The 57,671-nt window shown below is 55.0% G+C and carries 57 protein-coding genes and 3 pseudogenes (1 of these 60 running past the window's edge); 48 read left to right on the forward strand and 12 right to left on the reverse strand.

Annotated elements, in window-relative coordinates; translation table 11 throughout:
- Positions 1-288 precede the first annotated feature (288 nt).
- The 4 genes from F560_RS0115660 to F560_RS0115675 all read left to right on the forward strand — a co-directional run bounded on the left by F560_RS0115660 (position 289) and on the right by F560_RS0115675 (position 5,212).
- Entirely contained in the window at positions 289-1,614 is a 1,326-nt protein-coding gene (locus F560_RS0115660; RefSeq protein WP_019006697.1) for an ABC transporter substrate-binding protein, read from the forward strand.
- Positions 1,615-1,699: 85 nt separating this feature from the next.
- Positions 1,700-3,004: a carbohydrate ABC transporter permease gene (locus tag F560_RS0115665; protein ID WP_019006698.1), complete on the forward strand. Its 1,305-nt coding sequence runs from the start codon at positions 1,700-1,702 to the stop codon at positions 3,002-3,004.
- Positions 3,005-3,014: 10 nt separating this feature from the next.
- Positions 3,015-3,842 (forward strand): carbohydrate ABC transporter permease, encoded by an 828-nt coding sequence (locus F560_RS0115670; RefSeq protein ID WP_019006699.1) that lies wholly within the window; start codon positions 3,015-3,017, stop codon positions 3,840-3,842.
- 29 nt (positions 3,843-3,871) lie between these two features.
- The gene (locus F560_RS0115675; protein WP_019006700.1) at positions 3,872-5,212 is read left to right on the forward strand and encodes a sulfatase family protein; all 1,341 of its coding nucleotides are present in this window, start codon (positions 3,872-3,874) and stop codon (positions 5,210-5,212) included.
- A gap of 162 nt (positions 5,213-5,374) precedes the next feature.
- On the opposite strand, the gene F560_RS0115680 is transcribed toward F560_RS0115675, so the two are convergent.
- The 3 genes from F560_RS0115680 to F560_RS0115690 form a co-directional block, all read right to left on the reverse strand.
- Entirely contained in the window at positions 5,375-6,445 is a 1,071-nt protein-coding gene (locus tag F560_RS0115680; RefSeq protein WP_019006701.1) for an ABC transporter substrate-binding protein, read from the reverse strand.
- A gap of 139 nt (positions 6,446-6,584) precedes the next feature.
- The gene (locus tag F560_RS0115685; protein ID WP_019006702.1) at positions 6,585-7,589 is read right to left on the reverse strand and encodes an LLM class flavin-dependent oxidoreductase; all 1,005 of its coding nucleotides are present in this window, start codon (positions 7,587-7,589) and stop codon (positions 6,585-6,587) included.
- Positions 7,590-7,736: 147 nt separating this feature from the next.
- A complete protein-coding gene (locus F560_RS0115690; protein ID WP_019006703.1) occupies positions 7,737-8,288 on the reverse strand; it encodes an OsmC family protein in 552 nt (183 codons plus the stop codon).
- 465 nt (positions 8,289-8,753) lie between these two features.
- Between F560_RS0115690 and F560_RS0115695 the strand changes: the two genes are divergently transcribed.
- The 8 genes from F560_RS0115695 to F560_RS23425 all read left to right on the forward strand — a co-directional run bounded on the left by F560_RS0115695 (position 8,754) and on the right by F560_RS23425 (position 17,354).
- Positions 8,754-9,938 (forward strand): ABC transporter substrate-binding protein, encoded by a 1,185-nt coding sequence (locus F560_RS0115695; protein WP_026298327.1) that lies wholly within the window; start codon positions 8,754-8,756, stop codon positions 9,936-9,938.
- Between the two features lie 39 nt (positions 9,939-9,977).
- Complete coding sequence (locus tag F560_RS0115700; protein WP_019006705.1) at positions 9,978-11,795, forward strand: ABC transporter permease; 1,818 nt, start codon at positions 9,978-9,980, stop codon at positions 11,793-11,795.
- Positions 11,796-11,815: 20 nt separating this feature from the next.
- Positions 11,816-12,682: an ABC transporter ATP-binding protein gene (locus F560_RS0115705; RefSeq protein WP_019006706.1), complete on the forward strand. Its 867-nt coding sequence runs from the start codon at positions 11,816-11,818 to the stop codon at positions 12,680-12,682.
- A gap of 12 nt (positions 12,683-12,694) precedes the next feature.
- On the forward strand, positions 12,695-13,417 hold the full coding sequence (locus F560_RS0115710; protein WP_019006707.1) for an ABC transporter ATP-binding protein: 723 nt from the start codon (positions 12,695-12,697) through the stop codon (positions 13,415-13,417).
- Positions 13,414-14,610 carry an acyl-CoA dehydrogenase family protein gene (locus F560_RS0115715; protein ID WP_019006708.1) on the forward strand — a complete coding sequence of 399 codons (1,197 nt, stop codon included), beginning with the start codon at positions 13,414-13,416 and terminating at the stop codon, positions 14,608-14,610. Before F560_RS0115710 ends, F560_RS0115715 begins: the two co-directional genes overlap by 4 nt.
- Positions 14,611-14,707: 97 nt before the next feature.
- The gene (locus F560_RS0115720; protein ID WP_019006709.1) at positions 14,708-15,592 is read left to right on the forward strand and encodes a VOC family protein; all 885 of its coding nucleotides are present in this window, start codon (positions 14,708-14,710) and stop codon (positions 15,590-15,592) included.
- 101 nt (positions 15,593-15,693) lie between these two features.
- Positions 15,694-16,503 carry an aliphatic sulfonate ABC transporter permease SsuC gene (gene ssuC / locus F560_RS0115725; RefSeq protein ID WP_033396267.1) on the forward strand — a complete coding sequence of 270 codons (810 nt, stop codon included), beginning with the start codon at positions 15,694-15,696 and terminating at the stop codon, positions 16,501-16,503.
- 74 nt (positions 16,504-16,577) lie between these two features.
- Positions 16,578-17,354 carry an ATP-binding cassette domain-containing protein gene (locus F560_RS23425; RefSeq protein WP_033396272.1) on the forward strand — a complete coding sequence of 259 codons (777 nt, stop codon included), beginning with the start codon at positions 16,578-16,580 and terminating at the stop codon, positions 17,352-17,354.
- A 363-nt stretch (positions 17,355-17,717) separates the two neighbouring features.
- On the opposite strand, the gene F560_RS26265 is transcribed toward F560_RS23425, so the two are convergent.
- Entirely contained in the window at positions 17,718-17,846 is a 129-nt protein-coding gene (locus F560_RS26265) for a hypothetical protein (RefSeq protein ID WP_019006712.1), read from the reverse strand.
- A 178-nt stretch (positions 17,847-18,024) separates the two neighbouring features.
- The gene (locus F560_RS0115740; protein WP_019006713.1) at positions 18,025-19,746 is read right to left on the reverse strand and encodes a methyl-accepting chemotaxis protein; all 1,722 of its coding nucleotides are present in this window, start codon (positions 19,744-19,746) and stop codon (positions 18,025-18,027) included.
- 416 nt (positions 19,747-20,162) lie between these two features.
- Here F560_RS0115740 and F560_RS24235 point away from each other — a divergent pair.
- The 7 genes and pseudogenes from F560_RS24235 (at position 20,163) to F560_RS24240 (ending at position 25,897) form a co-directional block, all read left to right on the forward strand.
- Positions 20,163-20,663 (forward strand): annotated as a pseudogene (locus F560_RS24235) (SDR family NAD(P)-dependent oxidoreductase).
- Positions 20,664-20,726: 63 nt separating this feature from the next.
- Entirely contained in the window at positions 20,727-21,602 is an 876-nt protein-coding gene (locus tag F560_RS0115750) for an SMP-30/gluconolactonase/LRE family protein (RefSeq protein ID WP_019006716.1), read from the forward strand.
- Between the two features lie 220 nt (positions 21,603-21,822).
- Positions 21,823-22,665, forward strand: a complete 843-nt coding sequence (locus F560_RS0115755) for a class I fructose-bisphosphate aldolase (protein ID WP_019006717.1) — start codon at positions 21,823-21,825, stop codon at positions 22,663-22,665.
- Positions 22,665-23,822, forward strand: coding sequence for a Gfo/Idh/MocA family protein (locus F560_RS0115760; RefSeq protein ID WP_019006718.1), 1,158 nt, complete (start codon positions 22,665-22,667; stop codon positions 23,820-23,822). Before F560_RS0115755 ends, F560_RS0115760 begins: the two co-directional genes overlap by 1 nt.
- The gene (locus F560_RS0115765) at positions 23,819-25,042 is read left to right on the forward strand and encodes a carbohydrate kinase family protein (protein ID WP_019006719.1); all 1,224 of its coding nucleotides are present in this window, start codon (positions 23,819-23,821) and stop codon (positions 25,040-25,042) included. Before F560_RS0115760 ends, F560_RS0115765 begins: the two co-directional genes overlap by 4 nt.
- A gap of 97 nt (positions 25,043-25,139) precedes the next feature.
- Positions 25,140-25,406, forward strand: a complete 267-nt coding sequence (locus tag F560_RS26270) for a DeoR family transcriptional regulator (RefSeq protein WP_019006720.1) — start codon at positions 25,140-25,142, stop codon at positions 25,404-25,406.
- Entirely contained in the window at positions 25,361-25,897 is a 537-nt protein-coding gene (locus F560_RS24240) for a DeoR/GlpR family DNA-binding transcription regulator (RefSeq protein WP_019006721.1), read from the forward strand. Before F560_RS26270 ends, F560_RS24240 begins: the two co-directional genes overlap by 46 nt.
- A 26-nt stretch (positions 25,898-25,923) precedes the next feature.
- Here F560_RS24240 and F560_RS0115775 read toward each other — a convergent pair whose 3' ends face one another.
- Entirely contained in the window at positions 25,924-26,493 is a 570-nt protein-coding gene (locus F560_RS0115775; protein ID WP_019006722.1) for a stalk domain-containing protein, read from the reverse strand.
- Between the two features lie 135 nt (positions 26,494-26,628).
- The gene (locus tag F560_RS25105) at positions 26,629-26,745 is read right to left on the reverse strand and encodes a hypothetical protein (RefSeq protein WP_019006723.1); all 117 of its coding nucleotides are present in this window, start codon (positions 26,743-26,745) and stop codon (positions 26,629-26,631) included.
- Between the two features lie 358 nt (positions 26,746-27,103).
- Between F560_RS25105 and F560_RS0115785 the strand changes: the two genes are divergently transcribed.
- Positions 27,104-27,475 carry a hypothetical protein gene (locus F560_RS0115785; protein ID WP_019006724.1) on the forward strand — a complete coding sequence of 124 codons (372 nt, stop codon included), beginning with the start codon at positions 27,104-27,106 and terminating at the stop codon, positions 27,473-27,475.
- A gap of 243 nt (positions 27,476-27,718) precedes the next feature.
- On the opposite strand, the gene F560_RS0115790 is transcribed toward F560_RS0115785, so the two are convergent.
- Entirely contained in the window at positions 27,719-28,264 is a 546-nt protein-coding gene (locus tag F560_RS0115790; protein WP_019006725.1) for a hypothetical protein, read from the reverse strand.
- A gap of 123 nt (positions 28,265-28,387) precedes the next feature.
- The gene (locus tag F560_RS0115795) at positions 28,388-29,296 is read right to left on the reverse strand and encodes a hypothetical protein (RefSeq protein ID WP_019006726.1); all 909 of its coding nucleotides are present in this window, start codon (positions 29,294-29,296) and stop codon (positions 28,388-28,390) included.
- A gap of 176 nt (positions 29,297-29,472) precedes the next feature.
- On the opposite strand from F560_RS0115795, the gene F560_RS24245 reads away from it, so the two are divergent.
- The 3 genes and pseudogenes from F560_RS24245 to F560_RS24250 all read left to right on the forward strand — a co-directional run.
- The gene (locus tag F560_RS24245) at positions 29,473-29,955 is read left to right on the forward strand and encodes a helix-turn-helix transcriptional regulator (protein ID WP_019006727.1); all 483 of its coding nucleotides are present in this window, start codon (positions 29,473-29,475) and stop codon (positions 29,953-29,955) included.
- A 79-nt stretch (positions 29,956-30,034) separates the two neighbouring features.
- On the forward strand, positions 30,035-31,015 hold the full coding sequence (locus F560_RS26455; protein WP_083932099.1) for an ATP-binding protein: 981 nt from the start codon (positions 30,035-30,037) through the stop codon (positions 31,013-31,015).
- Between the two features lie 33 nt (positions 31,016-31,048).
- Positions 31,049-31,678: pseudogene (locus F560_RS24250) on the forward strand (radical SAM family heme chaperone HemW); the annotation flags it as partial.
- Positions 31,679-31,710: 32 nt separating this feature from the next.
- Here the strand turns inward: F560_RS24250 and F560_RS0115815 are convergent.
- Together F560_RS0115815 and F560_RS0115820 are read right to left on the reverse strand one after the other, a co-directional pair.
- On the reverse strand, positions 31,711-32,412 hold the full coding sequence (locus tag F560_RS0115815) for a 4'-phosphopantetheinyl transferase family protein (RefSeq protein WP_083932100.1): 702 nt from the start codon (positions 32,410-32,412) through the stop codon (positions 31,711-31,713).
- A 32-nt stretch (positions 32,413-32,444) separates the two neighbouring features.
- Positions 32,445-33,308: a LysR family transcriptional regulator gene (locus F560_RS0115820; protein ID WP_019006732.1), complete on the reverse strand. Its 864-nt coding sequence runs from the start codon at positions 33,306-33,308 to the stop codon at positions 32,445-32,447.
- A 367-nt stretch (positions 33,309-33,675) separates the two neighbouring features.
- Between F560_RS0115820 and dapA the strand changes: the two genes are divergently transcribed.
- From dapA to F560_RS0115940, 24 genes are all read left to right on the forward strand, one after another.
- The gene (gene dapA / locus F560_RS0115825; protein ID WP_019006733.1) at positions 33,676-34,554 is read left to right on the forward strand and encodes a 4-hydroxy-tetrahydrodipicolinate synthase; all 879 of its coding nucleotides are present in this window, start codon (positions 33,676-33,678) and stop codon (positions 34,552-34,554) included.
- Positions 34,555-34,577: 23 nt separating this feature from the next.
- Positions 34,578-35,510 (forward strand): 3-oxoacyl-[acyl-carrier-protein] synthase III C-terminal domain-containing protein, encoded by a 933-nt coding sequence (locus tag F560_RS0115830; protein ID WP_169449907.1) that lies wholly within the window; start codon positions 34,578-34,580, stop codon positions 35,508-35,510.
- A 26-nt stretch (positions 35,511-35,536) separates the two neighbouring features.
- The gene (locus F560_RS0115835; RefSeq protein WP_169449908.1) at positions 35,537-36,943 is read left to right on the forward strand and encodes a preATP grasp domain-containing protein; all 1,407 of its coding nucleotides are present in this window, start codon (positions 35,537-35,539) and stop codon (positions 36,941-36,943) included.
- Positions 36,924-38,192 carry a diaminopimelate decarboxylase gene (lysA, locus tag F560_RS0115840; protein WP_019006736.1) on the forward strand — a complete coding sequence of 423 codons (1,269 nt, stop codon included), beginning with the start codon at positions 36,924-36,926 and terminating at the stop codon, positions 38,190-38,192. The genes F560_RS0115835 and lysA overlap by 20 nt, the downstream gene beginning before the upstream one ends.
- Positions 38,193-38,245: 53 nt before the next feature.
- Positions 38,246-38,506, forward strand: coding sequence for a phosphopantetheine-binding protein (locus tag F560_RS0115845; RefSeq protein WP_019006737.1), 261 nt, complete (start codon positions 38,246-38,248; stop codon positions 38,504-38,506).
- 2 nt (positions 38,507-38,508) lie between these two features.
- Positions 38,509-39,396 (forward strand): hypothetical protein, encoded by an 888-nt coding sequence (locus F560_RS0115850; protein ID WP_156829025.1) that lies wholly within the window; start codon positions 38,509-38,511, stop codon positions 39,394-39,396.
- On the forward strand, positions 39,371-40,030 hold the full coding sequence (locus F560_RS0115855) for a hypothetical protein (RefSeq protein WP_019006739.1): 660 nt from the start codon (positions 39,371-39,373) through the stop codon (positions 40,028-40,030). Before F560_RS0115850 ends, F560_RS0115855 begins: the two co-directional genes overlap by 26 nt.
- Positions 40,023-41,186: an acyl-CoA dehydrogenase family protein gene (locus tag F560_RS0115860; RefSeq protein WP_019006740.1), complete on the forward strand. Its 1,164-nt coding sequence runs from the start codon at positions 40,023-40,025 to the stop codon at positions 41,184-41,186. Before F560_RS0115855 ends, F560_RS0115860 begins: the two co-directional genes overlap by 8 nt.
- Before the next feature lie 25 nt (positions 41,187-41,211).
- Positions 41,212-41,469 carry an acyl carrier protein gene (locus tag F560_RS0115865; protein ID WP_019006741.1) on the forward strand — a complete coding sequence of 86 codons (258 nt, stop codon included), beginning with the start codon at positions 41,212-41,214 and terminating at the stop codon, positions 41,467-41,469.
- Positions 41,470-41,487: 18 nt separating this feature from the next.
- A complete protein-coding gene (locus F560_RS0115870; RefSeq protein WP_019006742.1) occupies positions 41,488-42,450 on the forward strand; it encodes a BtrH N-terminal domain-containing protein in 963 nt (320 codons plus the stop codon).
- Positions 42,447-43,079, forward strand: coding sequence for a Type 1 glutamine amidotransferase-like domain-containing protein (locus F560_RS0115875; protein WP_019006743.1), 633 nt, complete (start codon positions 42,447-42,449; stop codon positions 43,077-43,079). The genes F560_RS0115870 and F560_RS0115875 overlap by 4 nt, the downstream gene beginning before the upstream one ends.
- Positions 43,076-44,431, forward strand: coding sequence for a phenylacetate--CoA ligase family protein (locus F560_RS0115880; protein ID WP_019006744.1), 1,356 nt, complete (start codon positions 43,076-43,078; stop codon positions 44,429-44,431). The genes F560_RS0115875 and F560_RS0115880 overlap by 4 nt, the downstream gene beginning before the upstream one ends.
- Positions 44,413-45,774, forward strand: a complete 1,362-nt coding sequence (locus F560_RS24685) for a phenylacetate--CoA ligase family protein (protein ID WP_019006745.1) — start codon at positions 44,413-44,415, stop codon at positions 45,772-45,774. Before F560_RS0115880 ends, F560_RS24685 begins: the two co-directional genes overlap by 19 nt.
- Positions 45,775-45,784: 10 nt before the next feature.
- Positions 45,785-46,537 (forward strand): amidohydrolase family protein, encoded by a 753-nt coding sequence (locus F560_RS0115890; RefSeq protein WP_019006746.1) that lies wholly within the window; start codon positions 45,785-45,787, stop codon positions 46,535-46,537.
- A 13-nt stretch (positions 46,538-46,550) separates the two neighbouring features.
- Positions 46,551-46,916: a cupin domain-containing protein gene (locus F560_RS0115895; RefSeq protein WP_019006747.1), complete on the forward strand. Its 366-nt coding sequence runs from the start codon at positions 46,551-46,553 to the stop codon at positions 46,914-46,916.
- Between the two features lie 14 nt (positions 46,917-46,930).
- Positions 46,931-47,734, forward strand: coding sequence for an alpha/beta fold hydrolase (locus tag F560_RS0115900; protein WP_019006748.1), 804 nt, complete (start codon positions 46,931-46,933; stop codon positions 47,732-47,734).
- 6 nt (positions 47,735-47,740) lie between these two features.
- Entirely contained in the window at positions 47,741-49,171 is a 1,431-nt protein-coding gene (locus F560_RS0115905) for a class I adenylate-forming enzyme family protein (RefSeq protein ID WP_019006749.1), read from the forward strand.
- 15 nt (positions 49,172-49,186) lie between these two features.
- Positions 49,187-50,338, forward strand: coding sequence for an aminoacyl--tRNA ligase-related protein (locus F560_RS23460; RefSeq protein WP_019006750.1), 1,152 nt, complete (start codon positions 49,187-49,189; stop codon positions 50,336-50,338).
- A complete protein-coding gene (locus F560_RS0115915) occupies positions 50,326-50,580 on the forward strand; it encodes an acyl carrier protein (RefSeq protein ID WP_019006751.1) in 255 nt (84 codons plus the stop codon). Before F560_RS23460 ends, F560_RS0115915 begins: the two co-directional genes overlap by 13 nt.
- A 10-nt stretch (positions 50,581-50,590) precedes the next feature.
- On the forward strand, positions 50,591-51,592 hold the full coding sequence (locus F560_RS0115920; RefSeq protein WP_019006752.1) for an LLM class flavin-dependent oxidoreductase: 1,002 nt from the start codon (positions 50,591-50,593) through the stop codon (positions 51,590-51,592).
- A gap of 73 nt (positions 51,593-51,665) precedes the next feature.
- A complete protein-coding gene (locus F560_RS0115925) occupies positions 51,666-52,424 on the forward strand; it encodes an ABC transporter permease (RefSeq protein ID WP_169449910.1) in 759 nt (252 codons plus the stop codon).
- Positions 52,425-52,429: 5 nt separating this feature from the next.
- Positions 52,430-53,224, forward strand: coding sequence for an ABC transporter permease (locus F560_RS0115930; protein ID WP_019006754.1), 795 nt, complete (start codon positions 52,430-52,432; stop codon positions 53,222-53,224).
- A gap of 5 nt (positions 53,225-53,229) precedes the next feature.
- Positions 53,230-54,252, forward strand: a complete 1,023-nt coding sequence (locus F560_RS0115935; protein ID WP_019006755.1) for an ABC transporter ATP-binding protein — start codon at positions 53,230-53,232, stop codon at positions 54,250-54,252.
- The gene (locus F560_RS0115940) at positions 54,227-55,243 is read left to right on the forward strand and encodes a hypothetical protein (protein ID WP_019006756.1); all 1,017 of its coding nucleotides are present in this window, start codon (positions 54,227-54,229) and stop codon (positions 55,241-55,243) included. The genes F560_RS0115935 and F560_RS0115940 overlap by 26 nt, the downstream gene beginning before the upstream one ends.
- A 204-nt stretch (positions 55,244-55,447) precedes the next feature.
- On the opposite strand, the pseudogene F560_RS24255 reads toward F560_RS0115940, so the two are convergent.
- A pseudogene (locus F560_RS24255) lies at positions 55,448-56,724 on the reverse strand (ISNCY family transposase).
- A gap of 561 nt (positions 56,725-57,285) precedes the next feature.
- Here F560_RS24255 and F560_RS0115950 point away from each other — a divergent pair.
- Positions 57,286-57,671 carry the 5' portion of a hypothetical protein gene (locus F560_RS0115950; protein WP_019006757.1) on the forward strand. The gene runs 46 nt beyond the window's last position, so the window shows 386 of its 432 coding nt (coding positions 1-386); it begins with the start codon at positions 57,286-57,288; its stop codon lies off the right edge, out of view.

Raw genomic sequence — 57,671 nt, forward strand, 5'->3', positions numbered from 1 at the left:
GGCGTCCACACCTCGAGAGGCAGAACGAAGGAATGTAAGGGCTAAGACCCAGCGTGACATGGGAGGGTAAGCCGTCGGGGGAATAGAGTGGATATCCAGAGTGCGGTCATACGACTCATCCATAGATTGGGAACAGCGTCCCAACCTCTATTCCCGCCTCCGGCTCCTCCAGAAAATTATGTCATAGCTACATGACTTATCCATCTTTCAGGATGGTCGATGGTTGAAAATCTAAGAACGAGTGAGAAAACGCGAGAAAACATTAAATAATAGTGGGAGGAGATCGCAATGTTCAAAAATGGGTGGAAACTCGGTTTGGCCGTCACGCTGGCGGGAGGGCTGCTGGCGGGATGCGGCACTTCGAACGACGCGGCGAATCCGGCCGGAAGCGCATCGGCGAACGCGCAGGGACAGGAGACCGGCGGCGGTTCGTCCGGTTCCAAGGTGAAGATCGTATTCAGCCAAGGCGCGGATCAGACGGAAGGCACCAAAAAGCTGATCGCCGCTTTCGAGGAGAAGCATCCGGAGATCGATGTCGAATTGCGGGAATTTCCCAACGATTCCACGCAGATGCACGATCAATTGGTGACCATTCTGGGCGGCCAATCGCCGGAACTCGACGTGATCAACCTGGACGTCGTGTGGCCGGCGGAATTTGCGCAGGCCGGATTTCTGCTTCCTCTCGATCGGTATATCGAGAACGACGGCATCGATCTCAGCCAGTATCTCGAAGGCGGCGTTCGCGCAGGCAATTACAACGGCCAGCAGTGGGCGCTTCCCCGTTACAACAATTCGGGGCTGCTCTATTACCGGACGGATATTGTGAAGGAAGTGCCGAAGACTTGGGATGAGCTGTTGGAACAGGCCGAGAAGCTCAAAGGCCAGGGCGGCACGCAATACGGCTTCGTATCGCAAGGCAAGCAATACGAAGGACTGACGGTCGCTTTTACGGAATTGGTAGGCGCTTATGGCGGATCCATTCTGGACGAGAACGGCAAGGCGGCGGTAAACAGCCCGGAAGCGTTGAAAGGCCTTAAGAAGCTGATCGACATTTATACGTCCTCCGCGGTTCCATCGAATATCAACACCTTTACCGAGAAAGAAACGCTGAACGCCTTTATCGAAGGCAGCGCGGTATTCGCCCGCCACTGGCCGGCCATGTACGCGCAAGCGAACGATCCGGCCAAATCGAAAGTGGTCGGGAAGGTCGGCATCGCTCCGTTGCCTTCGGGCGATGTCCGTTCGGCGGCCGCGCTTGGCGGCTGGTTCGGGGCGATCAGCAAGTATTCCAAGCATCCGAAGGAAGCCTGGGAATTTCTTAAGTTCCTGATCAGCGAGGAAGGCGAAAAAATCATAGCCGTCAACAGCACGCAGACTCCGACGAACCTCAAGCTGTTTGACGATCCTGAGGTGCAGAAGGCGAGCCCGCTTTTCGCCAACCGCGATTTTGTAAACGGACTGAAAAGCGCGATCCCGCGTGCCATGACCCCGGACTACGCGAAAATTTCGGGCCTGATTCAAATCGAGGTTTCCAAGGCGATCGCCGGCGAGCAGACGCCTGAACAAACGCTTGCCAACCTGGAGAAACAGATTAACGAGGTCATCGGGCAATAACGGAATGCACGTCCCTGACGAATGAGGAGCCGCTTGGCACGGCTCTTCATTTTGTCGGGGGAAGGCGGAAGCAGGGAGGGGCTTGATGCGATTCGGAAACCGAACACTCGCGAGGACATGGACGGCTTACGCCATGATTCTGCCGGCCGTGCTGATGATTGCCGCCGTCGCCATTTGGCCGCTGATCCGTACCTTCTGGATCAGCCTGTACGATTTGCGGCTTAACGATCCGGAACGAAATCAACTGAACATGTCCTATAGCGTCAATGTAGAAAAATATGCGGAGTCGACGGCCTTGCTGCTGTCGCTTTTGAAGAAAGAAGCCGCAGCCGCGCAAGGGGATCGGCAATCCGAGCTGTCGGCACTGGCGGACCGGCTGTCTCGCGTCAACGAAGAATTGAAGGAAGACGCGGCGTTCAAGAAGCGTCTGGATGACGTCAACGAGCTGTTGGACAATTTCCAGCCGGTGCCGGCCGAACTGCAACAAATCCGCTTGGACCGAAATAAAGCGGTACGAATGCGGCAGCAGTTGTCCGACATCAAGCAATCGGTTCAGTCGCTGAAGGATGGCGGCGCTTTGTCCCGGCCGGACGATGCGATCGGATTGACGAATTCGGTGCTGCAATCGTTCAGCGTACCGAATTATGTAGGATTCGGCCATTATCAAAAATTGCTGTCGGAACCGCGGCTGTGGGATGCGTTGAAAAACACCGCGCTGTTTACCGCGATTTCGGTCGCGTTGGAAATGCTCGCCGGATTGCTGATCGCGCTGCTCATCAACCGCACGTTTCGCGGACGCGGCCTCGTGCGTGCGGCCGTCTTGATCCCATGGGCGACGCCGACTGCCGTATCGGCTATGATCTGGCATTTTTTGTATGACGGCCAGAACGGGATCGTGGCCAAGCTTTTGATGGAAATCGGCCTGGTATCGGATATGAGCGCTCTGCTTTCTACCCGGACGGGAGCCTTGGCTTCGGTGATTCTGGCAGATGTGTGGAAAACGGCTCCTTTTGTCGCGCTGTTGCTGCTGGCCGGGCTGCAGACCATTCCGTCCGCTCTGTACGAAGCCGCCCAGGTGGACGGCGCAAGCCGCTTTAAGCAATTTTTTCACATCACTTTGCCGTTGCTGAAGCCGACCCTTCTTGTCGCTTTGTTGTTCCGGACGTTGGACGCCTTCCGCGTCTTCGATCTTATCTATGTATTGACGGGCGGAGGACCCGCCAACTCGACGGAATCGATCACCATCTACGCTTACAAGACCATGTTCGCGGAACTGAATTTCGGAGCGGGTTCCGCCCTTTCGGTCATCGTATTTGTATGCGTGCTTCTGATCAGCATGGCGTATGTCAAACTGCTGGGCGGCGAAACGCTAAGCCGGCGCATTCGTTAGGAGGATCGAAATGAACAGGCAAGCAGGGTATTCGTTTTATGCGGCAACCGCGATCTTCGTGGCGGCCGTCATGTTTCCGTTCGTCTGGATCTTTCTGGCTTCCGTGAAAGCGCCGGCTTATCTGTACGGCCGTTATGCGTTCGACGTCGTCGTGCCTGAATACACGCTCGACAACTACGTATCGGTATTCGCCAACCATCCGTTCGGCCGCTATCTGCTGAACAGCTTTGCGGTCGGCCTTCTGACGATGACCGTTACGCTCGGCATTGCGTCATTCGCCTCTTACGCCATTGCCAGACTGCATTTTCCCGGCAAAACGCTCTTTCTCGGCGTCCTGCTGGCGATCTCGATGTTTCCTCAAATCGCGACGATCTCGCCGCTGTTTCTGTTCATGCAGTCCGCCGGCCTTCGCAATACGTATGCCGGTTTGGTGATTCCATACACGACTTATGCGTTGCCGCTCGCGATCTGGTATATGACGACATTTTTTCGCAACATTCCGTACGAGTTGGAGGAAGCCGCCAAAATGGACGGCGCCTCGGCGCTGGTTGTGTTTTACAAAGTGCTTGTTCCGCTCGTTTCGCCCGGATTGTTCACGACCGCCATCATCGTATTTGTGGATGCTTGGCATGAGTTTTTGTTCTCGCTGACGATAAATACGAAGGAATCGATGATGACCGTGCCGGTCGGCATCGCCATGTTCCAGGGCGAATTCACGTTTCCATGGGGTGAAATATCGGCGGCTGCGGTCACGGTTACGGTTCCGATCATCGTTCTTGTCCTTCTTTTCCAGCGCCGCATTATTTCCGGGCTTACTTCCGGCGCGGTGAAAGAATAATACGTTATCCGCCAAAGGAGACATGACTGGTGCCATTCAAAAATATTCTGTTCATGATTTCGCATGATACGGGCCGCTACCTCGGCTGCTACGGAAAACCGGTTCAAACGCCGGCCATCGACAAACTGGCGGAGCAGGGGATCCGTTTCGACCGGTATTTCTGTCCCGCGCCGCAGTGCAGTCCAAGCCGGGGAAGCATCCTCACCGGCCTCTATCCGCAAAATCACGGCATGATCGGACTCAGCCATTTGGGCTTCTCCATGCGCGAGACCATCACGACGCTGCCGATGTGCCTGGGCAAAGCGGGATATGAAACGGCGCTGATCGGCTTCAGCCATGAGACGATTGGCGAACCGGAAAGCCGGATCACGTCTTCCACGTACAAACTCGGCTATGAAAAAGTCGTGCCCGTGCCGGGCGACCGTGCGCCCGACGTGGCCGAGCGGGTCGCCGACTTTCTGAAAGAAAGGGCCGGCGGCAACGGCAACCGCCCGTTCTTCGCTTCCGTCGGCTTTTTCGAGACGCATCGGGACTTTTACGAATATGAGCCCGCCGCCGATCCGGAAGATCGGATCACGCCTCCCCCTTATTTGCCGAATACGCCGAACGTGCGGAAAGATTTGGCGTTGTTGCACGGTTCGGTCAAAACGTTGGACAAAGCGGTCGGACGTATTCTTGAAGCGTTGGAAGCGGCCGGATTGGCCGAGAATACGCTGGTGATTTACACGACCGACCACGGCATCGCGTTTCCGAGGGCAAAAGGGACGCTTATGGACGCAGGACTGGAGACGGCCCTGATCATGCGACACCCGGGTTATCTCGAAAGCGGCCTCGTCGTGGACGATTTGCTCTGCAACGTGGACTTGATGCCCACGCTGCTGGAATATGCGGGCGTGCCGATCCCGGAAGGGCTTGACGGCGAAAGCTTCTGGGGCAAAATCGCGAACAAGGCGGAGGCGCCGGTACGCGACCACTTCTTCGCGGAGCTGACCTGGCATGACTGGTACCACCCGATGCGCGGGGTCAGAACGGAACGTTACAAGTATATCCGCAACTTCGAAGACGGACCGTCGGTCTATTTGCCGCTCGATATTCACCGCAGCTTGTCCGGCCAGGACGTGCGGGAGGAATACTATAAGCCGAACGTGCCGGAAGAACTGTACGATCTGGAAAACGATCCGCTCGAGCGCCACAACCTGGCGGACGACGAGAACTACCGCGAAGTGCTTGAGGAGCTTCGGGCCAAAGTGGAAGATTGGATGAAACGCACCAACGACCGGCTACTGGGGGGCAAAGTGCCGGGAACGGCGGCGCCCGAATGGCAGGAACAGTTCGACAACGGCACGGCCTATGGCGCCAAGCGGCCATAGACAACCTTGGGCGCATGCGAGCCGTAGCGTTCCTATCCCGCCGACCGCACCGTTCGCCGGTGCTGAAGCTCGGGCGGGGCGGGCGTCATCTAACAGGGAAGAGGGCCGTCCGGCGAAGGAGCGGCCCTCTTCGAGGTCATGACGGAAGGCGGAATGCCGGGGTCAGGGATCGAGCACCGACTTCGCAATCTGCGGTACGATCGCGGTTTCCCAATCCGGTTCCTTCTTCGTCACTCCGATTTCGGCAAAAAACTTTCCTTGCTCGCGGCTGTCGGCGACAAAGTCTTCGACGTCGGGCGGGGAAAGCAGATAAGCGCGCCGCTTCATGGTCAGCTCGGCGATTTCCGTGCTGACCTTGTTTTCGTTCGCAAAGAGCTGCACCGCGTCGGAGGGATGATCTTGGACCCAAGTGAGCGCTTGCCGGTACGCCTGGATAAATCGGGCCACGGCGTCGGGATAGGCGTCGACAAAGTCGGCATTGCCGAACAGCACCACGTAGTTCTGAAAATACCCTTCGCCGTCCACGAGCGGCACGGCCTCTTTACTGACTTCGGCGCCGGCGTAAAAGGGGTCCCACGTCACCCAGGCATCGATGGAGCCGCTCAGGAACGCCGAGCGTCCCACATCGTTTTCGAGCTTGACCCAATCGACCTCGGAATCCTTGATGCCGGCGCTCTGGAGTACCTTTTGCGGAAAGAAGTACGACTTGCCCATGGGCGTGGCGATTTTCTTCCCCTTCAAATCGGCCACGCTTTTGATGGAAGAATCGGGGCGCACCAAAACGGCGTGGGTTTTCGGGCTTCGCTCGGTCAAGGCCAAAATGCGGATCGGCTGATCCGCAGCGATGGCGGTTACCGGATTGCCGCCGATGGCCAGATCGAGCGCGCCGCTAGAGATCGCTTCCGTAATGGGGGTGAGAGACAAAAACCGTTTGTACTCGATTTCGGGGGATCGGTCCCCGAAAGCCTTCTCCGCCAGCTTCTGGTCTTTCAAGACGAAGACGGGGATGTAGGGGGGCTGGAAGCCGATCCGAATCTTCGGCGGGATTTTGCCGGCAACCGACGGCGACGCTGCAGCCGACGGCGACGCTGCTTTCGACGGCGATGTTGTTGCCGGCGCCGACGAACCGCCTCCGCCGCAAGAAGCGAGCAACCCCACGACAGCGATCATCCCCGCCGCCAGGATTAGGCGATGAATCAACAAAGAGACCTTACGCGGATTCTTTTTGGTCATATGCAAGCCTCCTTAAACGGTTGGGAACCGGCCGGCCGCGCAAGCCCTAGCTTGTCCGATAGGCGTCCGGCAGGTGCCCGCTGCGGTTTTGCGACGGCCGCCGCGAGGGTCGAAGCCGCTCGCGGCGGCGTTGCTTGTTTCATCTCCGTTCCGCTGCCGCCGACTGCAAGCGCGGCATCACCTCGCGGGCGAGCAGCTCAATGGCCCGCAACGACGCCGCGTGCTCGCTTCCCGCCGCATAGACCTGGCAGATGATTTCGTCGAAGCCGAACGCGTCATGCCACTGCTGCAGTTGCTCGGCCACCTCGTCCGGCGAGCCGATCACCATGTTCATCTGCTTCATGAGGTCCCTGTACTCGCGCGTGCCGGTGCGGCCGTCCCAAGCGATCCCGCAGTCGTACTGCGCATAACGGGCAAAGGTCCGGCGGGTTTGCTCCTCCGCCTCCCGGGCGGTCTCCGCGACGTAGACAAAGCGCAGTAGGGCGACCCAGCCGGGCCGGTCCTGCAAGGCGGCCCGGTAGCGGTCGATCCACTCGCGATGGCGCTCGGCCGCACCCACCCGAGGGACGAGCAACCGATAGCCGTGCTTGCCTGCGAGCTCGACGGTCGAGTCGCTGGCGGCCAGCCAGATGAGATCGTTGGCGTTGCGGAACGGTCGGGGGCAAATCTCGACATCCGTGAACCGGTAGTAATCGCCGTCAAAATCAACGGTCCCCAGATCATACGCTTGCCGCAGAATTTCAATGGTCTCCAGCGTCCGCCCCGTTTTCTCCTCGATCGAAATGCCGAACTTCGCAAATTCGGCGGCTTTATTGCGGGCGCCGGAACCGATGCCGAGCCTCACCCGGCCTCCGGACAGGACGTCCAGCAAGGCCGCGTCTTCGGCAAGGCGCAGCGGCTGATAGTAGGGAGCCTCGACGACGGCCGTACCGAGACCGATCCGCCGGGTCAGGCCGCTAATCCGGGACAAGCTGATCAACGGCGCGGGTTGACGGCCGTAAACCTCGAAATGATGCTCGGCGAGATAAATGGCGTCGAACCCGAGCTGGTCCGCCAGCACCGCCTGGGCCTCAATCTCCCGGTAGAGTTCCCGTACCGATGTGCCCGGCGTGATGTCGCAGTTGTAAAACAGAGAGAATCGCATGTTTCTTTCCCTCCCCCTCTCTTGTTTGTCCATCGTAACGAGCAGCCGGCGCAGATGGGGTGCGGATTCGCGGTACGCCGTCTTCGCCTTCGTTAAGCATGTTCCGGGCCGGAAGCGTCCGCCATTTTCCATCTCAGGGCTGTTCGCTTAAGACGCCGTTTCGGCGGCCTGTTCGGGAGAGACGTGCTCGACCGTTCCGGCGATTTGCTGCGGTTGCGCCAGCAGATTCAAGATAGGGCAGGACCGTTCGACGGCCGCGTGCAACTCTTTCAGCTCCGTTTCCGAGGCGGGCGAAACGATCCGTACGTGGTAACGGATGTTGTGCGGATAGACCGGAACGTGCTCGAAACCGGGCTGGTTCGCCCGCGGATCGAGCTGGCCGGTCACTTCGACTTCCAGGCTGTCCAGCCATACGCCGCGCTCGGCCGCCTGGATGAGGAAGATGTGCGTCAGGCAACTGCCCAGGACGCCTAGCTGAAGTTCCGGCGAGGAAGGGCCGAGGTTGTACCCGGCGAAGTCGGTGTCGCTGTCGCTCAGGATTTGAAAATCGCGAATCCGGATTCGCCTGACCCCGCTTCGTCCTTCGGCCTTGACGGAAGCGCTCAAAGCAACCGGTTCCGCTCCATTGGTTCTGATCCGCTCGCGGCGGGCTTGCAGGGCTTGGTTTTTTTCGGCGAGATATTCTCGAAGTCCGCTCATGCAGCCATTTCCTCCTTCGTTTGTTTGAAGTTTCTGAAAAAATACGGAGGCCTTTCCCCTAGGGGAGGGCCTCCAGTTCGTCTGGTCCGGCTGAACTCTGCCGCCAAAAAAAACCGAACGCCGGAAGCCCTTCTGAATCTTCTTCGGGGCCTCCAGCGTTCCGGTCGGCGTTATGGCTCTTTTTCAGCGAGTATACCCGTCTTTCTTGGAGACGTCAAGGAAATCCAAAGGATTATATTCGTCATTGACAACTAAACGTATCGGATTTATCATGTAAGTCGAATTTATCGTGCAAGGCATAGATGAAAAGTAAATTTTTGGGACTTTTGTTGACCAGACCACTGGAGACGGAAGCGAGAGGGCTACGTTACCAGTGGTTTGTTCATTTGGTGCGTCCTTTGGCCCGAATGCGCCCAGCGCTTGACCGGAGTCGATTCGAAATCCCTGCAGAAAGGAAGGCAACCCATGTCTGCGCGCGTACGTTTCTTTTCCCGCATCCGATCGGTGTCCCTTGCCTCTGTCGTTTTCACATTGTTACTAACGTCTTGCGGCATCAGCGGCACAAGCACAACTCCGTCCGATTCCGCTGCGCAGGAAGCGAAGTCGCCCGTTGTGATCGGCGTCAGCGGACCGCTGACAGGCGATAATGCGGAATATGGCAAGCAATGGCGGAAGGGCATCGACCTCGCTCTCAAAGAGATTAACGCCAATGGCGGGGTGAAAGGCCGGAAGCTCGAGTATGTGTTCGAGGATACCCAAAGCGATCCCAAGCAAACGCCGGCCGTAGCCCAGAAATTCGTGGCCGATTCCAAAATCGCGGCGGTGATCGGCGACTTCAGCTCCCCGGCGTCGATGGCGGCATCCCCCATCTATCAGCGGGCGGGGCTGGTTCAGCTCGGCATCACCAACTCGCACCCCGATTTCACGAACACCGGCGACTATATCTGGAGCAACACCTCCAACCAGAAGGACGACGCCCCTTATCTGGCCGCTCTGGCCGTGCAGAAGCTGAACAAAAAGCGGCTGGCGGTTCTGTACCTGAACACGGACTGGGGCAAGACCACCACCGAGCTGTTTGTCGGCAAAGCCAAGGAACTGGGCGCGGAGGTGGTGGTGCAGGAGGGCTATCTCTCCAACGAAAAAGATTTTCGCCCGATTCTGACCAAGGCGCGGGACGCGAATCCGGACGCCCTGATTTTGATTTCCTATTATAACGACGGAGCGCTCATCGCCCAGCAGCGCGATGCGGTAGGCCTCGATACGACGGTCGTCGCCATCGGCTCCGTCTATTCGCCGCAGTTCATCAAGCTGGGCGGCGAGGCGGTGGAAGGGGTTTATACCGCCACCCGGTTTTATCCCGGCGATCCGCGGCCGGAGGTTCAGCGCTTCGTTCAGGCCTATCAGAAGGAACACAACGAAGATCCGGATTCGTTTTCGGCGGTGGCGTACGACGGCGTCCGGATTCTGGCGCAGGTCATGGAGCAGTACGGCACGGACCGCAAGGCGATCCGGGACGGGCTCGGGTCCATCAAGGACCTGGATACGGTGCTTTACGGGAAAGCTTCCTTCGGGCCCGACCGGCGGCTTCAAAATCCGCGCTTCCTTCCGCTAGTGGTCCAAAACGGCCGGTTCGAACTTTGGAATCCTTGATGCTCTCATTACTTCGAAAAAAGGGGACATGAAGCCGCCATGTGGGACCAACTGCTCAACGGTTTGGTGATCGGCAACCTTTATGCGCTGACCGCGATCGGCATCACGCAAATTTATGGGGTGGCCGGCGTGGTCAATTTCGCCCACGGTTCTGTGTACATGGTTGGCGCCTACATCGGGTGGATGGCGATCGCCTGGCTGCACTGGCCGCTTGTTCCCGCGATTCTTCTGGTGCTCGCCGGCAGCGCCGCGATCGGCCTTTTGGTCGAAAGGGCGGCGGTACGGCCCTTCGCCCGGGCCGGAAGCACGATTCTCCTGCTCACCACCATTGCGGCGGGGCTCATCATGGACAACGCAGCCCAGATCATCTGGGGGCCCCAGACGCAAGCTCTTCGCAGCCCGCTGCCGCAATGGCAGTTCAAGCTGGGCGGCGGCACGGTCTCGTTTCTGGATCTGTTCATCTTGGCGGCCGGGGTCGGAACGGCGCTGCTGCTGCATTTGTTTTTGTACCGTTCCCGGGCGGGATGGGCCGTGCGGGCCACGGCGCAGGACCGCGAGGCGGCGCTCCAGATGGGGGTCGACGTCAACCGGGTAAGCAGCCTTTCCTTTGCCATGGCCGGCGCCTTCGCGGGCCTCAGCGGCCTGCTTGTGGGACTGTACTTCAACAACATTTACCCGACCATGGGCGCTTCGGCTACGCTTAAGGGAACCACCGCCGCCCTGCTCGGCGGTTTGGGGAATGTTCCGGGGGCGATCCTCGGCGCCTACGTGCTGGGAATCACCGAGGCGTTCAGTGTGGAGTGGCTCGGCTCCAGCTTCCGAAACCTGATGGCCATCGTTCTGCTCATCGGCGTGTTGATATTCCGGCCCAACGGGCTGATCTCCGCGCGGCGGGCCTTGAACCCCGAGCCTACCGCCGGCACGTTCATTCCCCACGGCCGGCCGCTCCGGTTCCCCCGGTGGCTGCTGCCCGCGGTCACGGTTTCGGCCATGGCGCTTCCTTTGTTTTTGTCGAATCCGTATCCGCTGCAGGTGCTGGCCATCGCCTGGGTTTTCGGACTGATGGCCGTGAGCCTGAATCTGATCTCCGGCACCACCGGGCAAATTTCGTTGGGCCATGCGGGGTTTGTGACTTTGGGCGCCTACGCGTCCGCGATCCTGACAAGCCGACTCGGCTTGCCGTTTTCCCTGTCGCTGCTCGTTTCCCCGTTCCTGGCTGCGGCCATCGGCGTCTTGTTGTGCTACCCGGCCCTCCGGCTCCGAGGCCAGTACCTCGCCATCACCACCATGGGCCTGGGCGAGGCGATTTCCCTGATTGCCCTGAACTGGGAAGGGGTCACCCAGGGGCCTTTGGGGATCAGCAACATTCAGCCCCCGGGGTTTTTCGGCTATCCGATCGTGTCTCCGGCCGGCATGTATTTGTTGGCCTTCGCCGTTCTCCTGATCGGCGTGTGGGTCGTGCACCGGCTGTCCCGTTCCCATCTGGGCCGGGCTCTTAGGGCCATGCGGGAAGACGAAGTGGCGGCGAGAGCCTTCGGCATCGGACTCGCCCGGTACAAGTCCATCGCTTTCGGGGTGAGCGCCTTTTTTGCGGCTGCCGCCGGCGTGCTGCTGGCCCACTCCTATTCGTACATCGCGCCCGATACGTTTACCTTCGCGCTCTCGATCCAGGTGCTCACCATGATCATCCTGGGAGGGCGGGACAACGCGGTCGGCGCCGTGGCGGGGGCCGTCATTCTGATCGCCTTGCCGGAATCGATTCGCTTCTTAGGCGAGTTTCGCTTCATTCTCTACGGTCTTTTGCTGATCGGAATGCTCCGGTTTCGCCCTTACGGTCTTTTTAACTCTGCGACGTGACCGAGTCTGGAGGTGTCACCGTGATCTTGCTGTCCGTGCGCAACGTGCACAAGCGTTTCGGCGGTCTTCACGCCCTGCGGGGAGTCAACCTCGAACTCGAGGAAGGCGAAACGGTCGCCATTATCGGCCCGAACGGAGCCGGAAAGACCACGCTGTTTAACCTGATTTCATGCGAAGATAGCCCCGACGAGGGGGAAATCCTGCTGGACGGACATCGCATCGACGGCCTCCCGGCCCATCTGGCGGCCGCCCACGGGCTGGCCCGGACGTTTCAGAACGGCCGCGTCTTCGGCAACCTTACGGTTCTGGAAAACGTGCTTCTGGGAGCCCATACCCGGCTGCACGGCCTGACGGACCCGGGATCTCGCCTGGCCGGATCCGTGCTCGCGGCGCTTCGGGAGATCGCCTGGTCCATCATCCAGCCCCGGCGTTTCCGGCGGAGGGAAGCGGAGCTGACGGAGGAGGCTCGGGACATCCTGTCGCTGTTCGGGGAGCGGCTGATCCCGAGGCTTCACCAACCCGCCTATTCCCTTTCCTACGCGAATCGAAGGCGGACGGAACTGGCGAGAGCGTTGGCTCTCCGCCCCAAGGTGCTGCTTCTCGACGAGCCCACCGCGGGCATGAATCCAACGGAAACCGAAGAAATGACCGAAATTATTCAAACCCTTCAGCGCCGGGGCCAGAGCATGCTGCTGATCGAACACAAGCTGGACTTGGTGATGGCGGTTGCGGACCGGGTGGTGGCGTTGGATGCCGGCGAGGTGCTGGTGTCCGGACGGCCGGAAATCGTGCGTTCGGATCCGAGGCTGGTAGAGGCGTACGTCGGCAGGAGGGGAGCCGGCCATTCGGTCCCGGACTCCGCGGTTACCTTGCAGAAGCAGGCATAGGGGGCGGCCGGAATGGAAACGATCCTGGAATTGCAGGATGTCAATACGTTTTACGGGGCGATTCAGGTCCATTTTGACCTCAGTCTGTCGGTGAGTGCAGGGGAGATCACCTGCCTGCTTGGAGGCAACGCCTCCGGGAAGTCGACGGCGATGAAAGCCATTTTCGGGCTGGTTCGCCCACGAACAGGGCGCGTGTTCCTGGCCGGGGAGGAGGCCACGCATTGGGGCACGCCCAGGCGCGTCGCATGGGGACTGAGGTCGGTACCGGAAGCCCGCCGTCTGTTCCCCTACATGACCGTGCGGGAGAACCTGCTCATGGGGGCGTATCTTCGCCGGGACCGCCGGCAGGTGGCGGAGGATCTGGAAAAGATGCTGGATCTCTTTCCGCGGGTCGGGGAACGGCTGGATCAGGTCGCCGGAACCCTTTCCGGAGGGGAACAGCAGATGGTTGCCATGGCCAGGGCGCTGTTGGGGCGCCCGCGCATTCTTTGCATGGATGAGCCTACCATGGGCCTCTCCCCGCTGTGGGTGGACCGGGTGCTGGAGCTGATCCAGACGATCAATCGGCAAGGCACCACCGTTTTCATGGTTGAACAGAACGCCCGGGCGGCGCTCCAAATCGCGCATCGCGGATACGTGCTCCGGCACGGAACGGTAGCCCTGCGGGGGACGGCTTCGGAATTGCTGGACAACCCGCTGGTAGAAAGCGCTTATCTGGGAGGAAAGGTGATATGAGTACAGATCAGGACCTCTTTGTCCGCACTGCCCGTCAAGAACGGTTCCTCGGTCTTGCGGCGCGGTTGGCCGGGGCGTTTGCCCGGGAGGCGGAGGAGCACGACCGAAACCATACTTTCCCATACGATCATTACGGCGCCATACGCAGCGCCGGTTACCACGCCCTTACCGTTCCTGCGGAATGGGGCGGCGAGGGGGCCTCTCTGACCGAAACCTTGCTGGCCCAAGAGAGGCTTGCTTCGGGAGACGGTTCAACCGCTTTGGCCATCGGATGGCATCTCAGCCTCATCGGCAAGCTTGCGGAGACCGGCGCTTGGCCGGCCGCGGTCTTTGAACGGGTCTGCCGGGAAGCGGTTGAGCGGGGGGCCTTGATCAACTCCGCGGCCAGCGAAAGCGAGACCGGGAGCCCCTCCCGAGGCGGCCGGCCTTTCACAACGGCCGCCCGCACGTCTTCCGGCTGGGTGCTCACCGGCAAGAAGTCCTTCACCACCCTGGCGCCGGTCTTGGATTACGCCGTCGTTTCGGCCGGTATCGAAGGGGAAGAAGGCGGTGGGTGGTTCCTGGTGCCGATGGATCGTCCCGGCGTCCGCATCCAGGAGACGTGGGACGTGCTGGGGATGCGCGCAACCGGCAGCCACGACGTCGTGTTTGAAGACGTGCAGCTGCCTCCGGATGCGCTTGTGGAGACGTTCGGCTCCGGCCGGACGTGCCAGGTTTACTCCGGGGGCGGTGCCGGCTGGGGACTGCTGATTCCTGCGGTCTACTTGGGCATCGCCCGGGCTGCTAGGGACTTTATCCTGAACCATACGCTCACCCGCAGGGTCAGCACCCTTCCGGGACCGATCGCGGATGTCCCCCATATCCGGGCGCACCTGGGCAAGATCGAGGTGGACCTCCTCGCCGCCCGGTCTCTTGTCTATACGCTGGCTCAACGCTGGGAGGAGGAGAAACCGGAGCGCAGGCACAAGCTGGTGCCGTTGCTCGGAGCGGCCAAGCTGGTGGCCACGAACAACGCCATTCGGATCGTGGATCGGGCGATGCGAATAGCCGGAATCTCCGGGCTTTTTCGCAGCCTGCCTCTGGAGCGCTACTACCGCGACGTCCGGGCCGGGTTGAGCAATCCCCCCATGGATGACAACGTCCTCGCGTCGCTGGCCGAAGCGGCCCTGCGGGAAGCCGCGGATGGAGAATAGCGGACGGAAAACAGCGGACTTCGGCGAGAAGGCCGTGTCCGACCGTTCGCTGACGAAAGCCTGATTTGATATGGATTCGATAAGGAGGCAATCTTTTATGACGATTCGCTATATTGACCACGTGCTCATCGCCGTTCCGGATCTGGATGCGGCGGCGGAACAGTACCGGAAGCTGGGCTTCCATGTCACGGCAGGTGGAACGCATCCGGACCGGGGAACCGCCAACCGGCTGGTCGTGCTGGAGGACGGGTATTTGGAACTGATCGCCGTGCACGACCGGACGGCGGCATGGCCGGAGCTGGTCCGTCATTTGGACCAAAACGGCCCCGGACTCTTTACGTTCGCTTTCGGCAGCAGCGATCTGGATGCGGACGTGGCCCGGTTCAGATCCCGCAATGCCGAAGGGATCACATCGCTTCAGGCCGAGGAACCGCAGGAAGGGGAACTGGTGACTTCGGGAGCGAAGCGCCGGGGCTGGCGGAGCAGCCGTGTGTCCGGCGGCGAAAGGGTGAACCCTTTCTTGATTCAGCATGACAGCACCGATGAAGAAAAGCGTCTCAAGCTGTTCGGCGACCATCCGCCACAATCGCATCCGCTCGGTTATGGGCGTATCGAACGCCTCGAGGTGGTCTTCCCTTCGCTCGAAGAGGGCGAAGCCTATTTCCGCGACGGCTACGGGCTCTCCCGCGTCGGGGAGCAGTCCGTTTGCCCCAGCCGCCAGGGAGACCGGATATTCTTCCCCCTCGCGCAAGGGCAGCTTGAAGTCATTGCCCCGAATTCCCCGGACAGCCCGTTAAATGACTTTGTGTCGCTGCGAAAATATGGGGTGCGGGGAGTCGTCCTTACGGTTCCCGATCTGGACGGCGCGGCTTCCTACTTGGCCGGCCAGGGGATTCGAATCACCCGGTCCCCCATTTCGGGCGCCGTCCAGATTGATCCGGCCGATGCCCTGGGCGCTAGATTGGTGCTCGTAAAAGAATAGCGGCCGCCGATCGGCCTCGTTGCGGGCATCCGCTCATTGACCGGCGGATATCCGCTTACCGACCGGCGGGTATCCGCCCCCTGTGTAGGAGGAAAATCAATATGCATCGCGTAACACGAGGGTTGTTCCGGCGCGCGAGCCGGGCGCTGCCTTGGTATATCCCGCTGGCCGTCCTGGCCGTTTGGCAACTGCTCGGCGGCATCGGCTGGATTCCAGAACGGACGCTTCCGACGCCGTATCAGGTGCTTGCCGCCGGTTTCGATCTGCTGCGCGACGGAGAATTGACGCATGCCATCCTCGTCAGCACCTGGCGGGCGCTCATCGGATTTGCGGTCGGCGGTTCGATCGGTTTTTTGCTGGGCCTTCTGAACGGCGTCATTCCGCTCTTCGAGAAGCTGACCGACTCCACGATCCAGATGATTCGGAACATCCCCCATCTGGCGATGATTCCGTTGGTGATTGCCTGGTTCGGAATCGAAGAGAAGGCGAAGATTTTTCTGGTCGCGCTCGGCGTGTTGTTTCCGATTTATCTCAATACGCTGCACGGGATACGGTCCGTTGATCCCGGCCTCATCGAGATGGGCAAAGTGTACGGGCTGCGCGGGTGGAGGCTTTACCGCAAAGTCGTGTTGCCCGGGGCGCTGCCTTCCGTTCTGGTCGGCGTCCGTTTTTCGCTCGGCATCATGTGGCTTACCCTGATCGTGGCCGAAACGATCGCGGCGGATGCGGGGATCGGCTTTATGGCGATGAACGCGAGGGAATTTTTCCAGCTTGACGTCGTCGTGCTCAGCATTCTGCTTTATGCGCTGCTCGGCAAGTTGTCCGACCTGATCGCAAAATGGCTGGAAAGGAGATGGCTCAAGTGGCATCCGCATTTCGGCAAGGAGGCCTCGCCGTCAAAGACTTCCTGAATTTGAACGAAGCCGCCGGCGAAACGCCGCTTGCGGACGAAGAGGCGAGGCTTTCGCAAAAGCAGGAGAGTGGCATGTCCGTCGAGCTTGACGGCGTTGCCAAAAGCTTCGGCGGCAAGCCGGTGCTGCAGAATATCCGCTTGTCGATCCGGCGGGGGGAGTTTGTCGCCGTCGTCGGCCGCAGCGGCTGCGGCAAAAGCACGCTGCTCCGGCTGATCGCCGGTCTGGACAACGCCAGCTCGGGCACGCTCGAACGGGACGGCAAGCCGGTTGACGGCATCAGTCCGGACACGCGGTTCATGTTCCAGGAAGCTCGCCTGCTGCCGTGGAACAGCGTGCTCGACAACGTCCGCATCGGCGTCGTCGGCTCGGATGCGAAGAGCGCGAAGAGGAAAGCCTATGCCGCGCTGGAGCTGGTCGGTCTGCAGGACCGGGCGGGCGATTGGCCGTCCGTCCTGTCCGGCGGTCAGCGTCAGCGCGTCGCGCTGGCCCGCGCGATTGTCGGCAATCCCCGCCTGCTGCTGTTCGACGAGCCGCTCGGCGCGCTCGATGCGCTGACGCGCATTGAAATGCAGCGGCTGATCGAACAGCTGTGGCTGCAGCGGGGATTCACGGCTGTGATGGTTACCCACGACGTCAGCGAAGCGGTGGCGCTGGCGGATCGGGTCGTCCTGATCGAGGAAGGACGTATCGCGATGGACTTGCCGGTCACGCTGGCCAGACCGCGCGAAAGAGACAACGGCTTCGTTCATTTCGAACGGCTGATTTTGGACCGGGTGATGACCCCGGCAGGCCGTCCGGCGGAGCGAGCGGATACGGCCGCGGGACGAGCGCCGGACCCGCTGTCATGACCGTGCTCTTCCCGGTCGGATCGGTCATGCGCAGGCGAGCCGGGTTCGTTTGGCATGATGGCGATAGCAGTACGAAGCGCGCGAGGAAACGAGCAAAATAGAAGCGAAATATAAAGCCGTTTTTGCATGACGCTTACCGTGCGGAGACCGGCTTTTTTTCTGGAGGGGGGAGGTTCGGCTTTTGGTAACCGGCCCGCGGGAGCGGGTCAGCGGCGCTGCAGTGCGCCGGAGCGTCGGGCACACGAACCAACGGGTACACGACGAACGAGAGACGGTTGCGGGACGGCCATGAAACCCCCATAAAAAAAAAAGCCCATCAGGCTCAATCGAGCTTGATGGGGAGAAAGCAAAGGTTGCGATACCTTAGAAAATTCCGATTCCCGCCCTAAGGATGATGACCAACAGAATGAAGAGCACGAGAACGAATGCAGCGGCACGGAGACCACCGCCATATCCGCCATATCCGCCATATCCGCCAACAGGATAACTCATGAAATCACCACCTGTTTGATTTTCTGTGATTGTTCATCACATCCTTAGCTTATGAACGGATAATCGTACGGTCTGTGCATTCGCACAGATCCCTAAAGATTCCGCGAATGCACAGAAGCGGCATCACGACGCGGCTTTCGGCAGGTTCCCCTTCGGCTCTCCTTCAGGCGGGCGGAGCTTATACTTTGAATTTGCCGACTAACGTTTGCAGTGAATCCGACATTTCCCTCAGCCTTAATGCGGTTTGCAGCATCTCCTGGCTCGTCGCCGTTTGCTCTTCCGTCATGGCTGCAACTTCTTCGGAGAACGAAGCGGTTTCTTCCGTAATCCTCGCAATTTCGCGGACAGACGTTTCCACGGCTTTACTGCCGGCAGACATTTGCTCTACAGTCGCAGCAACCTCCACGATTTGGGCGCTGAGGGTATTTACTTCTTCCATGATCGTGCGGAACGATTCGCCTGCACTCATCATGGCATCGATGCCGTTCTTTACGTCCGTGCTGCCGTTATCTACTTTTAGGACAAGCCCGTTAATGCCGTCCAGCATCGTTTCAATCGTTTCATTAATCTCAGTAGTGGAACGCGCAGATTGGTCAGCAAGCTTGCGGATTTCATCTGCAACGACGGCAAATCCGCGGCCCTGTTCGCCGGCGCGCGCCGCTTCGATTGCGGCATTCAGGGAAAGAAGATTCGTTTGGTTTGAAATCTCTTGGATATGGCTTACCACGTTCCGGATTTGTTCGGACAAGCGCCCAAGCTCCGCTGCGGACGTTTGGATCTCGGAGAAGATCGTTTCGATGCGGCCGATTTTATCCGCGTTCTGCCGCATTTCGTTGGCGCTCTGCGTGGCGATGGATTGCGTACGATGCGCAAGATCGGATACGCCGGTCGCAGTGGAGGCCACTTGCTCCAGTCCCGATACGGTTTCCTGAATAATGGCGGAGATCTCTTGCGTTTGGGATACTTGATGTTCCGCCCCTTGGGCTACGCGTTGAACCGACTGGGCGATTTGGTCGGACGCCTTGGAACTCTCCTCTGCGCCGTTCTTCAGCAAATTTGCGGAACCCCTGAGTTCCTCGGTGCTTGCTTGAATGTCGGCAATCATGCTTTGGAGGCTAGCCAGCAGCAAATTCGTCTGATCGGCCAAATCCTTCGTTTCATCTTTCGTTTTCACGGAGATTCGCTTTGTTAAATCGCCGCCGGAAGAGGCGATTTCTGCGATGGCGCTGCCTACCTTGCGCACGTTGCGTGCCGTTAAGGCGCCTGTAAAATAACAAGAAATCGCCGCGACGGCAATCACGAGCACAAGCGATCCGTACAACTGTTTTTGAAGCTGGTCGTTCTTCTTTTCCAACGCCGCGACACGTTCCGCGGTCAGCTTTTTTTCCGTTGCGCGGAAATCGGCTAGCTGCTCGCGCAGAGCGTCCATATCCTTTTTCCCCGGATCCTCTTGGAAGAATTGCTGAATTCCCTTGTTGTCATTCGCGCTCTTCATGGCGATCACGTTCTCGCCGGCGACATGAATCCAGTTTTCGACGTTCTTCTGAATGGCTTTCAGCTTGTCCTGCTGGCTCGGGTTATCGGCAACAAGCTTAAACAGGGAATCGTAATGTTCCGCCCAGCGCTTTTTCCCGTTATAGTAAGGGTCTAAATATTTGGTATCCCCAGTGATGACAAAGCCGCGCTGTCCCGTTTCCATATCGATAAGATCTTTCTCAATGGATTGGGCCAAGCTATGTACTTCCATATCGTGATTGACAATAAACTCGGTCTCCTTTTGAAAGGCCGACAGCTGTTTGGTTACGCTAAGGATTTCGAAGACCAAGCAGACGATGACGATTAAAAAACCGATAGCGATTTTGTTCTGGATGCGGTTAAACCGGATCGATGGGCGTTTCATTCAGTCTGCACTCCTTGTTGTGTGTGTCTGTTGTATGTACAACTTTGAAAATTTTAGCCGTAACTGGTGGCCCGTTGAATCGTTTATCCCCCTCGCTTCATTCCAATATATGCCTATTGTAGGGTCAAAGGTCGAAGGATGTAAAGGTGGAACTGTACGACTTTTCGAGGTTGATTTTCGCGGCGCCGTAGAGGGCGTTCCAGTGGTCCGTACAAGGCGTACGGTTCGAATCCCGACGGCCGCGTTGTTTGGCATGAAACCTTCCCCTAAATAGAATCGTCAAGGACAAAGATGGAAGCGGTGTTCCTGCCGATTCGATTGTTTTTGGACCGGCCCCCCCGGCTTATATCATTTCCGTGGCGAGGAATTCGGATTCGCTGTGCGCGACCGGGTTAGCCCTTGGGGACGCTGCGATAATGCGACCGCTGCTCGAAGCGACGGCCGAGGATTGGGACAACGTCATCAACATCGGCCTTCGAGGCGTGTTTCTGTGCAGTAAACATGTCGCGGCACATATGGTAAAACAGAAGAAGGGCGCGATCTTCAATATTTCATCGAACCATGCGCTCGCCACGCTGCCGGATACCGAAATCTACGCCGCGGCCAAGGCGGGCGTCAATGGCATGACGCGCAGCATGGCGCTCAGCCTGGGCAAAGCGGGCATTCGCGTCAATGCGATCTGTCCGGGATTTACGGATACGCCTCACTATCGGGCGTAGCTGAACAAGGACGGCAATGCCGCCGAGGTGGAGCGGGAAGTCCGCTTCGTTCATGCGGGAAACCGGATCAGCACGCCGCAGGATATCGGACGGCTGGCGGTTTTCCTTGCATCCGACGGGGCGGAAATGATTACAGGGGCGGAAATCCTGATCGACGGCGGCATGTCCGCCCGGTTGTACAACTCAAAGGTGTGCTGAACCGGAGGGAGCCGATCAACCTGCATGACGCGGCTCTTTCCGGGAAGAAACGGAGGCGTAAGGATGAATCAGCCGGAAGTGTTGATCGATATCAGGGCCGTTCTCGGGGAAGGGCCTTCCTGGGACGAAAAGGAGAGCGTTCTTTATTTCACCGACATTTTGGAAAAAAGGGTGTACAAATTCAGCCCTGCCGACGGAAGCCTTAACCGCTATGCGTTCCCTCAATATGTGGGCGCCGTCGTTCCGAGACAGTCCGGAGGGCTGGCGGTGGCCGCGCAGGACGGGATTTACGCGTACGACCCGGATTCGGGGAGCCTAAAGCCGATCGGGCTGCCGGAGAATCCGGACCCGGATCTTCGGTTTAACGACGGCAAGTGCGATCCGAAGGGCCGGTTTTGGGCGGGGACGACCTCGCTCTCGGACCGCGCGGGGGCCTCTTTCCTGTACCGTCTGAATGCGGAAGGGCGTCTGGATGTCATGCTGGAAGGCGTCAGCATCTCCAACGGCTTATGCTGGAGCAGGGACGGCACCGTCATGTATTACATCGATACGCCGACGCGGACGGTTTCCGCCTTCGACTTCGAGATGGAAACCGGCAGCATCCGGAATCGGCGAACGGCAATCGAAATCCCGGAAAGCGAAGGAGCGCCGGACGGCATGACGATCGACGAGGAAGGAAAGCTGTGGATCGCGCATTGGGGAGGGTTCCAGGTGGCCCGCTGGGATCCGGCAACCGGCCGGAAGCTCGCGTCCGTCCGGTTGCCCGTCCCCCTTGTGACTTCGTGCGTCTTTGGCGGCAGCGAGCGCAACGAGCTGTTCATCACAACCGCCCGGATCGGCCTAAGCGAAGACGAGCTGCGCGCGCATCCGCTCTCCGGAGCCGTCTTCCGAGTCGCTGCCGGCGTAAAGGGAGCCGAGACGCATCGCTACTTGGGGTGAGCGGCGGTTTCCGGGCGCAGCGGGGGCATTTCTCGAAACCGATTTTATGAGCATCGTTATGCAACGTCTTGCCGGGTTGTCGGACCCGGCTTTTTTTATTGGCGGCAGCGGGGATGGAGGATTATTTGTGAAAAAAACAAATTTCATCTCGACATAATGTTCGTTTTATTTTAATATTATGTTCGAAAATAACATTCTCGTGAAAAGGAGTTGGCCCGTTTTGTCCAGACCGTACCGCTTGAACCGGATGTTTAGCGCGCAAGGAAAATGTTTCGATGTGGCGATCGACCACGGCTTTTTTAACGAATACACCTTTTTGCAGGGCATCGAGAATATGGAGAAAGCCGTGGCCGCGATCGTGGATGCAGGTCCGGACTGCATTCAGCTTAGCGTCGGTCAGGCCCGATGGCTGCAATCGATCCCGGGCAAGACGAAGCCGGGGCTTGTGCTTCGCGCCGACGCCGCCAACGTATACGGTGCGGAATTGCCCCGCTATCTGTTCAGCGAGACGATCGGCCGCACGATCGAGCAAGCGGTAAGGCTCGACGCGGTGGCGGTTTGCGTCAACCTGCTGCTGTTGCCGGGGCAGCCGGAGCTGCATCATCAGTGCGTGCGCAACATTTCCGCGCTGAAGACGGAAGCGGAGAAATACGGGATGCCGCTCATGGTCGAGCCGCTCGTCATGCTCCCGAACGAAGCGAAGGGCGGCTATATGGTCGACGGGGACATCCGCAAGATCATGCCGCTCGTCCGCCAGGCCGTGGAGCTCGGCGCGGACGTCATCAAGGCGGACCCGTGCGACGACGTAACCGAATATCATCGGGTGATCGAGGTCGCGTCCGGCATTCCGGTGCTCGTCAGGGGCGGCGGCCGCGCGTCGGACGAGGAGATCGTCCATCGGACGGTCGAGCTGATGAAGCAGGGAGCGTCGGGAATCGTCTACGGCCGCAATATCGTTCAGCATCCCCGCCCGGCGGCGATGACGCGCGCGCTCATGGCGATCGTTCATGACGGGGCGACGGCGGAACAGGCGCTGGCCGTGCTGAAGGGAGATGCTTTATAATGGCGAAAAAGACCATTCGCTTCGGCGTCATCGGCTGCGGCCTGATGGGCAAGGAATTCGCGAGCGCGGCCGCGCGCTGGTGCCATCTGGAGAACGTCGATTTCGAGCCGCGCATCACCGCGGTTTGCGATGCCAATCCGGCGGCGGCGGAATGGTTTGTCCGTCGGGTGCCGACGGTTGAAAACGCTTATTCCGACTACAAGGACCTGCTGGCCGACCCGAATGTCGACGCCGTGTACTGCGCGGTTCCCCATCATCTTCACGAGCCGATCTACGTCGATATTATCCGGGCGGGCAAGCATCTGCTGGGCGAGAAGCCGTTCGGCATCGACGGGCGGGCGAACGAAGCGATATTGAAAGCGCTTCAGGAGACGCCGGGCATCGTCGTTCGCGCTTCTTCGGAGTTTCCTTTCTTCCCGGGCGCCCAGCAGATCGTCCGGTGGGTCGGGGAAAAGCGGTTCGGCAAAATCATCGAGGTGGAAGCGGGATTCTGGCATTCGAGCGACCTCGATCCCGGCAAGCCGATCAACTGGAAGCGGCGGACGGCGACAAACGGGGAGTACGGCTGCATGGGCGATCTCGGCCTGCACGTGCTGCATTTGCCTTTAAGATTCGGCTGGAAGCCGGCCAGCGTCCGCGCGCTGCTGTCGAAGATCGTGACGGAGCGGCCCGACGGCCGGGGCGGCAAGGTTCCTTGCGAGACGTGGGACAACGCGATCCTCGCCTGCGAGGCGGAGTCGGAGGGGGAATCGTTCCCGATGGTCCTGTCCATGAAGCGGATTGCGCCCGGCCACGCCAACACATGGTTTATCCGGATCGCGGGGACGGAATTTTCGGCGGAATTCTCGACCAAAACCCCGAAGCAGGTCGCCTGCCTGCCGTATCGGCCGGGGGCGGCCCAGGCTTGGCAGATTCAGGACGCGCCTTACAAATCGGCCTATGAGACCATCACGGGCCCGATTTTCGAATTCGGGTTTTCCGATTCGATTTTGCAGATGTGGGCGGCTTTTTGCGACGAGGTGGCGAACGGTCCCGACATGCGGCAGCCCTTCCGCTGCGCCACGCCGGAAGAAGCGGCCGGAAGCCATCGGGTGTTCACCGCCGCGCTGGAATCAAGCCGGACGGGGGAAACCGTGAAAATCGATTGGGGGAGATGAGCTTGAGCAAACAGTCGGCGGAAGCGGTCGTGGCGGGCCATATTTGTCTGGATATCATCCCTCGGATCGAGGCGAAAAGCGGCGGCATCGGCTCGATTGTCGTTCCCGGCAAGCTGGTGGAGATCGGCCCGGCGCTCGCTTCGACCGGGGGAGCCGTCGCCAACACCGGCATTGCGCTTCACCGGCTCGGCATTCGGACCAAGCTGATGGGCAAGGTGGGCGGGGACATGTTCGGCCGAACGATCTTGCGCCTGCTCAAGGAGAGCGGCGAGAAGCTGTCCGAGGGAATGATCGTCTCCCGGGAGGAATTCACCTCCTACAGCGTCGTGATCAATCCGCCGGACACGGACCGCACGATTTTGCATTGTCCCGGCACGAACGACACCTTTTCGGCGGACGATGTCCGCACGGAAGACCTGGCGGGAGCGAGACTGTTTCATTTCGGCTATCCTCCGCTGATGAAGCGCATGTATGAGGGCGGGGGCGAGGAGCTGAAGCGGCTCCTGGACAAAGCCAAAGGCGCAGGGCTGACGGTTACGCTGGATATGGCGAGGCCCGATCCGGACGCGCTGTCCGGGCAAGCGGACTGGCCCTCCATTCTTCGGAGAACGCTGCCCTTTGTCGACGTTTTTCTTCCCAGCTTCGACGAAATTCTGTTCATGCTCCGGCCGCGGCTGTTTCGCCGCTTGTCCGAAGAGTGCGGGGGGGCGGACCTGCTGGCGCGGGCGGACGGTCCCTTGCTCTCGTCGCTCGCGGACGAATTGCTCGGCATGGGGACGGCCGTCGTCGCGCTCAAGCTTGGCGAGCACGGGTTGTACGTGAAGACCTCTGCCGACCGGGCGCGGCTTCAGGCGATGGGCGCCTGCGCGCCGGACCGGCGCGTTATTTCCGCCTGGAGCGGACGGGAGCTGCTCGCGCCCTGTTTCCGGGTGAAGGCGGTCGGCACGACCGGCGCGGGCGACTGCACGATTGCCGGCTTTCTGGCGGGCATGCTCAGGGGACTGCCGCTTGAGGAGACGATGCGGTATGCCGTCGCGGCCGGAGCCTGCAACGTGGAGGCGGCCGACGCGATCAGCGGCATTCCGCAGTGGCGGGCGCTGACGGAGCGGATGGCGTCCGGCTGGGCGCATCGGGACCCGCTTCTTCCGCTGCCGGGCTGGGCGTACCGGCCCGATTGCCGGTTGTGGGCGTCGGAACGCGACGCGGCGCGGCAGGGTTGATTCGCGGTATCGGGCAGGCGATAATAGAATAAGCGGTCATCGAATCGGATGAAATCAAGCCATCGGCACCGGAAATCGTCGGGAGGACGCGAAGACCATGGGCGATAAGTTGAATGAGAGGCAGCAACAAATTCTGGAGTGGCTTAACGCGGAGCGCGAAGTGAAAATTTCCGAGCTGAAGGAAGCGTTCGGCGTCACGGAAATGACGATTCGCCGCGACCTGGAGAAGCTGGAAGCCGCGGGCAACGTCAAGCGGACGTTCGGGGGGGGGCCATTCTGGTCGGACGGGATATCGCGCTGGCCGAACGCTACCAGTCGATGTCGGAAGCGAAGGTTCGCATCGGCAAATATGCGGCGGCGTTGATTCGGCCCGGGGAGTCCGTCTTTCTCGACGCGGGAACGACCACGTTTCAGGTCGCGCGGTATTTGCCCTCCGGCTTTCCGATCACCGTCGTGACCAACGCGGTCAATATCGCTTCCGAGCTCATGGGCAAGCAAATCCAGACGATCGTCACCGGCGGTTTGCTCATGGAGGCAACGGGCGCGCTGGCCGGACCGGTTACCGTGGACATGCTCTCCGGCATGGCGTTCGACCGCGTGTTTCTCGGCGCCACCGGGCTCGATGCAAGGCACGGGTTCAGCAATTCCAACGTTTACGAAGCCGAAGTCAAAAAGGCGGCGATCCGGCAGGCGGCGGAAGTGAACGTCGTGATGGACGCTTCCAAGTTCGGCGCCCGGGTATTGTTCTCCTATGCGCCGCTGGACGAAGTGCACCGCCTCGTGACCGACCGGATGCCGGACGAGACGCTGCGGCTTGCCTGCGAGGAAGCGGGCATGCGCATCGAAATCGGGTAACGGTCCGTTTTGAATCGCGCCCCAGGCTAGGGGATCAGTTCCAATTCGCGAAGGCTTCTGATCGACAGGTACGCTTTTCCCTCAGCATATTTGATCTTGATCGTCTTTCCGTTGGACAGCGAATGAAAGGCGACTCCGGAAGACGTGTCGAGTCTGAACTGCGGCAATTCGACCTTGTTGCCGTTGCCGTACAGCGTCAGCCCGTTGAACGCGGTACCGCTGTCGGGCTCGCCGACCTCGGCCGTGACGCCGAGCGATTGCGCGTCCTCCAGAGAAACCCAATCCTGCGCGTTCAGTTCTTCCGAGGCGTCGATGCCTGCGGAAGCTTCTTTTTTGTCCAATGAAATCGTGCCGTCCTTGAAGTCGACGCCGTAGCCGAGCAGCCGGCCGGCTTCGCGCAGCGGAATATAGGTGGAACCGTTGTAGGTCAAGGGGACGTTGGCCATCGGGACCGTCTTGCCGTCCACTTTCACGACATAGTCGGGCCTAAGCAGAGCGGTAACTTTGGCGAATGCGGGCGCGCCGATTGCGGAACCGGCTGAAGCGAGCAGAGCGCCGGCAACGAGGCCGATGACGAGCATGCGCAAATTTTTCAAAATACGTCAGCTCCTTCCGTCGTTTGTCGTTCATTATAGCATGTCCGGATGGCGCCCGTTGGCCGGATTAAAAAAATAAAAGCATCACGCCTTAAAGAGCGCGATGCGGAAGAAAAAACGGACCGAGACCGGTCTTTAGTATATGCCGAAGCCGGCACGAAGGATGATAACGAGCAGAACAAAGAGGACCAGGACGAACGCCGCTCCCCCGAAGCCGTGTTTGTGGCCGTATCCTCCAACGGGATAACTCATGATATCACCTCCGTTTGGATGGTTGTGATTGCTCATCACCCTTTTACTCTATGTGCGAAAAACCATATGGACAGTACAGCAGCCTATGAGCCGCGATAATCCGCAAACGCACAAAAAGGCCGCCTGAAGGAACAAGGATTCCTGAGGCGGCCTTTTTCGGCGTTCTCTCCTTTCCGCGCCCGGAGGCGTCCGGCCATGAGAATCATGTAAAAAAAATGAAGGATCGTTCATATTTAAGGAACCGCTAAGGTTCGTCGGTTACGGTGAATGCAGCGGGAGGGAGGGGATAGCGGCAACCTTCATACCTGCAGCTTAGATTTTCGCCGAACGGAACGATTTTAAACGGAGGGATGATAGGGTGAAACTCGGGAAATGGTCTGTTTTGCTGGCGTTGGCGGCCTTTTTGATCTTTTCGGGCTGTTCGTCGGGCAACGGTAACGGAAACGATACGGGAACGATCGAGCAGGACGGCGTCCAAACGGATGCAGGCCTGAACGGAGGGACGGACGCGGACGGCAGCGGTCTGGACGGCGCGGGCGGTGCGGAAAGCACGCCGGAAAGCTCCGTGGACGGTGCGGTCGACGGTTCCGGCTCCGCGGACGGAACCGGCGTGTCCGACGGCGCGCCGGCGGACGACGGCGCTTCTCCGGAAGCGTCGGCGGACGCTTCGAGCCCGGCTGCGGATGCCGGCGCGGAAGCAAGCGGCAGCCCCGCCGCCGCGACGGAGTAACGGCGCGTACAGGAAAACAAAAGCAGCCCAGGCGGTTAGTCCCGGGCTGCTTTTGAAATAGTACGCTCAGCATGGGTGTCATTTTGGGGTGTCCATGACTTATTGCAGTCGAATGAGTTACCCATATACCAAGAAATCCGAAGCCGCCAGAGCATGCCGGAATGCTAAATTCTTTAGACGACTTCTCCTCTCGCAAAGACCAGAGCGACCTGTTGGAGTGAATGCTCTACTTGTTTTTTCTTATTAAAGCTTGCTGGATTTTTCGTTCAGAAGCTGTTTCAGTTCTTCATTGGAATACAGACCTTGTATTCCTTTTATTTTAACGGTCAATACTTTATTTGCAGCTTCTGCAAGAGAATTGGTATTGTCCACTCTACTTTGTGAAGCGCCGTCGGAAACGACATATTGATCTATTTCTGGTCTATATGAAAGGAACAATAGATACTTCTGGTTTGCTTTTACTTTATCTCTTGACTGATAAAGTTTAATATTATCCGATGCGGCTTTGCCGAAAAAGGTTTCTTCAATATGCAATGCTGCTTCTTGATGGGAACCTTCGGGGTTGCCGAGTTCTTTATCTTTGACTTCACTGACGGAGTCTACATTTACAAGAACAACCAGATCCGTTTTGCCCTTAAGCATTTGTTCGATATTATACAAAGGAAGGTCGCCGTTTGATGCCGTTTCTTCAATTGAAGAATTTGCGGCAATTGCATTGGAGTTGTTTTTTGCTGAACAGCCTGAAATAACCAGCACACTTACAATAATAAGAAATAGGAATTTTTTCATTATTTTCACATCCTTTCTAAATCGTATTGACGTTAATCACCGATCAAATGTTGCAGTGAAGCTGGGATACGGCCGCCCAGAAGAACAAAAGCAGCCTGGGGGGTTAGCCCCGGGCTGCTTTTGTCATGATTTTGCAAAATGCGCGATAAACGTCTCCGCGTTCGCCTGATGCTCCGCCGTGTTGCGGATCGCGGCGATAAACTGCTTGCCGGTTACGCCGAGAAGCTCGGAGAGCGGACTGTCGGTAAGGTCGATGCCGTAGACATGCTCCTTATCCTGTTCCTCCTCCTTCTCCTTAAGCGCGGCGCCGGTTTTCAGCAGCGGCCGAATCGCCGGTCCGCCGACCTCGTCGAGCGGCAGGAACGCTCCCTGCTTGGCCAGCTTGGTGAAATTGTCTTTATCCAAAATATACAAGTCCGATTTGTCGGTCATGACGACCAGCATGCTCTTCTGGATAAGCGCCATATCCTGCTCGCTGCGCATTTGCGAAGGCACATACGTAAGGCCGGCGACTACGCGTTTCCAATCGGGAAACAGCTTGGCGATGTCCTGGCCGAGCGGTTCGGTATCGCTTCCGAAGCCGTCGCCGTAAAAATATTCTCCGAAAAACATGACGGACAAGCTGGCGGGGGGAAGGCTGGCCAGACGCTGCTGTTCCTCGCGGTGGTCGATGTAGCTTTTGATGCCGTAGCCGATCAGCAGCAATACGGCGATGGCCCCGAGGATATGAAACTTGTAGTAATGGATAAAATGATCCCACTTCCGCTTGGTCTCGGCCATCTTTTTATATTTTCCATAGTTTTGTTCGATGAATTGCTTGCTTGCCTGCTGCTCCTCGTATTCGTGGATGAATCGATAAGCCCGGTTGATCAATTCCAGATCGATCGTCTCGCCGGAAGAAGGCTCCGAATGCTCCCGCATTCTCTCGGCGCGGGCTTTGCGCGTGAGCAAGTAATAGCGTTTTTCCAGCTCTTCCTTGGTTGCGTTTTCAGGAAGTCCCAGCGCTTCGTATGCCTCTTTCAAGCTTTCCATCGGGTCACCCTCTATCTATCATGTTATCAATAAGTATACAATCTATAAAACGGTTCCTCAAATGAGCAAGAGCGTTTCCGGCAGACCGGCGAAGGAATGAAAGTAAGGGGGACGGAACGCTTTCTTCGCTGCTGGTTTGTCCCGATCCTTATGTCGTTTTGCGCGACCCGGAGGATGTGTACTATACGCTCAAAAGTCTGGTTCTGGAGCTGGACCGCCGCGAAGCCGAAGAAAATTTGGCCATGCTGCTGTTTGCCCAACTGCTCATCCGCATTGCCCGGCTGCGCGCGGAGGCGGAGAACAAGTCCCCGTTTGGTGCGAATCCGCATGTCCGGAAAACGGTCGATTTTCTATACCAGAACTACGACCGCCCCATTCAGGTGAAGGATATCGCGGCGGCGGCCAACGTCCATCCGGGCTACCTCCACCGTATTTTCAAGGCGCAGACCGGACAGACGCTTACGGAGTACCTGACCGCTTTGCGAATGGAAAAGGCGAAGATGCTGCTGCTGCACACCGACGTTCCGGTCGCCGATATTAGCGATTATGTGGGCGTCGGCAGCCGGCCGTATTTTCATTCCCTCTTCAAAAAACATACGAACATGACGCCTTTGGGATTCAGGCGCTCCATGGTTGCGGAGAAGGTTCCGGATGGATAAAAAAGGTTAGCATTTTATACACCTATCCGGCCAATCGGTCTCAATATGGATAACGCTTTCCCGTCCGTCCGGCTACAATGTGAAGCAGAGCTATCCTTCAAAACGTGTTAATGTTCTGCTTTTTAAGAACCGTGACGGCTTTCAGGTTAAGGTGGCAGACTTTAGTTTAGGTCGTGACTTTCGAAGAGAATCTATACTTACTAGAAAAAGCCAAACAAATCTAGGTCAAGATGCTTTTGTAGCACCTGAACAATTACAAAACTTAAATAATGCCAGTGAATTATCGGATATATATGCTGTTGGATCTCTCATGTCATTCATGTTAACAGCTAGTGATCCACGTTATGAAACTCCAAATTCAACGCTTGGTCCAATTATCGCTCAATTCCGCGAAAAAGATCCTCAGCGTCGGCCTCAAAATGTGACAGACGCTTTACGTTTACTTGATTTATTCGAAAGCATTACAAACAAAGGTATTCAATTGGATATAAATGAAATAAAAAATCAGTTTGATAAAGATGGATTTTTGTCTGAAGAAGCTTATCATCATTTAACATACTATCTAACTCGTGAAAATCCAATTTTTAATGGATATAAACAAGGTAATTTAACATACAATAGATATTTTGTTCCACTGATTCATATACAAGACTTACTCGCCTATTGGGCCAAAATATCACTGAAATCCAATGTTCAACTATTTTATAGACGTTTATCAGAACAATTGGATACTTTAGTAGGGCAAACTAATTGGAATTTTCGTGATATGTTTTCCATTGGAGAAATGATGATGAAACTTTTCTATGCAAACGATGATCTTAAACTGCCGCTCGATCCCGTCGCCGCCAACCTCTTCTTCCACGTTGTCAGTGCGCGTTACAAACGTGGGAGCGTGGTGATGACCAGTAACAAGAGTTTCGGCGAATGGGGAGAGTTGCTTGGAGATCGCGTGCTGGCCACGGCCGTCCTGGATCGGCTGCTGCACCACGCGCATATTCTGAACATCCGAGGCAACAGCTACCGGATGAAAGGGAAGCTGCCGCTTTCATCGGATCAGTGACGACATGGGCGGGTGGGTCAATTTAAATCCGGCCTTGACAGCGCGGTCGAGCTCGATCTGCCGCATTACTCGCTGTACGGGCTGAAGATCGAGGAAAACACGCTGTTCCATGTGCTCTAAGAGCGTAACGAGCTGCCCCTCCCCGCCGAGGAAGAAGAGCTGCAGATGTATCTGCACATCATGGAGCGGCTCGAGGCGGCGGGACGACGGCAGTACGAGGTCAGCAATTTCGCGCTGCCGGGCTTTGAAAGCCGGCACAACATGACCTATTGGCGCAACGAACCGTACTACGGCATCGGCGCCGGCGCCCACGGGTATGCGCGCGGCGTCCGCCACGTCAACATCAAGAGCGTGACGCCGTATATCGAGGCGGCAAGCGACCGGCTGCCCCGGCTGTCCGAAGAGCGGGTGGACGAGAGCGAAGCGATGGAAGACTTCATGATGGTCGGGCTCCGCATGCGGGACGGCGTCCGCGACGCCGACTTCGCGGCCCAGTTCGGCGGCCGCTCGATCGATGACGTGTTCGGCGGCGTCATCGGTCCGCTCCGCGACGCCGGCCTGATCGAGCGCCGTCCCGACGGCACCGGCTGGCGGCTCACCGAGCGCGGCATTCCGCTCGGCAACGAGGTGTTCGGCGCGTTCGTCGGCGTGCTGAGCGGATGACATTCGCGCCTAGCGGCTTGATATCAGCCCATCTATGTTGAATAGGATTGGAATTCGCGAACGAGTTCCCGAAAAGGGATTCGGACAATTTCATCCGGAAAGACGGCTTGCCGGAGACAGACGCTCAGCTTGTACCGCGGATCCAGATCGTATTGCCTGAAATAAACGGGTTCGTGTTCCAGCGACGTGACGAGTCTGATTTGTCCGTCGGGCGAGATGTGAAAGGCAAAGGCGCTCAAGGGAATGGACAAGCCTTTGCCAATGGATTTGATATAGCTTTCTTTCAGCGTCCAAAGTTCATAGAAACGATCAAGCCGCATCTCGGCGGGCAAGTTGTGCAGTTGTCTCACTTCCGGCGCGGCAAAAAAACGGTCCGCGATCGTCAGGTTGACCGGGGTAACAAGCTCAATGTCCAGACCGACGGGCAATGAATCGACCGCGCATATGACCCAGGCGTTTGAATGTGAAACATTGAAATGAAAATCATGGGAGCCGGCCAAATAAGGTTTGCCCCATGAATTTTTTTTGAAGCTGAGCTGGTTATTGTGAAGCGACAACATTCGGCAGGCGAGTGTGCGGACCAAAATTTCAGCCGCCAGCGATTGCCGGGCTGTCTCATGATGGCGGTATCGACAAATTCGCTCTCGCTTGTCAGGCGCTATACAGGAAAGCAGGTGATGGAATACGGATTCGGGTATTCGCTCATGGATGAAGGTGGCATAAATCTGTGCCATGTCACCACTTCCCGCGAAGAATCAATGAATCGCTACACTTCTTCAGTCAAGATTTGCTTCAGATCATTCACGTGCGATATGAAAGCATGGTTGTGATTGATGGCCAGCCTGACCTGCATCCGCAAAATGGGATGATGAATCGGTATTGCCATCAAAATTCCTCTTTCCCTTTCCTCGGAAATCGTCATGGATGGCAATATGGAGATGCCAAGTCCGTTCATGACGCATTTTTTTATGGCTTCGACGTTGCTGAAAATGAGGTCGAACTGAATGTCGTTATGGTACAGCACCTGCTCCAGAAGTTTGCGATAGACACAGCTTTCCTCGGTCATAATAATGCGATGGCCGTGCAAATGGCGAATTTCCAATGCATCAATTCTGGACAATGGATGATCCGGGGGAGCGATCAATACGAGAGACTCTTCTTTGATTGGGATGTTGATATCAGAAGCCTCGGGTGTCCATTGGTCAAGCAGGATGGCAACGTCAATGCTGCCTTCCAGGACAAAATGCTTCAATGTGTCTTCATTTACGGTCTGAATTTCCACATTGAGATTCGGATGGCGCTGGACCAGTTTCTGGATGTACGGGGGCAAATAGTAGGCGGCTATGGATTCAGTGGCTCCAATAACAAAACGATTATTCGTCTTCATGGTTAATTTCGTCTTGAAGCAATGGTAATCGTTGAGTATTTGATTGGCAAAATGGAGCAGCTCTTCACCCTGTTTTGTCAACTCGAAGCTGTACCCGATTTTCTCGAACAACTTGACGCCGAATTCTTCCTCCACTTTTTTGAGCTGAATGGAGACGTTGGCTTGGGTATAGCCCAGTTCCTTTGCGGCCTTTGACAAGCTTTTATATAAACAGACAACCTGGAAAGTTTTCAGGTAATTCAAATTCAACCTTCCATCACCCCATTTCTTCGTTTTTGCTAAACAACAGACTTATTTGTGTCATAATTCCAATTTATTTGTCAGTTTCAAGTCTATAACCCGCATTCGTTTCTTTCAACTCCCATACTTTTAGTTTTTCCCCCATTATTTTTACTTTTCAGAACGCCCCGGCCTCAACCGGTTCCGCAACTTCCGCTTAAGCCGAATTCCGATGCAAAGCCCGCGGGGAAAAATGTCGATAGCGGCGGATTATTGTTGCTAAATTTTTCAAAATATTTATAATATTATAAAATTTTTTTATAGTTAGACATAATAACAAGGAAACATGGTATAAATATAGTAAATTCTTCAATGGAGAGTGACAAATCTCATGGATCTGTCGCGACTGAAAGGGATTTTTGTCCCCGTTGTCACTCCTTTTGACAGAAACGGACAGCTGGATCTGGCTTCATTCGAACGGTATCTGCAGCGAGTCGTGGACGCCGGGGTGAATGGACTGGTCATCAACGGGACGACGGGAGAAGCGCATTCCGTAAAGGATGACGAACTTCAGGAATTGATGAAATCCGTCAGAAAAATTGTCGGAAGCAGAGAAATTCCGGTCGTGGTCGGGGCGAGTTCCAACGACACGGCCACGGCGGTAAAAAAGGTTGAAACCGCGCGAAGAGCGGGGGCGGACGGTGTTTTGGTGGTTGCGCCATATTACGTCTTGCCGTCCAGGGAAGGGTTGATTGAACACTTCCGGGCAACGGCTTCACTCGGGGTTCCGGTTATCGTCTACGATAATCCGAAGCGGACCGGGGTGAAAATGGATGCGGACACGATCTGCGCAATCATGGAACTGGAAAACGTGATCGGCCTGAAAGACAGCAGCGGCGATATTCGCCTGGTGACCGAACTTGTCCGACGCGGTTCGAAGCCGGTCATGTGCGGAGACGATCTGCTGCTGTACGCCTCATTGTGCTGCGGTGCAACGGGAGGCATTGTTGCGTCGGCGAGTTTGCTGACAGAGCGGTTTGTCGAGTTGTTCCGGCTGTTGGATGAAGGCGACTTCCGTCAATCGAGATCGTTGTTTTTGACGTTGACACCGCTCATCGGGGCGTTGTTCAAGGAGCCGAGCCCGGGACCCATCAAGTGGCTTTTGGTTGAAACGGGGGTCATCTCCAGCGATCGTGTCCGTCTCCCTCTGACGGGAATCAGCGACGACCTCAAGCGGGAGCTCGAACAACTGCTTCAGCTCGAACGATGAAGCGGGACGGTACGGATTCAGGAATGATTTACTTAAAGCGCATTCATGCATATGTTCCATCGAAAAGAGTCCATATTGCCGACCTGCGGGATCGATTGGGCCTGGATTCACATCAGGTGCGCATCTACAATCGAATGTTTGGATTAAGCACGATCGCGGTGGCGGAAGACATGGATCTTCCCCGGTTGCTTGAACAATCGTTGATGCGGTTGATGGACGACGATTCGATCCGTCCGGACAGGATAAAATATGTCATCCATTGCCGAACAACCCCATTCGTCATGCCGCATCATCATGACATCCTGACCGTGCTCAAGCAAAAGTACGGATTGGGACACGCCATTTCTTTTTCCATTACCAACCAGAATTGCGCGACGGGAATTGCGGCGATCGAACTTGCGGGGAGACTGCTTGCGGACGAGGACGAGGATGCGGAAGCCGTCATTCTGTCCGGTGAGCTTGCCTTTCATCCCGCCGTGCAAATCATTCCGAACAACGCCATTTTCGGGGAAGCGTCGGCAAGCATTCTGGTGGGGAACAAAGGTGCAAGAAACCGGGTAATCGCTTTCAGGAGCAAAATTTTGGGCCAGTATGGAAGCGATGTATTCGAGGATTCAGACCTCATGAAAAGATTCGGTCAGGATTACATTCCAGCATTGGTCAGCACCGTCCATGAAGCATTGGAGTCTGCCGGCATAACGCCGGAGCAGCTGTCATTGATTCTTGTCCATAATGTCAATCTCCTGTCCTGGAACATGTTCAGCCAAGCATCCGGCATTCCCGTGGAGAAAATTTATCTCGACAATGTTTCCGAAATCGGACACTGTTTCACTTCGGATCCATTCATTAATTATACATCGGCCCTGAAAAACAACAGGATTCGCCCGGGTGACTATATCATGTTTGCCGCGGTCGGCATGGGGGCCATCTTCTCAGCAGCCGTGATCCGACATTGATGATCCGGCTATCGGTGGGGAGTGAAATGACGCTCATGTTGAAAGGTCCTTCCTTTGCGGATGAGTTGAAGACGGCGCTGGTGGGGGATGGCTCGGCGACGTTTATTCTGTTGAACAATTTCGAGGTTGAAACCTTCTGGAAGGATCCCGGGACAGCGGGATTGCCGAGCATTCCGTTGGGGTCGTCATCCATCATCGTAAACAGAATGGAAGAGTTCGGAATCCTTCTCGTCGGACAGGACGATTTCGTGGTATTGAAAGCGCCGGTGGATGAAACATACCGCCGATATCTCCGGCAAAACGGATTCAAAATCCCGAACATTGTGTACGTGGAGCGAAATGAGCCTCATCTGAACATCACGGAAAATGTATTGGCATGTCCGGCCACGTTGCGCCGATTGCGGGAAATCAGGCAGCAATATGACAATCTGTACCTGCTTTGTTTCGGCGTCTCCCGCCTGGAGGAAGAGCTGTCCCGATGTACTGGAATCCCGCTGGCTCAACCTGGCGCAGATGTCTTTCAAAAGGTGAACAGCAAGATATACAGCCGCTCTGTCAATGAAGCGGCCGGCATCCGGCAGATTCCCGGCTGCAACTGCTCGACACTTGAAGAATTGCGCCTCGCATACGAGAAGTTGAGCGGGTGTCTCCTTGAGAATAAGCCGCTGATGCTGAAGGATGCGATGGGCGTGTCGGGAAAAGGCATCGTCAAAATCGACAGCCCGGACCGTTTTCTCCACTGCTACCGTCTGATCGAAAGAGATGTCAAACGAAAGGGCAACCGGATTCAGTTCGTGTTGGAACAGATGGTGGATAAAGCATATGACTTGAATTATCAGTTCCTGATTACGAGGACGGGTGAAGTACGGTTTCATTTTGTGAAAGAGTCCCTTACTGATCAGGGTGTCCATGCGGGGCATCTCATACCGTCGAGGTTGTCGGCGGATCAGATCGATGTGCTTCGGAGCGCGGCGGAGAAGATTGGACGACAACTCTATCGCGACGGCTATTACGGTGTGGTCGGTATCGACGCCATTTTGGACTCGGACGGGACACTCTGGCCCAATCTGGAAATCAACGCCAGATTCAATATGTCCACCTATCAAGCAACCATCCAACAGGAATGGATTGATGAGTCCAAGTCGGCATTGGCCAAACATTACACGTTGCGGCTGAAACATCCGATCGGCTTTGAGGCCATCCTGCGCGAGCTGGATGAGTTCATCTTCACGAAGGAGAAGGGGACGGGACTGCTGGTCAATAACTTTGCCACCGTGAACGCGGCTTGGAACAAGCCCGGGGAACCTTTTGTCGGCAGGTTGTATTGCATCATCATTTCAGAGAAGTCGGCCTCCCTGGATGCGCTGGATGGCAAGATCCGGGAGAGATTGAGTCGGATGGAGTGCATCGCTCATGGTCAGGGTTCAGCATGAAATCCAAGGAATCGGCATGAGTGAGATTGCCGCAAGGTATGGTACGCCATTCTACGTTTATGATGGCGAAAATATCAAACGTCACTATCAAAGACTGAGAAAATGTCTTCCCGAGTGTCTGGAGATTTTTTATTCCCTGAAGGCCAATCCCAATATTTCGATTTGCGCATTGCTGAAATCGTTGGGTGCGCGAGCGGAAGTATCGTCCCTGGCCGAGCTGATGTGCGCACTAAAGGCGGGAACGGATCCCCGCAATATCATTTTCCTCGGTCCGGGCAAGAGAATGGAAGAATTGCAAGCTTGCCTGGAGCATCGGATCTATGCCGTTGTGGCGGAATCATTGCAGGAACTGGAGTTGTTGGACAAGATTTGTGCCGAACGGAAATCAGGCATGCGGGTCGCGATCCGGATCAATCCTTCATTCGAGGTGAAGGGCGCCAGGCTGATGATGGGGGGGAGACCCCGTCAATTCGGCATCGACCAGGATCAGCTTGAGCAAGCGAGCGCTTTTTTGGCTTCATTGAAAAACATTTCGATCATCGGGTTTCACACTTATATGGGGACCAGAATTCTGGATGAAGAGGAAGTCGCGCACAACACCCTGAACATTCTGACCATGGCGGAAAACTTGGCGCGGCTGCTCAAGATTGAATTGGAAATGGTTGACATTGGCGGCGGGCTCGGTGTCCCATACTACGACGGGGAAACAAGCATTGATCCCGTGGCGCTGGGGGAACGGATTGCACCGCACATCCAGGCATTTCATGAAAGACATCCGGAAACCCGCATCATCATGGAACTCGGCAGGTACCTTGTGGCGGAGTCGGGGTTGTTCGTTGCGAGAGTGCTATATACCAAGGAGTCTTGCGGAGAACATTTCGTCATTACGGACGGCGGGACCAACTGCCACATGGCTGCCGTCGGAATCGGATCGTTCGTGAAAAGGAATTTTCCGATTCGAAACCTGTCAAACACTGCCGGGAATGAGAAATTGACCTGCAATATCACGGGGCCTTTGTGCACGCCGAGCGATTTGCTGGCCAAGGCGGTAACGATTCCGAAAGCAGAGCCGGGCGACCTGATTGGAATCGAAAACTCCGGTGCGTACGGTCCCTCCGCATCCCCGGTCTTTTTCCTCAGTCATGGCTACCCGGCGGAGGTCATGGTGCTCAACGGGGAAGTTCATCTGATTCGTGAACGGGATACCTATTCCGGCATTCTGGATCGGATGCGCCTGATTCCATTGTAAGCGGTCAGATTGAATCGTCCAATAACCATTATCGGAAAGAGGTTGATTGGCTCATGGACAAAATGGTACAAGCCATCATTGATTCCATCCGGGAAATATCCAAAGGAAATGCCGCGAAAGAAATCACCCAAGATTCCAGGCTTTTCGAAGACCTGAACATGGATTCCGTAACGATTATTGAACTGCTCGTCTCGTTGGAACTCAAGATCGACTGTTTTGAAGCGCGCCCCGAGGATATGGTTCCCGAAAATTTCGAGACTGTCGGAAAACTTGCGGAATATATCAGAACCAGTCTGGGTGTTGCGAATCCATGACGGTGGGTGCCGGGCTTGCCATTGTGGATTCGGCCTGTGAAATTTTCCGGGACACAAAACCATACAAACAAAATCCGATTTTGCTCTCGCTGCTTAACAGCTTGCTTCGACCCTATCATTGCACGGTTGCGGAGGAGAGGCTTGTCGCAGGAAGCAATCTGGATTACGCGACAATGGCGGTTCATTTGATGGACCGGCTGCAAGCCAGAGGATCATTGGAAGGCACGGACCTGGTGGTGCTGGCGCAATATTTGCCGAATCTCCATCCTCTCCGAATCACGACCTCCCACCTGATGCACAAATATGGCTTGCGGGGAACGGCATTTGCCTTGTCAGAACGCGAGGACGCCATCGCTTACGTGGCCCTGAAGGTGATCAGGCAATATCTCCGGTCCCGGCAGTATCGGAGAGCAGTGCTTCTGGTCATGGACCAGAATACCATTCCCTATGATTCGCCGGATTTTGCAAGCATAAAACCCGAAAACTGCGGCGTGGCCCTGGTGTTGGAACTGTCTTCCGGCGATGGCCAAAAGCGTTTTCTGGAGAATTCGACGGAATCGCTTGCGGAAAGGGATTTGGGGACAACGCTGAATGATCGCCTGGAAGATATCATCCGTCGACACGGATTGGCAAGAGATCGTCTTTCCGTTATTGCGAATGCTCGATGGTACAACCGTTGGGAGAACCGGAACGGTTATGACTGCAGAATCCTCGTGACCAATGAGGAGTATCTGTCCGCTTCTCCGTTCATCACCTATTTCACGGGGAAATGCGGGGATGACAACATCATCTTCTTTCATTTGGACACGGATTTCAAATTGCATAAAGCCGTACTGATGTCAGGAAAGCGAAGTGAGATGGTGAATGATCACGGCCGAAGCATGCATTGAGGCTGTCAAACTCAACGGTATTGCAGGCGGATTTGAAATCATGGCGGATATGGCTGCCGAACCGACGGTCATCTCCAACCGCGGGTATCTGCTGGCTGCCGAGTCCATGGTTAACCTGACGAATCTCAGAGTCTATGCGGACGGGAACCGTTATGCCTGGAGCGACTGCATCGCGGAAAACGTTCATGACCCGATACTGGAACGAAACGGAATCCGGGTTTTCAAGATTTTGGAATTGCCCGAAACCTCCAATCCTTGCGATGAGCTGCGGCTATTCATCGACAGATGGGTCCTGGGATGTCGGTTGGGCATCGCGTTCAGAATGTTGGAACGTCTGATGAGCCATCTTTCCAACCGCGTTTCATTCGGCCAGAAGACGCACCAACACCAGATGATCAAGCAAGCGGTATCCGAGTTTCTGGTCATCTTCACATCGCTGCGCACACAACTGGACATGCCGACATTGACTTCGGTTGACCGGAAGTACATGCACGAAGAACTGGATCTTGGAATGAAGACAATCACCAGACTCATGGGCGGCCATGGATTTCTGAGCGGCGGGATCCACGATGACGGCTACATATCAGATTTCATCAAGATTTTGTATCGAATGGAGCACGATCAAGATGGATGAACATTTGCAGGAGCTGGAACGGCATTTTCGCGCTTATGCGCCTTATTACAGAAAAATCGGGCTGAAAATCGAACGGGATCCGGGATATGTCGAGCAATGCGCTGAATCGGAGCCTCTGCTGGTCGTCCAGCACATGTCGATCCCTGAAAGGTATTGCTCCGGCCGGGCAATCAAAACAAAGACCGGTCGAAAGCTATGCGGTTTATCCAATCTGGAGCGGGTGATCGCGATTGAGCAATTGGCTTACGGTGATGCGGGCGTATTTCTGACAGCGCCGGGGCCGTCGCTGTCCGGAGTCGTTCTGAACGAACTGGGCAGCGAGGAGCAAAAGGAGTCGTTTTTCTCTCGGTTCAATGACCGACCGATGTGGACGTTCTTCGCTTTGACCGAACCGGAGCGGGGTTCGGATGCGACCATGATCCGGACACGATTGAAGGCTGCCGATGAGGACAAGCGCTTCTATTCATTGTCCGGGGAAAAGTATTTTATCGGCAATGTGCTGCGGGCCAGCTGCGGCGTTGTGTTTGCGAGAGTTGCCGAAGGAGCGCTGGGCATCGAAGCGGTACTGGTTGAGAAAAACGACCCGGTCCGTTTTCGCGCGCAGCCGCTCGAAACGTTTGGACTTCGCGCTTTGCAGGTAAGCCATCTGGTTTTTGACGGGATGCCGATTCCCGAAAGCCAACTGTTGGGACAGCATTTGTCGAAAGGCCAGCGGGGAATTCTGGCCGCGGTGAAAATGTTCAATCAGCGCAGAACGGGAGTGGCGGCCTGCGCGTTGGGAGTCGTAAAGGCAGTCATGGACCTTGTGTCGGATGAGAGAAAAACGTTCAACGAAAAGGACAAGGAAACCATCTCCAGGCTGGAATATCGTCTGAACAGCACGAGGCAAGTGATCAGAAAAGCAGCCGAAATTGCGGATCAAGATCCGCAGAATGGCTATTACGCTTCATTGTCAAAAGTTATGGCTGTCTCTTTGGTGGAAGATGTCACAACATTCGCTGTCCAAATGCTCGGGCCGTCCGCCTTTTTGGAAAATCCGTTTTTGAACAAATGCTACCGTGACGCGCGCGGCTTCGAGTATTTGGAAGGAACATCGAACATGCAGAAGCTGAACATTTTCCAACATTATATGACCGGAAAGGTTGCACTCGCTTGACGGCGCAAAACGGGAGGTAAATCCTTTGTCGTCCACAGAGGAACGCTTTCTGAACCTGTTGCAGGACATAAAACCGAACGCCAAAGCTTTGGGCAGAACCGCCAGGATGACGGAAATCGGCCTGGATTCGTTTGAATATTTGCGGCTGGTGGCCTCTGTAGAGCAAACGTTCGGTATCTACTTCACGGAGGAAGATCTCATGAACCAACAATTGCTCGAGACGATCCAGGACTTTCTTCAGTTGATCGAAAATAAGCAGGCCTGCTGCAATAACGGCGCGTAAAGCGGGGGATATGAACCAATGATCTCGGGCATTCATCCCGTTCATTATCCGTCCTACACATGCATCGAAGATATCATTGCGTGTGTCGCGAACTATTGGAAACGCGCCCATGTTCTGATGTTCTCGGAAGTATGGAATTTTCGGTATGACCCGATGGAAGGAAAGCTTCTTCCCTTTGGCGACAGAATCCGTACGAACAAAGGGAATTACGGGGCCTATACCCGTTATCACGGCTTGTCCATTGAGCATACGGGGGAAATGAAATACGGCAGTTTGATGCCTTTGATCAAGGACAACTTGGCCGACAACCGCCCTGTTGCCATCTATATCGACTCCTACTGGTGCCCGTGGAATGAAGCGTATCAAAAACACCATTTTCCGCATTATTGCCTCATCATCGATCTTGACGATGAGAAGGAGATCGCGCGTTGTCTGGATCCGTATCTGACCGGCGACATACAAGAATTGCCGTACGGTCATATCATGCGGGGAACGGATCACGGCTACACTTTCCAGGCCGTCGATCTCCTGAACGAAGGACTTGACCGGCATGCGGTCGTTAGCCGAGCCGCCCGACGGATCCTGGAGCAGCCTCCGGGAAGAGAAAACGCCATCGACTCGATTCGGAGATTTGCCCGTGACATCGGATCGGAACTGGATCTTTCATTCGAATCGCAAAGATATGAAACCGCGAGGATCGTTCCCTTGTTCAAGTTGCTGAGCTACGTCGGTTGGGCGAGGGTCAACTTTTCGGCCTTGCTTGACCACTTTGCACACGAATGCGAGGATCGGCAGTTTGAAACATGGGCAAAGCAATTCGCGGAAATCGGGAATTTGTGGCTGGTGGTCCAGAAAATGATGGTCAAAGAGTGCATTTACTCATCCCCGCGTTTTTCGCGCGAGTCAATACGGGACAGGCTGCTCGACATTGCGGATCGGGAAGAGGACATGGCGGATTCGATCCTTCGGAGGATGGCATGACAAGGGCATTGATCGTCACGATCGGGGGCGGCCGCATCGCTGAAGGGGAGACGCTTCATATCGAGCAAATCGCATTGCAATGGCTTGACAAGCGAATCCCCAAAGTTGTCTTGCTTCCTCCATACACACCCGAACAAGAGCAATACGGCAGGAAACTCGAAGAGTATTGGACCGGATTGGGAGCCAAGGTGCGACTGCTGATGTTGAGGGATTTGGCGGATGTGGACGCCCGCGTGGCCGATGCGTTGCATGATGCGGATTACGTTTATTTCGGCGGTGGCAGTTTCGCCTGGTACGCGAATCTGTTGGCTCGCAGCAGGGTAAAGCCGCTTTTGCAGAAGGTTCTGGTCATGAAACGGATCGTTCTGTCAGGCATCAGCGCCGGAGCGTTTTGGTTCAATCCCTCTTCAATTTCGCCGCATTACGGAATCGGTCTGTTGCCAGAAGGCATCGGAGTTGCCGTTCACGCCCAGAATCCGGGAAGGATCGATCAACTTGGCGAATGGGCAAGCCTCTCGCCAACCCGTGTCGGTTATGGAATCTGTGACAAGGCCGCCATTCTGTTTCACTCGCAGAGTATTTGGAAGCAAATCGGTTCCATTATCAAAGTAAAGGGTGATGATGCATGATACCAACAATACCCAATAAGCTGCTGCACGCATACGAGAAATCCAACCCCCAAATTGTTGAACAGCTGGTCGAAACGATCCGGTACGTACATCAGAATTGTCCGTTCTACAAAAGATTGCTCACCAAGCGTCTGAGAAATCATGAGCTTAATGAAGGTTTTGTCCGGGAATTTTTTACGAAAATTCCTTTCTCGTCAAAGGAAGATGTCGTCCGAAACTATCCTGACGGGTTTCTGGCCGTGCCGAGAAGCGAAGTGGTCGCTTATTTCGAATCCTCGGGAACGTCGGGGAATACGGTCGGCAGCACGAGAAGCGTTTCCTGCTTCACGCAGAAAGATCTGGAGCGTGATCTGAACCGAAGATATTCAAAGCATCTCGGACTTTCACGGGATGATATCGTGGCGGTTGCGCTTCCCTACGCCTTGACAAGCTCCGCCTACTGTTTCCATCGTGCGGCGCAAGAGTCGGGAGCCATGACAATCGGTCTTGATTCGGGCAGCGTATTGAGCAGCCATCAGAAGCACCTGGAAATCATCAAAGGGATTGGCGTGACCGTGTTGGTATGCTCGATGCCGCTCGTATACAGCACGATGGTGGAGGCTGCCAAGGAGTCCCTGGAAGAATGGTTCGGTTCGGTTCGGGCGGTTCAATTGTGCGGAGTATCCACGATGCGCAACGGAATGAGAAAGATATCCGAGAAATTCAAAGCGCAGGTATACAATACCTACGGCTTGTCGGAGTTCGGCGCGACGACGCATACGTGCGAGTTCGGAAACATGCATGTTTACGACACGGATTTTTACATCGAGGTGATCGATCTGAGAACCGGCGATCTTGTTGAGGATGATCATCAAGGGGGAGAAATTGTCATCACGACGTTGACTCGGGAAGCTTCTCCGAAACTCAGGTACCGTACCGGCGATTTCGGATTTCTCTCCACAGAGACCTGTCAATGCCAATCTTCATCTCCGATCCTGCGGGTCAAGGGGAGGTTGAAGGACGCCGTAAAGTTGGGCGAAAGGTTCTGGATGCCGATCGATTTTGAAGAAATCCTCATGGCGGATGAGAAAACAACCGGAATGTACAAGCTCGTCTACGAGCCCAAAGAGAACGGTGAAGGCGTCATGATCAAAGTGTCGGCCGATGTCCAGGACGTTCACGACCCGGAGTTGAAGGAGCGATTGCTCGCGCAATTTCATGAGCGGATATCAAAAGATATTGCGCTTGAGCTGAACAGGACGGGGATGACCCACGAAGAGTTTCTCGATCAGAGCAAATATTCTGCCATTCGGTCTATGAAAACGATATCGCTCGATGACAGGAGGCCGGAGGAATGGTTGGTCAGCTACTGAACGACAAGATCCGGGATGAAAAATGGAGACTTATATCCGAGATCGTCACGAAAGCAAAAGAAGAGTCGCCTTTTTATCTGGACCAATGGCGGCATTTCGATACAGACAGCATTCGCTTGCCGGAGCAATGGGATCAAGTGCCATTCACAACCAGGGAGCAGATCACCTCATGCAATCCGTTCCATTTGCTGTGGAAGAGCCGGAAAAATGTGCAGGCCTATTACGAATCGTCCGGGACGACGGGCAATCCCGTCCCCGGCTTTCCCGACCTGTCCTTCGAAAAAGCCGTTTTGTTCGGGAAGTATCTGGATGAGTGGATGGGTCTGACCAAAGACAGAGTGAAGACCGCGGTCGTCGCATTGGTTTATGAGCTGAATCCGACCGGAATCCGATTCCAGATGGCCCTTCCCACGATCGGCATCACGGTCATTCCGTTCGGTGCGAGATCCACGGTTTGCACAATGGAGCGGCAGGTCAGACTCATGCGGAGAATGGATCCGGATGCCATGTTCAGCAGGCCGTTTGAAATCCTGCGCCTCGCCGATTGCTTCTACGTGTTGGGAACGGACAATCGGACATGCGGTCTGTCAAAATTGTTCTACACGGGGGAAATCGTATCTTACCACAAGCTCCAGCGGATGAGCGAGTGCTGGAATGATGCGGAAGTATACGGTCATTACGGATTGACCGAAATCGACAGCGGATTGCAATTATGCAGCCAAGGCCGGTACCATGAGCCCGCCACGCCTTATCTGCATGTTGAAATCATCGATGAGAACGGAAGCGGAGCGGTTGAGGACGGCCAATGCGGCGAGATCGTCTTGACCTCGCTGCGTCCGGAGGCCATGCCTTTGATCCGATACCGAACGGAGGACATTGGCTTCCGTCATCCTGGCAAATGCCCGTGCGGCAATGCGACGGCCAGCTATACGATCATGGGACGAAAGGTTGACTCCGTAGAGCATGGGGAAGGACGGATATTTCCGATCGAGATAGAGGATGTTTTGTTCAGCCATCCGGATATTGGCAATGAGTATCAGATTCATCTGCTTCCGGGCAACCGGCTGAAAATCGTCGCTGAACAAAGATGGGGAACAAAGCAATCTCAAAGCATGCTCGAGCAGCGGCTTGTCAGGCAGATCCAGGACCGTTTCGGCTTGACCGTCCAGGCTGAAGTCAGGGAGTTCGGAAAACTGTCGGACAGGCTGGGGATTCCCAAAGTCAAGAGCGGGAGATTCATTGACCTTCGTTGCGTGCCAAGACAAGACTGGGACGCCTACACCGAGACGAATTGCGTGGACGGAAGATTTCTGAAAGTGCAAGGGAAGCTGATCACCATCTAGGGGGTATGACATGAAGATTATTGATGCGCATGCCCATTTGATCCCCAACGAACTGGGCGTTTCCATCATAAAGCGTTACATGGTTGAAGCGAATCTTGCCAAAGTCGTTCTCGTTCCGGGCGGAATGATCAATCCCTGGGCCATGGCGAACTTTCTCAGAGGAACGGAGTCGCTTCAATTGCAGGAAGCACCCAATGAGTTTCTGCTGGATTTTTGTCGCGGTAATGAGCAATTTCTGCCTTTCTTTCAGGTGAATCCAGCCATGCATGACCGTTCGGATGTCGAAGCCGCCTTGGAGCGCGGCGCGGTTGGATTGAAGCTGAATCCCCTGGTGGACAAGGTCAGGTTTGAAGACCCGGAACTTGAAAACATCTTTGAATTGGCTCATGAGAGAGAGCTGCCCGTGTACACACATATATTATTGAACAAATCGGCTTCGATTGAATCCTTGGAGACGTTGGTCAAGAGATACCGCCGTATAGCTTTTATCATCGGGCACATGGGCTACGGAACTTCTGATCCGATGGCGATCAGTCTTGCGGCCAAATATGACAATGTTTATCTTGAAACTTCCGTCGGCGCCTATCTCACGATTAAAGCCGCGGTTGAAAAGGCCGGCGCAGGCAAGCTCATCTTCGGTTCCGAAGCCCCCGCGCATCATCCAAAGGCGGAGTGGGAGAAGATCGAACTCTTGAAAATTTCCGATGACAAGAAAGAACTGATCGCAAGTCGAAATATTCTCCGGTTGTTGAACATGGAATAAGGAGCGATCCAGTGTGGAGCCGGAAGTGAAAAGCTTATCTGAAGTAAAGGGATTATTTGTCGCCAACCACGAAGGCAAGCATGAAATCAAGAAGATTTTCGAAGCGCGCGATTTCGCCGTCTTTTATTCCCGATTGAAAGAAAATACCGATCTGCCGATGGAGGTTCACCAATTTACGGAAATCGTGTATCGCATCAAAGGCACGACCAGATTGTACATGAATGATCGGGAATACATCATCCATCCCAACAGTTATGCCATCATTCCCGAGAACGTTCAGCACCAGACCAGAGCTGTGGAAGGATCCGAATCGGTCGAACAGATCATCATCGCAATCTATGACGTATTGGAAGGCGCATTCTTCAATTCATTCAGATAGGTGGTGCCGCGGCCATGGATGGACGATTGGAATCCGGGATCCATTTTGTGACCGTGGGAGAAGACGAACCTGTTGTTTTCGTGAACGGTCTCTTCCAATCCACGGAAAGCTGGCAAGGGTTCATTCCGTCCCTTTCACGATATTATCAGGTGATTGTCTATGATATGGCCAATCAAGGGAAGTCCTATCGGGACGAGCAGATTTCGATCCGGAAACATGCATCCGATTTGCTGAAGCTCCTCCAACATTTTGGACACGAGAAGTATTTCCTGATCGGACATTCCTACGGGTGCCGGGTCATTTCCGAATTGGCCAAGACTCATTCTGACCGAATTCGCAAGGCCATTCTGACGGCAACAAGCACGAAAAGCATGATGACACGGAACAAGCGCATTTATGAAACCTGGTATTCCGTCCTGGAGTTGGCTCGCCGCGAGAATCGGGATATCGGAGAACTGTTCGCCAATCTGATCGTTCCGTTCATTTACAGCCCGGCATTCATTCATGCCAATCAAGCGTTCATTAACCATTTCGTGAACACCATCAAGCAACTTCAGCTGGAAGGCGTATCGCATAACCTGCGCGCTCTCCTTGACCATATAAACCAGGATGAAGTCATGCGGAGCCCGGCGAGCTTTGGCGTTCCGACGCTCATCATTCAAGGACGCGAGGATTATCTGACGCCGAGCTCGCTCCTGGAAATGGACGGTCACCCTGGCGAAACGATCAAGATCGTTCCGGATTGCGGCCATGCGCTGACGGTGGAAGCAAGGGATCTTATGATCCAAAACATCGTTGAATTTTTTGACGAGGGGTGAGCCGGGATGTATAACCTTGCCTGTCTTCTCGCATACCAGGCAGCATACCGGCCGGATCATTGTTTTCTGACATTTGAAGAGGAAGCTTGTTCATACAAGCAGTGTGAGAATCAGGCGATCGATATCGCCTGTCACCTCATCCGCAAGGGAGCCGTGCCCAAGAGCAAAATCATCATTGATTGTATAGATGAACGGACTTATGTATCCGCTTTGTTCGGGGTTTGGCGAATCGGTGCGATTGCCATCCCCGTTCAACCCCAACTGACGGACGCGGAGAAGGAAATGTTAAGCCGCATCGTCGAGGCTGAGTTCGTCATTACGGATACACCGCATGCCTGGCCGGGGAACCGGGTCAAGATGATACGCGCGGGGGAATGGGAACAGGCGAAAGAATCGATTCCCGTGCACGCGGCCGCGCCGGACGATGTTGCCGAGATTTTGTTCACATCGGGCTCCAGCGGCAAGCCGAAAGGGGTCATGTTGACTCACTCCAATATTTTGATGAATGCCATTGAATCCGTTCAGGCTCTGGCGCTTACCCACAAGGACATCCAATATGTAACGGTTCCGTTGGCGCATGCTTTCGGCCAGAATCGCGCGGTTATATGTTCCGTATACACGGGGGCCACTGTCCACGCGGCATCAAGGCTTGACATGAGACGGAAGATTGCGTGCATCGAGCGCGTCAATCCGACGGTAATCATTGGTTTGCCGAGTTATTATTCCATGCTGGTTGCGTCAAAGCCGGTTCTGCCGCGCCTTCGTGCAGCGGTTTCCGCTTCCGCGCCGCTGTCTCCTTCCACGCAGGAGAAATTCAAAGCCATCTATGGCGTTCCCATCCTTGTCGGATATGGATTGTCGGAATGTTCCCCTGTTATCGCCACCCAGACCTTGGATATGCCGCGGGTCGCCGGTTCCGTAGGCCGGGCGATCAGGGGGGTGGAAATCCGGATTGTCGATGAAGACGGAAACGTTGTCGAACCCGGCAATCCGGGAAGCATCCGGGTGCGGGGGCACAACGTGATGAAAGGTTATTATGGTCTGCCGCCGGGAGAAGGATTTGACGAATCCGGCTGGTTCATGACGGGAGACATTGGAAAGATGGACGCGGAAGGAAATCTCTTCCTTCTCGGCAGGGAAACCGGGTTCATCAAACGTTTTGGCTACAAGGTCTTTCCGATCGAAATTCAGAATGTCCTGCTCTCTCATCCCGGGGTGCTGGACGCGGCGGCAGTCATCATCCATCGACAGGTGACCGGCGAAGACCTGATTGCATACGTGAAACCGGCTGCCGAGGCGAAGATCACACAAACGGATCTGATTGAATTTTGCAAGCAAAAGCTTGCATTCTATAAAGTTCCCTCCCGGATCGACATTGTCGAAGAAATTCCCGCGCTGCCTTCCGGGAAGCCATTGATTGTTCAACAGTCACAATGAGCAAGGAGGGTATCCATGGAAATTCGTTACTCCGTTCGGGACTTCCTCGACGACCACCAGGCACAGGTGGTTGTCTCGAAACTGATTTACAGCAGCGAGGGCATTGTCCGATGTCTTTATGACAGTGCGGAAGGGGAGATTGTGGCTTTCCTGGCGGATGAATCCTTCAGATCCGAAGTGACGGAAGTCATCGCCAGGATTTCCCGGGAAGAAAAGCAATCATTGAACATCCGGCATCGGATTGTCAAGGAGAGGAACGAGCATGCGATATCCTTTCATGAACCGGCGGCATCCGATTTTTCGCCAGCCGTCAGAAAAGATGAAGTTGTGATCTTGTATGGCGTATTGGATGCGCTGTTCGTCCATCTGGCCCGAAAAAACAAGGCCAGATTGAGGGAATACCGGTCCATGATTTCATTCGATGCGCTTGACAAATGTCGATATATTTCATATTTCCCTCAACACATCTATATGGTGTCGGAATTTCCGCATCAAATGCCGGTCCTTGAACAGGTCAAAGAAGTACGTAAGGCGGGTTACGGAGACCTGTCGAGACTCAGCGGTTACGCACTGTCGCCGGCGGTTTGCTTCCACTGCTACATGGAATGGTGCGGAACGGCCATTGACGGGCCGGTCGTTTTGACCGCCAGGGGCAACTGTTTCAGGCATGAAGCGCCTTGGCGGCTTGGCAGCCATCGTCTCAATGAATTTTGCATGAGGGAAATCGTATTTGCAGGCGATCCGCATTTCGTTGAAAATCTTCGGAATCAAATCCTGGAGGACGTCTGGGCGATCTTCAACGATCTCGGTTTGCCCGGTCTGGTACAAACGGCGAATGATCCTTTCTACTATCAAGAGGACAAGGTGAAAGGACAGCATCAGATTATTGCCAACATGAAGTATGAGCTGATATTCCAAAATGATCAAACCGGGGAGTCATTTGCGATTGCCTCCTTCAACAACGTCAAAGACACGTTGACCAGGCAGTTTGAGATCAGGGGCTCGGACCAGACGGTCGTGCATTCGGGTTGCGTCGCGTTCGGGATCGACCGTTGGGCGTACGCATTGCTCTCCGCCTATGGAAGCGACATAAAGACATGGCCGCTTCACATCAAAAAAGCGTTGAAGCTCAATTTGGAGGATGAGGAACGGATATGGGCAACATAACAAATTTGGATCAGCATCAGGAATTGATTCAGACCATCAAGGAAGTGATGAATATTCCTCCGGATTATCCGTTGGATAAGGAGATCGGATTGGATTCATTGAACTCCATTTCTGCGATCGTCAGGCTTGAAGAAGCGTTGGGAATCAACTTCAAAAACAGCGACATGGATTTGCGATTGTTCTCAACTGTTGAAAATATTGCAACGCTTGTTGTCGAAAATTACCTCGACCACGGGAGGTGACCCCAAAAAAATGAAATACCGATTCGAAATCTTTCACGAATTTCCCACCTTATACAGCATAAGCAGCCAGGACTTCAACCATCATCTGGAGCTTGTCAAAAAGATGGAGAACTATGGCTATACAGGTTCTTTAATTTACTTTCATCATCGTACCCTTGATCCGTGGATCATCTCGACAATGATTTTGCAAAATACGGAAAACCATGTTCCGCTGATGGCCATACAACCCTATTACACGTCCCCTCTGGCAACAGCGAAGTTGATCAGAAGCATTGCGCAAATCTATGGCCGGCGAGTTTATCTCAATCTGGTCACGGGCCAATCTCAAGCGGATTTGGCAGAGGCGGGAGACCCGTCAGACAAGCACGAATTGTACGAGAAAATGAAGGAGTTCGTAACGGTTCTGAGAAGTTTGCTGCAATGCGACGAACCCTTCACATATTCCGGAAGATACTATTCATATGATGGATTGTGTGCGTTCAGCTCCGTTGAAGCCGCCATGTTCCCGAAAATTTTCGTGGCAAGCGGATCGGGTTCGGAGGAAAGCATCGCGTTGGCGAACGCGTTCGGGGATGCCATTTTGAGAATACCGGTTTCATTTGATGATTACAGTAAAAATTTTGCTCCGAAAATTGGCGAACATCTGGAAACCGGGATCAAGTTCAAACTGATATGCCGAAAATCGTCCGACGAGGCTCAAGAAACGGCCGCCAAAGACAGGGCTGACTTTATTGCGCGTTCGATCAAGAAAAATCAAATCAAACATGAAGTTTCTTTCTCGGTACTGGAGGAAAAAATCTTCTATCCGTTGACCTATACCGGGGATTGCCCGCTGCTCGTCGGAAGCTACGAAGAAGTGGCGAGCTATTTGGAACAATACCTGAAGCTCGGAACCAAGAGCATCATCGTGAGCAACATACGATCAGAAGAAGATCTTGAACATAACGCTCAAGTGTTTCGCATGCTTCGTTCTGACAACATCCCCGTCGTTTCCAGTAAAAACGCCTGCTAATTTAGTATCGGAAGAGGTCGGATGACGGTTGCGGATCTTTCTGAAATCCATTCATATCGCACTGAAGGTGAATTTGGCCTATCCGCGCGATTATTTGATTTCATTGGTGATTTATCCGTTCATTTTGATTCTGAACATTCACCTTTTTACCAGCATCTATGCCTACAGCGAGGTTTCGCACATCAAAGGATACAGTCTGTCCCAAATGATATGGTATTACGGGGCGACAACTTTTGTGTGGATTTTCATATTCAATTTTACCGACAGACGCATATCAAACTACATTTTGACCGGAGAATTGGGGTTGCGGCTGCTGCGACCCGTTTCGTTGTTTCAATACGAAATGGCAAATGCCATTGCTTTGCGCATTGTCGGCATTCTGTTTGAATTTATTCCCGGTATGGTCATTTACTCACTCATTTATTCGCCGAATTTTCTCACAATCGCGTCTCTCCTCAAATTTTTCGCAGTGGTGGCCCTGGCGTTCGTACTGAATTACGTCCTGAACTTTATCATCGGTGTGACCGCATTCATCACCCAGAACAATGCGGGTTTCAAAAGGCTGATGGGAGCTGTGACGACACTGCTCGGCGGGGCCATGATTCCGTTGGATTTTTTCCCCGGCTGGCTTCAGACCGTTTGCGATTATTTGCCGTTCAAATATTTGTTCTACGAACCCGTTCGTTTCTTTATCAATCACGGGGACATTTCGACGGCAGAAGCGTTCTATCGTGTGATTTTCATTGATATCGCGTGGATTGCGGCATTGTACATCATAGCGAAAATCGCATGGAAATTAATGCTGAAAAACGTTGTCGTGGCAGGGGGATAATCGGCGTGCAAACCGTTGCCGGATTGCTGAGACTCTATGTTTACCATATGAAAATGGGCATTTCCAGCGCCATGATCTATCGGGCCGATTTCATAACGGGGATTTTCGTTTCGATTTTCGTTTCCGGTATCGGCCCGTTCGTGCAATTTTTGTATTTTACGCATACGCGCGGGTATCCTGAATGGACATTGAATCAAATTCTGCTTTTCCAGGGCTTGCTTCTGCTCTGGTTCGGGCTCAGGGATTTGCTGTTCGGCCAGGTCAGAAATACCGTGATGGACATGGTCTGGAAAGGCGACTTCGACCGTTTGCTGCTGAAGCCTTATCCAACCGTGGGTTTATTGCTGTGCAGCGGGTTTCAGCTTCACGGGATTGGATCCTGCATCGCGGGTGTATTGGTTACGGTATTGGCCTTCCACCGCCTTGACGTTTCCATCAACTTATGGACGGTTCCATTATTGATTGTCGCCTTGATTTGCGGAGTGGTCCTGTTTATGGCCATTACGATATTTTACTGCTCGATCGTCATCATGTTGATCCAGATCAGCCGGATCAGCGAATTGTTCGATCGGATTACCGACTTTGCCAACTACCCCGTCAACATTTACCCGCTTGCGCTAAGGGTCGTGATGATTGTGTTTTTGCCGTTTGCGGTATGGACGTATTATCCAACCCAAATTTTGCTCGACCGGTTGGATTACGGCATATGGTTCGCATTGGCCGGATGTGTCGGTGTTTTCTATCTCAGCATCAAGGTGTGGTATTTGTGTCTCAAAATGTATACCAGTGCCGGGGGTTGAGCGGAATGGACGAGATCATCATCAAAGTTCAAGGGCTGCGGAAAACATTCAAAAAGCTGAGAAAGAAGGAAGGGTTCCTGTCGTCTTTCCGCTCGTTGCTGATAAGGGATTTTGAGCGGATACACAGCGTCAAGGGGATCGACATGGAGATTCGCAAGGGAGAAATACGGGGAATCATCGGGCCGAACGGCGCGGGGAAATCGACGACGATCAAAATGCTGTCAGGCATTCTTTTTCCGACGGAAGGCACAGTTGACGTGATGGGGTTTACCCCGTGGCTGGACAGAGAACGATATGTCCGGCATCTCGGTGTTCTCTTCGGTCAAAAGTCTCAACTGTGGTGGGATCTGCCCCCCATCGACACTTTTTTGCTGATAAAGGAGATGTACCGGATTCCCGAGGAAGACTTCAAGGCGAGGTTGAATCGTTTCAAATCGATGCTGCAGATCGAGCGCATCATCTACCAACCGGTGCGCACGCTTTCTTTGGGGGAGAGAATGAAGTGCGAGCTTGTCTGTGCCGTCCTTCATGAACCTCCTCTGGTATTTCTCGACGAACCGACAATCGGTCTGGACATTGTCTCGAAAGAAACGATACGCGAGTTCATCAAGCAAATGAGCCGCGACAAGCAAACGACATTCATTGTCACAACCCATGACCTGGCCGACATCGAAAATCTGTGCGATCGTGTGACCATTATCAACAAGGGAACGATTGTCTTCGACGATTCGATGGAGCGGCTAAGCTCCTATTTCTCGAACAGGAAAGTCGTCGAGATCAAATTTACCCAACCTGTTGAAGAGAAGTTGCTGGATTCCTACAAGGTCATTTCTTCAGGCGCCATGTCCGTATCGATCGAGATCGATACCGGCGAATTTGATTTGAAGAAGGTGATCTTCGAAATCCTGGACCGTTTTCCCGTATTGGATGTCAACATCATGAATATTCCCATCGAGGAAGTGATCAAGCATATTTACAGTCACGAAGAGAAGGTGGTTGGATATGGGGAAAAAGTTGGAGTTGGGTGAGCCGGTTATCAGGGGCTATCTGCACTACGCCTACCAACTGGGGATCCTGTCCCGGGTCGCCGCGGCCAGGCAATGGATATACAGCAACTATATCCAGCTGGTCTGCGACGAGCGAAGCACGCTTGTTCCGCTCCAATTCTACATGCCGAATGATGCGGGCTACAACTGGACACTGACCTGTCCCTTGCTCGAGCAGCAGGTCATCTCCAGAGAAATGATCACGGATTACAACGTGAATTTTCTCAAGTTCATTAAGCATGCGATAGACAATGAATGGTACGTTGTATGCCACATCAATGAAAAGTACATAAAGGACACCATGGCATACCAACGATCCGATTTCAATCACATGATGATGGTGCATGGTTACGACAATGAAAAAGGGACGGTTCAGGTCTCCGGATACAATAACAAAAGGCAATATGCGTCATGGGAGGTGCCCAAGGACCAGCTTGAAGAGGCGTTCTATCGCAACAAGCCGGACTTTCTGGAAGAGCAGATGCTGCGTCTCTATCGTGTGCATCGAAATATTGACGATTATGACGCGGCATTCGAATTGAAGCCAATCGCGGAGGGGATAAAGTGTTTTCTGCTGTCGCAACCCCCGGACCGCAACATCATGTTGAAAAATCGAAGGGTCAGGTTGACCTTTGGACTGAACGCCTATGATCAATTCATCATGTATTTGGAGAAAGTGTGCAACGGGGAAGTCAGGCCCAACCATATTCCGCTTCATGCCTTCATGGACCATAAATTGATGATGATCAACCGTCTCAAATATATCATGGAGCATAGACATGACCTGGACCTTCATGAATACATCCGGCAGTATGAAAGCTACGCCCAGCTCCTGGAAACCGCCAGAAACGTGATGCTGAAAAGCAGCATTGCCAATAAATTTGAAGGTGTCCTTGATATCATTGAAGACATAAAAGGACTGAAAATAAAGGAGGAGCAAACGCTGCAACGGCTTGTTCAGGGCCTGGACTGATCGATGCGAATCATGGAAAGAGCGTTCATGGCATGGCGCCGGCATCCTTCGACAACGGAGCGTACCGGGCGGATCGGATCCGTTCGGCTCGTTGTTGAACGGAATGCCGGCATTTTATGCGAAAAAAGGATGTCAATACTCTGTGAAAATGTCACATTAACTCTTCTGTGGAAATGTCACTTTTGTAGTGTTCCGAAGTCACCGTCAGGTGACTTGGACTGGCGTTGATTTTGTGTTATTCTGTAACTGTTTCGGATTCCAAGCCTTCCTCCAAGGATGGCTGGCGGCGGGTTTGCGTGGTGACGCAGGCACCGCCCTTTTTGTTTCAGTTTTCGCCTGACGCTCGGGCTTCTCCGTTGCTCGAAGCGCCAGCGCCGTGCCCTGATGCCAGAGAGCGTCTCTCGCACCTCGACCGTCGTCTTCGCGTCGAATCGGAATGAAGCAGGCCGGGCGAGCGTGTAGACCGTGCCATTGTAGGAGATCGTGTTTCCAGGCCCGAGATTCCGGTATTCGCGTATGGTGAATACATGATCCAGGTTGACGGATGGATCAAGCGGTATGTACGCTGACTCCGCTTCTTTGGGTTTCACTGCGAATTGGCGATTATGCTTCTCCAGCAGCTTGGGCAGCGCCGCGTTGGCCTCCTCGATGGTCTTTACGCCGAGCGTCCGCAGTTCGATCACCAAGCGGTCCTGTAATGTCGGCCAAAGGCGTTCGATGCGGCCTTTCGCTTGGGGCGAGAGGGCCTTGATATGCTCGATATTGAGCTCCGCCATCGCCTTGCCGAAGTGGGAAAGCGGCTTTGTCTCGCCGGCGAGTTCTTGCTCAAGTGTAAGCTTCTCATTGGGCGAGCGGAAGATGGTGTGCTTGTCGCTGTAAAGCCCAAGCGGCACGCCGTATTTCCGGATGCCTTGCATCATGACAAGCGAGTAGCCCTCACGGCATTCGGTTGGACGAAACATGGCGCCGACAACGGTGCCTGTCGCGTCGTCAATGGCAGCATGCAGCGTGAAGGAGGGCGCACGATCCTCCAGCCAGGCGTAGGGGGTGGCGTCAATCTGCCAGAGCATCCCGGCTTGGGGTTTGCGCTGACGAGGCTGATGGGTTTTGCCGCGCCGCCGCTGTTTTACTTGTTTGATGCCCTTGGAAAGCAAAATGCGTCTGACGCTGGAATGGCTCAGCTTCAGCGACTCGTGTTCCTCCAAAAGCTCCGCAAAGTGGCAGTTGTTGCTGCCGTAGTATTTCGTGTTGTACAACGTGACGACCTGTTGTTTGACTTCCTCCGACAAGGCGTGACTCGGCTTTCTTCCACGATTCCGGTGTGCCAGCGCCTGGGCTCCTCCCTCTGCCATATATTTCTTTTTCAGCCGAATCACTTGCCCTACGCTAAGTCCGAGTACCGCTGCTCCTTCCAAGTTGGTCATGTGTCCGTCGAGGATTTTCTCCACCACAAGTGCCTTTTTCCATTCTGCTCTGGTCAATGTCACAATCTCCTGTCCCATGGTGACATTATCTCAGAACAGTTACACCGTGACATTATCACAGCACAACAACAATTTACCCGAACATATGCTTGCATTTCTTGTTGGGAGGGAGTATAATAACATTGTAATTTTTTCCGCCCTACACTCCCGATGCAGGAGACAAGGGATTCCCTCGCTTGTGGTTTCGATCTCCACGGAACCGATACAAGAAGGATGCTGAATCCGAAAGGACAGCAGTTGATTACCCCATCCGTGGACTTTACCCTGATGGAGACAGGTGTGAAGCTGGGCAACACGGAGCGAAACTGTATCCCGACACTCCCATTTGGCAGGAGTTGAGGGCCATGGTACCGAGAGGGCCGTGTAAAAAAGCTTGGCGCATGCGTGTGCGCTTTGAAACATTTAATAATATTTAAAGCCGATTCTTTGCGACGATGATTTGCGCGAGGGATCGGCTTTTTGCATTATGTGGGCATAAAACAAAAGAGTTTTTGAAATCCGGCCTGTATAAAGCTCATCAGGCCGGATTTTATATTTAAAAACAGGAGGAATGTTAAAATGCCAAACCACGTTTTTTCTCGTGTCGTCATAACGGGACCGAAGGAAGAAATCAGGCGGTTTACCGTTTCCGCCAAACTTACCCAAATGGAAGGGAAATGGGACATCAACGCTCTTTACCCGAATACTTTGAGCGAATTTTCTTCGCCGGTGCGCATCGTTTCCCAAGAAGAATATGACGCACAGCAAGACCAGCCGTTGATTGGCCGCGCTATGACGCAAGAAATGCGCGTTCAGTTCATCGCGCAATACGGAACGGCGGACTGGTATCGCTGGGCGATTACCCACTGGGGGACGAAATGGGGCGTGTACGATCTGGTTGAGGAATCGCTGACCGACGAAGAAGTCATCTTGCGTTTCTCGACCGCTTGGACGCCTGCTACCGG

The sequence above is a fragment of the Cohnella laeviribosi DSM 21336 genome (genome assembly GCF_000378425.1).
Classification (GTDB): Bacteria; Bacillota; Bacilli; order Paenibacillales; family Paenibacillaceae; genus Cohnella; species Cohnella laeviribosi.

Excerpts from the sequence above, each read along its gene's own strand:
- F560_RS0115660 (WP_019006697.1), top strand. The coding sequence starts at position 289 with ATGTTCAAAAATGGGTGGAAACTCGGTTTGGCCGTCACGCTGGCGGGA.
- F560_RS0115665 (WP_019006698.1), top strand. The coding sequence starts at position 1,700 with ATGCGATTCGGAAACCGAACACTCGCGAGGACATGGACGGCTTACGCC.
- F560_RS0115670 (WP_019006699.1), top strand. The coding sequence starts at position 3,015 with ATGAACAGGCAAGCAGGGTATTCGTTTTATGCGGCAACCGCGATCTTC.
- F560_RS0115680 (WP_019006701.1), bottom strand. The coding sequence starts at position 6,445 with ATGACCAAAAAGAATCCGCGTAAGGTCTCTTTGTTGATTCATCGCCTA.
- F560_RS0115685 (WP_019006702.1), bottom strand. The coding sequence starts at position 7,589 with ATGCGATTCTCTCTGTTTTACAACTGCGACATCACGCCGGGCACATCG.
- F560_RS0115690 (WP_019006703.1), bottom strand. The coding sequence starts at position 8,288 with ATGAGCGGACTTCGAGAATATCTCGCCGAAAAAAACCAAGCCCTGCAA.
- F560_RS0115695 (WP_026298327.1), top strand. The coding sequence starts at position 8,754 with ATGTCTGCGCGCGTACGTTTCTTTTCCCGCATCCGATCGGTGTCCCTT.
- F560_RS0115700 (WP_019006705.1), top strand. The coding sequence starts at position 9,978 with ATGTGGGACCAACTGCTCAACGGTTTGGTGATCGGCAACCTTTATGCG.
- F560_RS0115710 (WP_019006707.1), top strand. The coding sequence starts at position 12,695 with ATGGAAACGATCCTGGAATTGCAGGATGTCAATACGTTTTACGGGGCG.
- F560_RS0115715 (WP_019006708.1), top strand. The coding sequence starts at position 13,414 with ATGAGTACAGATCAGGACCTCTTTGTCCGCACTGCCCGTCAAGAACGG.
- F560_RS0115720 (WP_019006709.1), top strand. The coding sequence starts at position 14,708 with ATGACGATTCGCTATATTGACCACGTGCTCATCGCCGTTCCGGATCTG.
- ssuC (WP_033396267.1), top strand. The coding sequence starts at position 15,694 with ATGCATCGCGTAACACGAGGGTTGTTCCGGCGCGCGAGCCGGGCGCTG.
- F560_RS23425 (WP_033396272.1), top strand. The coding sequence starts at position 16,578 with ATGTCCGTCGAGCTTGACGGCGTTGCCAAAAGCTTCGGCGGCAAGCCG.
- F560_RS26265 (WP_019006712.1), bottom strand. The coding sequence starts at position 17,846 with ATGAGTTATCCTGTTGGCGGATATGGCGGATATGGCGGATATGGCGGT.
- F560_RS0115740 (WP_019006713.1), bottom strand. The coding sequence starts at position 19,746 with ATGAAACGCCCATCGATCCGGTTTAACCGCATCCAGAACAAAATCGCT.
- F560_RS0115750 (WP_019006716.1), top strand. The coding sequence starts at position 20,727 with ATGAATCAGCCGGAAGTGTTGATCGATATCAGGGCCGTTCTCGGGGAA.
- F560_RS0115760 (WP_019006718.1), top strand. The coding sequence starts at position 22,665 with ATGGCGAAAAAGACCATTCGCTTCGGCGTCATCGGCTGCGGCCTGATG.
- F560_RS0115765 (WP_019006719.1), top strand. The coding sequence starts at position 23,819 with ATGAGCTTGAGCAAACAGTCGGCGGAAGCGGTCGTGGCGGGCCATATT.
- F560_RS26270 (WP_019006720.1), top strand. The coding sequence starts at position 25,140 with ATGGGCGATAAGTTGAATGAGAGGCAGCAACAAATTCTGGAGTGGCTT.
- F560_RS24240 (WP_019006721.1), top strand. The coding sequence starts at position 25,361 with ATGTCGGAAGCGAAGGTTCGCATCGGCAAATATGCGGCGGCGTTGATT.
- F560_RS25105 (WP_019006723.1), bottom strand. The coding sequence starts at position 26,745 with ATGAGTTATCCCGTTGGAGGATACGGCCACAAACACGGCTTCGGGGGA.
- F560_RS0115790 (WP_019006725.1), bottom strand. The coding sequence starts at position 28,264 with ATGAAAAAATTCCTATTTCTTATTATTGTAAGTGTGCTGGTTATTTCA.
- F560_RS0115795 (WP_019006726.1), bottom strand. The coding sequence starts at position 29,296 with ATGGAAAGCTTGAAAGAGGCATACGAAGCGCTGGGACTTCCTGAAAAC.
- F560_RS0115815 (WP_083932100.1), bottom strand. The coding sequence starts at position 32,412 with ATGGCACAGATTTATGCCACCTTCATCCATGAGCGAATACCCGAATCC.
- dapA (WP_019006733.1), top strand. The coding sequence starts at position 33,676 with ATGGATCTGTCGCGACTGAAAGGGATTTTTGTCCCCGTTGTCACTCCT.
- F560_RS0115830 (WP_169449907.1), top strand. The coding sequence starts at position 34,578 with ATGATTTACTTAAAGCGCATTCATGCATATGTTCCATCGAAAAGAGTC.
- F560_RS0115835 (WP_169449908.1), top strand. The coding sequence starts at position 35,537 with ATGACGCTCATGTTGAAAGGTCCTTCCTTTGCGGATGAGTTGAAGACG.
- lysA (WP_019006736.1), top strand. The coding sequence starts at position 36,924 with ATGGTCAGGGTTCAGCATGAAATCCAAGGAATCGGCATGAGTGAGATT.
- F560_RS0115845 (WP_019006737.1), top strand. The coding sequence starts at position 38,246 with ATGGACAAAATGGTACAAGCCATCATTGATTCCATCCGGGAAATATCC.
- F560_RS0115855 (WP_019006739.1), top strand. The coding sequence starts at position 39,371 with ATGATCACGGCCGAAGCATGCATTGAGGCTGTCAAACTCAACGGTATT.
- F560_RS0115860 (WP_019006740.1), top strand. The coding sequence starts at position 40,023 with ATGGATGAACATTTGCAGGAGCTGGAACGGCATTTTCGCGCTTATGCG.
- F560_RS0115870 (WP_019006742.1), top strand. The coding sequence starts at position 41,488 with ATGATCTCGGGCATTCATCCCGTTCATTATCCGTCCTACACATGCATC.
- F560_RS0115875 (WP_019006743.1), top strand. The coding sequence starts at position 42,447 with ATGACAAGGGCATTGATCGTCACGATCGGGGGCGGCCGCATCGCTGAA.
- F560_RS0115880 (WP_019006744.1), top strand. The coding sequence starts at position 43,076 with ATGATACCAACAATACCCAATAAGCTGCTGCACGCATACGAGAAATCC.
- F560_RS24685 (WP_019006745.1), top strand. The coding sequence starts at position 44,413 with ATGGTTGGTCAGCTACTGAACGACAAGATCCGGGATGAAAAATGGAGA.
- F560_RS0115890 (WP_019006746.1), top strand. The coding sequence starts at position 45,785 with ATGAAGATTATTGATGCGCATGCCCATTTGATCCCCAACGAACTGGGC.
- F560_RS0115900 (WP_019006748.1), top strand. The coding sequence starts at position 46,931 with ATGGATGGACGATTGGAATCCGGGATCCATTTTGTGACCGTGGGAGAA.
- F560_RS0115905 (WP_019006749.1), top strand. The coding sequence starts at position 47,741 with ATGTATAACCTTGCCTGTCTTCTCGCATACCAGGCAGCATACCGGCCG.
- F560_RS23460 (WP_019006750.1), top strand. The coding sequence starts at position 49,187 with ATGGAAATTCGTTACTCCGTTCGGGACTTCCTCGACGACCACCAGGCA.
- F560_RS0115915 (WP_019006751.1), top strand. The coding sequence starts at position 50,326 with ATGGGCAACATAACAAATTTGGATCAGCATCAGGAATTGATTCAGACC.
- F560_RS0115920 (WP_019006752.1), top strand. The coding sequence starts at position 50,591 with ATGAAATACCGATTCGAAATCTTTCACGAATTTCCCACCTTATACAGC.
- F560_RS0115935 (WP_019006755.1), top strand. The coding sequence starts at position 53,230 with ATGGACGAGATCATCATCAAAGTTCAAGGGCTGCGGAAAACATTCAAA.
- F560_RS0115940 (WP_019006756.1), top strand. The coding sequence starts at position 54,227 with ATGGGGAAAAAGTTGGAGTTGGGTGAGCCGGTTATCAGGGGCTATCTG.